The 57671-nt window shown below is 50.2% G+C and carries 49 protein-coding genes and 2 tRNA genes; 34 read left to right on the forward strand and 17 right to left on the reverse strand.

Features of this window, described 5'->3' with window-relative positions; translation table 11 throughout:
- The first annotated feature begins 129 nt into the window (after window positions 1–129).
- Entirely contained in the window at window positions 130–1101 is a 972-nt protein-coding gene (locus N6G83_RS41855; RefSeq protein WP_021807524.1) for a DMT family transporter, read from the forward strand.
- A gap of 16 nt (window positions 1102–1117) precedes the next feature.
- Window positions 1118–2290, forward strand: coding sequence for an Obg family GTPase CgtA (gene cgtA, locus N6G83_RS41860; RefSeq protein WP_024529080.1), 1173 nt, complete (start codon window positions 1118–1120; stop codon window positions 2288–2290).
- 88 nt (window positions 2291–2378) lie between these two features.
- On the opposite strand, the gene pmrB is transcribed toward cgtA, so the two are convergent.
- The 3 genes from pmrB to dacB are packed head-to-tail and all read right to left on the reverse strand — an operon-like array spanning window position 2379 to window position 5547.
- Window positions 2379–3443, reverse strand: coding sequence for a two-component system sensor histidine kinase PmrB (pmrB, locus tag N6G83_RS41865; protein ID WP_211134897.1), 1065 nt, complete (start codon window positions 3441–3443; stop codon window positions 2379–2381).
- Window positions 3440–4102 (reverse strand): two-component system response regulator PmrA, encoded by a 663-nt coding sequence (gene pmrA / locus N6G83_RS41870; RefSeq protein WP_024529078.1) that lies wholly within the window; start codon window positions 4100–4102, stop codon window positions 3440–3442. The genes pmrB and pmrA overlap by 4 nt, the downstream gene beginning before the upstream one ends.
- Before the next feature lie 11 nt (window positions 4103–4113).
- On the reverse strand, window positions 4114–5547 hold the full coding sequence (gene dacB, locus N6G83_RS41875) for a serine-type D-Ala-D-Ala carboxypeptidase (RefSeq protein ID WP_059199541.1): 1434 nt from the start codon (window positions 5545–5547) through the stop codon (window positions 4114–4116).
- A 304-nt stretch (window positions 5548–5851) separates the two neighbouring features.
- Between dacB and greA the strand changes: the two genes are divergently transcribed.
- Window positions 5852–6328 carry a transcription elongation factor GreA gene (greA, locus tag N6G83_RS41880; protein WP_021179044.1) on the forward strand — a complete coding sequence of 159 codons (477 nt, stop codon included), beginning with the start codon at window positions 5852–5854 and terminating at the stop codon, window positions 6326–6328.
- A gap of 115 nt (window positions 6329–6443) precedes the next feature.
- Here greA and yhbY read toward each other — a convergent pair whose 3' ends face one another.
- The gene (yhbY, locus tag N6G83_RS41885) at window positions 6444–6737 is read right to left on the reverse strand and encodes a ribosome assembly RNA-binding protein YhbY (RefSeq protein WP_021807520.1); all 294 of its coding nucleotides are present in this window, start codon (window positions 6735–6737) and stop codon (window positions 6444–6446) included.
- A 143-nt stretch (window positions 6738–6880) separates the two neighbouring features.
- On the opposite strand from yhbY, the gene rlmE reads away from it, so the two are divergent.
- The 19 genes from rlmE to yedF all read left to right on the forward strand — a co-directional run bounded on the left by rlmE (window position 6881) and on the right by yedF (window position 26513).
- Window positions 6881–7510, forward strand: a complete 630-nt coding sequence (rlmE, locus tag N6G83_RS41890; protein ID WP_021179046.1) for a 23S rRNA (uridine(2552)-2'-O)-methyltransferase RlmE — start codon at window positions 6881–6883, stop codon at window positions 7508–7510.
- A gap of 56 nt (window positions 7511–7566) precedes the next feature.
- Complete coding sequence (gene ftsH / locus N6G83_RS41895) at window positions 7567–9498, forward strand: ATP-dependent zinc metalloprotease FtsH (RefSeq protein WP_211134898.1); 1932 nt, start codon at window positions 7567–7569, stop codon at window positions 9496–9498.
- Between the two features lie 139 nt (window positions 9499–9637).
- Entirely contained in the window at window positions 9638–10471 is an 834-nt protein-coding gene (folP, locus tag N6G83_RS41900) for a dihydropteroate synthase (protein WP_024483367.1), read from the forward strand.
- A gap of 7 nt (window positions 10472–10478) precedes the next feature.
- The gene (gene glmM / locus N6G83_RS41905) at window positions 10479–11816 is read left to right on the forward strand and encodes a phosphoglucosamine mutase (protein ID WP_021807518.1); all 1338 of its coding nucleotides are present in this window, start codon (window positions 10479–10481) and stop codon (window positions 11814–11816) included.
- A 249-nt stretch (window positions 11817–12065) separates the two neighbouring features.
- On the forward strand, window positions 12066–12401 hold the full coding sequence (gene secG, locus N6G83_RS41910; RefSeq protein WP_024483369.1) for a preprotein translocase subunit SecG: 336 nt from the start codon (window positions 12066–12068) through the stop codon (window positions 12399–12401).
- 69 nt (window positions 12402–12470) lie between these two features.
- Window positions 12471–12557, forward strand: a tRNA-Leu gene (locus N6G83_RS41915).
- Window positions 12558–12617: 60 nt separating this feature from the next.
- Window positions 12618–12694, forward strand: a tRNA-Met gene (locus tag N6G83_RS41920).
- A gap of 217 nt (window positions 12695–12911) precedes the next feature.
- Complete coding sequence (gene rimP / locus N6G83_RS41925) at window positions 12912–13364, forward strand: ribosome maturation factor RimP (protein WP_024529072.1); 453 nt, start codon at window positions 12912–12914, stop codon at window positions 13362–13364.
- Between the two features lie 21 nt (window positions 13365–13385).
- Window positions 13386–14894, forward strand: a complete 1509-nt coding sequence (gene nusA / locus N6G83_RS41930) for a transcription termination factor NusA (RefSeq protein ID WP_024483371.1) — start codon at window positions 13386–13388, stop codon at window positions 14892–14894.
- Window positions 14895–14917: 23 nt separating this feature from the next.
- Window positions 14918–17605, forward strand: coding sequence for a translation initiation factor IF-2 (infB, locus tag N6G83_RS41935; RefSeq protein WP_021807516.1), 2688 nt, complete (start codon window positions 14918–14920; stop codon window positions 17603–17605).
- A 69-nt stretch (window positions 17606–17674) separates the two neighbouring features.
- On the forward strand, window positions 17675–18085 hold the full coding sequence (gene rbfA / locus N6G83_RS41940) for a 30S ribosome-binding factor RbfA (protein ID WP_021179053.1): 411 nt from the start codon (window positions 17675–17677) through the stop codon (window positions 18083–18085).
- Window positions 18085–19029 (forward strand): tRNA pseudouridine(55) synthase TruB, encoded by a 945-nt coding sequence (gene truB, locus N6G83_RS41945; RefSeq protein ID WP_021807515.1) that lies wholly within the window; start codon window positions 18085–18087, stop codon window positions 19027–19029. The genes rbfA and truB overlap by 1 nt, the downstream gene beginning before the upstream one ends.
- 115 nt (window positions 19030–19144) lie before the next feature.
- Window positions 19145–19414 (forward strand): 30S ribosomal protein S15, encoded by a 270-nt coding sequence (gene rpsO / locus N6G83_RS41950; RefSeq protein WP_010279698.1) that lies wholly within the window; start codon window positions 19145–19147, stop codon window positions 19412–19414.
- Window positions 19415–19654: 240 nt separating this feature from the next.
- Window positions 19655–21775 (forward strand): polyribonucleotide nucleotidyltransferase, encoded by a 2121-nt coding sequence (gene pnp / locus N6G83_RS41955; RefSeq protein ID WP_065684109.1) that lies wholly within the window; start codon window positions 19655–19657, stop codon window positions 21773–21775.
- A 129-nt stretch (window positions 21776–21904) separates the two neighbouring features.
- Window positions 21905–22789 (forward strand): lipoprotein NlpI, encoded by an 885-nt coding sequence (gene nlpI, locus N6G83_RS41960; protein WP_021179056.1) that lies wholly within the window; start codon window positions 21905–21907, stop codon window positions 22787–22789.
- A gap of 124 nt (window positions 22790–22913) precedes the next feature.
- Window positions 22914–22988 carry a protein YrbN gene (yrbN, locus tag N6G83_RS54970; protein ID WP_223499600.1) on the forward strand — a complete coding sequence of 25 codons (75 nt, stop codon included), beginning with the start codon at window positions 22914–22916 and terminating at the stop codon, window positions 22986–22988.
- A complete protein-coding gene (locus N6G83_RS41965; protein ID WP_024529067.1) occupies window positions 22978–24924 on the forward strand; it encodes a DEAD/DEAH family ATP-dependent RNA helicase in 1947 nt (648 codons plus the stop codon). The genes yrbN and N6G83_RS41965 overlap by 11 nt, the downstream gene beginning before the upstream one ends.
- A 138-nt stretch (window positions 24925–25062) precedes the next feature.
- Window positions 25063–26277, forward strand: coding sequence for a selenium metabolism membrane protein YedE/FdhT (gene yedE / locus N6G83_RS41970; RefSeq protein ID WP_211134899.1), 1215 nt, complete (start codon window positions 25063–25065; stop codon window positions 26275–26277).
- Complete coding sequence (gene yedF / locus N6G83_RS41975; protein WP_021179059.1) at window positions 26274–26513, forward strand: sulfurtransferase-like selenium metabolism protein YedF; 240 nt, start codon at window positions 26274–26276, stop codon at window positions 26511–26513. The genes yedE and yedF overlap by 4 nt, the downstream gene beginning before the upstream one ends.
- A gap of 241 nt (window positions 26514–26754) precedes the next feature.
- Here the strand turns inward: yedF and N6G83_RS41980 are convergent, their stop codons facing one another.
- Complete coding sequence (locus N6G83_RS41980; protein WP_024529065.1) at window positions 26755–27780, reverse strand: LLM class flavin-dependent oxidoreductase; 1026 nt, start codon at window positions 27778–27780, stop codon at window positions 26755–26757.
- 226 nt (window positions 27781–28006) lie between these two features.
- Here N6G83_RS41980 and N6G83_RS41985 point away from each other — a divergent pair, with 226 nt between their 5' ends.
- Genes N6G83_RS41985 through N6G83_RS41995 form a run of 3 tightly spaced genes read left to right on the forward strand, consistent with a single transcriptional unit; the run spans window position 28007 to window position 31253 of the window.
- On the forward strand, window positions 28007–28978 hold the full coding sequence (locus N6G83_RS41985) for an HlyD family secretion protein (protein ID WP_065684270.1): 972 nt from the start codon (window positions 28007–28009) through the stop codon (window positions 28976–28978).
- Complete coding sequence (locus tag N6G83_RS41990; protein ID WP_211134900.1) at window positions 28960–30114, forward strand: ABC transporter permease; 1155 nt, start codon at window positions 28960–28962, stop codon at window positions 30112–30114. Before N6G83_RS41985 ends, N6G83_RS41990 begins: the two co-directional genes overlap by 19 nt.
- Window positions 30111–31253: an ABC transporter permease gene (locus N6G83_RS41995; RefSeq protein WP_161712686.1), complete on the forward strand. Its 1143-nt coding sequence runs from the start codon at window positions 30111–30113 to the stop codon at window positions 31251–31253. The genes N6G83_RS41990 and N6G83_RS41995 overlap by 4 nt, the downstream gene beginning before the upstream one ends.
- 34 nt (window positions 31254–31287) lie before the next feature.
- Here N6G83_RS41995 and N6G83_RS42000 read toward each other — a convergent pair whose 3' ends face one another.
- Together N6G83_RS42000 and N6G83_RS42005 are read right to left on the reverse strand one after the other, a co-directional pair.
- Complete coding sequence (locus tag N6G83_RS42000) at window positions 31288–32166, reverse strand: U32 family peptidase (protein ID WP_211134901.1); 879 nt, start codon at window positions 32164–32166, stop codon at window positions 31288–31290.
- A gap of 8 nt (window positions 32167–32174) precedes the next feature.
- On the reverse strand, window positions 32175–33170 hold the full coding sequence (locus tag N6G83_RS42005) for a peptidase U32 family protein (RefSeq protein WP_065684274.1): 996 nt from the start codon (window positions 33168–33170) through the stop codon (window positions 32175–32177).
- A gap of 288 nt (window positions 33171–33458) precedes the next feature.
- On the opposite strand from N6G83_RS42005, the gene N6G83_RS42010 reads away from it, so the two are divergent.
- Together N6G83_RS42010 and N6G83_RS42015 are read left to right on the forward strand one after the other, a co-directional pair.
- Complete coding sequence (locus N6G83_RS42010) at window positions 33459–33980, forward strand: SCP2 domain-containing protein (protein ID WP_065684275.1); 522 nt, start codon at window positions 33459–33461, stop codon at window positions 33978–33980.
- The gene (locus tag N6G83_RS42015) at window positions 33974–34477 is read left to right on the forward strand and encodes a GNAT family N-acetyltransferase (RefSeq protein ID WP_024483382.1); all 504 of its coding nucleotides are present in this window, start codon (window positions 33974–33976) and stop codon (window positions 34475–34477) included. Before N6G83_RS42010 ends, N6G83_RS42015 begins: the two co-directional genes overlap by 7 nt.
- On the opposite strand, the gene N6G83_RS42020 is transcribed toward N6G83_RS42015, so the two are convergent.
- The 4 genes from N6G83_RS42020 to N6G83_RS42035 form a co-directional block, all read right to left on the reverse strand.
- Window positions 34464–34760 (reverse strand): GIY-YIG nuclease family protein, encoded by a 297-nt coding sequence (locus tag N6G83_RS42020; protein WP_098928971.1) that lies wholly within the window; start codon window positions 34758–34760, stop codon window positions 34464–34466. The genes N6G83_RS42015 and N6G83_RS42020 overlap by 14 nt on opposite strands.
- Before the next feature lie 109 nt (window positions 34761–34869).
- Window positions 34870–37896: an ATP-binding protein gene (locus tag N6G83_RS42025; protein ID WP_260524157.1), complete on the reverse strand. Its 3027-nt coding sequence runs from the start codon at window positions 37894–37896 to the stop codon at window positions 34870–34872.
- Between the two features lie 31 nt (window positions 37897–37927).
- Window positions 37928–38581, reverse strand: a complete 654-nt coding sequence (locus tag N6G83_RS42030) for a response regulator transcription factor (protein ID WP_029711170.1) — start codon at window positions 38579–38581, stop codon at window positions 37928–37930.
- 404 nt (window positions 38582–38985) lie between these two features.
- Complete coding sequence (locus N6G83_RS42035; protein ID WP_211134903.1) at window positions 38986–39513, reverse strand: LuxR C-terminal-related transcriptional regulator; 528 nt, start codon at window positions 39511–39513, stop codon at window positions 38986–38988.
- 1719 nt (window positions 39514–41232) lie between these two features.
- Between N6G83_RS42035 and N6G83_RS42040 the strand changes: the two genes are divergently transcribed.
- The 6 genes from N6G83_RS42040 to N6G83_RS42065 all read left to right on the forward strand — a co-directional run bounded on the left by N6G83_RS42040 (window position 41233) and on the right by N6G83_RS42065 (window position 47848).
- Window positions 41233–41754, forward strand: a complete 522-nt coding sequence (locus tag N6G83_RS42040; RefSeq protein WP_211136731.1) for a fimbrial protein — start codon at window positions 41233–41235, stop codon at window positions 41752–41754.
- A 65-nt stretch (window positions 41755–41819) separates the two neighbouring features.
- Window positions 41820–42557: a molecular chaperone gene (locus tag N6G83_RS42045; RefSeq protein WP_211136732.1), complete on the forward strand. Its 738-nt coding sequence runs from the start codon at window positions 41820–41822 to the stop codon at window positions 42555–42557.
- A 35-nt stretch (window positions 42558–42592) separates the two neighbouring features.
- Window positions 42593–45130, forward strand: a complete 2538-nt coding sequence (locus N6G83_RS42050) for a fimbria/pilus outer membrane usher protein (RefSeq protein ID WP_211136733.1) — start codon at window positions 42593–42595, stop codon at window positions 45128–45130.
- A gap of 17 nt (window positions 45131–45147) precedes the next feature.
- Window positions 45148–46347, forward strand: a complete 1200-nt coding sequence (locus N6G83_RS42055; RefSeq protein WP_211136734.1) for a fimbrial protein — start codon at window positions 45148–45150, stop codon at window positions 46345–46347.
- 80 nt (window positions 46348–46427) lie between these two features.
- Window positions 46428–47057, forward strand: coding sequence for a response regulator transcription factor (locus N6G83_RS42060; protein WP_211136735.1), 630 nt, complete (start codon window positions 46428–46430; stop codon window positions 47055–47057).
- 143 nt (window positions 47058–47200) lie between these two features.
- Complete coding sequence (locus N6G83_RS42065) at window positions 47201–47848, forward strand: helix-turn-helix transcriptional regulator (protein WP_211136736.1); 648 nt, start codon at window positions 47201–47203, stop codon at window positions 47846–47848.
- Between the two features lie 325 nt (window positions 47849–48173).
- On the opposite strand, the gene N6G83_RS42070 is transcribed toward N6G83_RS42065, so the two are convergent.
- The 6 genes from N6G83_RS42070 to N6G83_RS42095 all read right to left on the reverse strand — a co-directional run bounded on the left by N6G83_RS42070 (window position 48174) and on the right by N6G83_RS42095 (window position 56016).
- Window positions 48174–48953 (reverse strand): molecular chaperone, encoded by a 780-nt coding sequence (locus N6G83_RS42070; protein ID WP_211136737.1) that lies wholly within the window; start codon window positions 48951–48953, stop codon window positions 48174–48176.
- Window positions 48954–48958: 5 nt separating this feature from the next.
- A complete protein-coding gene (locus N6G83_RS42075) occupies window positions 48959–50119 on the reverse strand; it encodes a fimbrial protein (RefSeq protein WP_211136738.1) in 1161 nt (386 codons plus the stop codon).
- 11 nt (window positions 50120–50130) lie between these two features.
- Window positions 50131–52701, reverse strand: a complete 2571-nt coding sequence (locus N6G83_RS42080) for a fimbria/pilus outer membrane usher protein (RefSeq protein WP_211136739.1) — start codon at window positions 52699–52701, stop codon at window positions 50131–50133.
- The gene (locus N6G83_RS42085) at window positions 52667–53434 is read right to left on the reverse strand and encodes a molecular chaperone (protein WP_211136740.1); all 768 of its coding nucleotides are present in this window, start codon (window positions 53432–53434) and stop codon (window positions 52667–52669) included. The genes N6G83_RS42080 and N6G83_RS42085 overlap by 35 nt, the downstream gene beginning before the upstream one ends.
- Before the next feature lie 53 nt (window positions 53435–53487).
- The gene (locus N6G83_RS42090; protein ID WP_211136741.1) at window positions 53488–54033 is read right to left on the reverse strand and encodes a fimbrial protein; all 546 of its coding nucleotides are present in this window, start codon (window positions 54031–54033) and stop codon (window positions 53488–53490) included.
- 963 nt (window positions 54034–54996) lie between these two features.
- Window positions 54997–56016, reverse strand: a complete 1020-nt coding sequence (locus N6G83_RS42095; RefSeq protein WP_211136496.1) for a LacI family DNA-binding transcriptional regulator — start codon at window positions 56014–56016, stop codon at window positions 54997–54999.
- A 198-nt stretch (window positions 56017–56214) separates the two neighbouring features.
- Between N6G83_RS42095 and ascF the strand changes: the two genes are divergently transcribed.
- Complete coding sequence (gene ascF, locus N6G83_RS42100) at window positions 56215–57654, forward strand: PTS cellobiose/arbutin/salicin transporter subunit IIBC (protein WP_211136497.1); 1440 nt, start codon at window positions 56215–56217, stop codon at window positions 57652–57654.
- Window positions 57655–57671 lie beyond the last annotated feature (17 nt).

The raw sequence follows: 57671 nt of genomic DNA on the forward strand, positions 1-57671 counted from the left end.
TATCAGCATCGAAGCTGAATAATTTTTCGAGCCTTACGAAATAGATGTTAAGCCCCGCAATTCGTTGCGGGGCTTTTTACATTTATAGATTGCTTGTGCCTGGCGGCACAACGCACAGACAGTGAGAAGATGGAAAAAAAACAGCAGGCTGGCGTTGGTATTTTTCTGGCGGTCACCACAGCGGTTTGCTGGGGCGCGCTGCCTATCGCAATGAAAGAAGTGCTGGAAGTGATGGAGCCGTTTACCATCGTCTGGTATCGCTTTACGATTGCCGCCATCGGCCTGGGGATGATCCTGGCAGTGCGCGGGCGTTTACCCCCGGTGAAAATGTTCCGTCAACCCCGCTGGTTGCTGTTGCTGGCGATCGCCACTGCCGGGTTGTTGGGCAACTTTGTCTTCTTCAGCTCTTCGCTGCAATATTTGAGTCCGACGGCCTCGCAGGTTATCGGCCAACTCTCGCCGGTGGGCATGATGTTCGCCAGCGTATTGATCCTGAAAGAAAGGATGCGTATCACTCAGGTGATTGGCGCTCTGATGCTGATCTGCGGGCTGATGCTGTTTTTCAACGTCAGCCTGATCGAGATCTTCACTCAGTTCACAGACTACACGCTCGGTGTGTTGTTGGGCGTGTGTGCGGCCATGGTTTGGGTGACCTATGGCGTGGCGCAGAAAGTATTACTGCGTCGATTGGCCTCACCGCAGATCCTGGTCTTGTTGTACACTTTATGTGCGATCGCGTTATTTCCGCTTGCGAAGCCAGCGGTGATTTTCCAGCTCAGTGGCTGGCAATTGGCCTGTCTGCTGTTCTGTGGTGCTAACACGCTGATTGGTTATGGTGCGCTGGCGGAAGCGATGGCGCGCTGGCAGGCGGCCCAGGTGAGTGCGTTAATCACGCTGACTCCCCTGTTTACCCTGTTGTTTTCAGATTTATTGGCGCTGGCCTGGCCACAGGTATTTACGGCCCCGGCATTGAATGTCGTTGGCTATGTAGGTGCTTTTGTGGTGGTTGCAGGCGCCATGTTTTCCGCAATTGGTCACCGTTGGTGGCCGCGACGGGCAGAAACCAACCTGGTTGCTTCTTTGAAGCGGCCCGGTGAATGAGTTACGGAGACGGTAAATGAAGTTTGTAGATGAAGCAGCGATCCTGGTCGTGGCAGGTGATGGCGGTAATGGTTGCGTCAGCTTCCGCCGCGAAAAGTACATCCCGAACGGTGGGCCAGATGGCGGTGACGGCGGTGACGGCGGTGACGTCTACCTGGTGGCAGACGAAAACCTGAATACCCTGATCGATTACCGCTTTGAAAAATCCTTCCGTGCCGAACGTGGCCAGAATGGTCAGAGCCGTGACTGTACCGGTAAACGCGGCAAAGACGTCGAAATCAAAGTTCCGGTCGGTACCCGTGTGCAGGATCAGGGCACCGGTGAGATCCTCGGTGATATGACCCGTCATCAGCAGCGTCTGATGGTGGCGAAGGGCGGTTGGCACGGCCTCGGCAACACCCGTTTCAAATCCTCGGTAAACCGTGCTCCGCGCCAAAAAACGTTGGGTACCAAGGGCGAGATGCGCGATATCCTGCTGGAGCTGCTGCTGCTGGCGGATGTGGGCATGTTGGGCCTGCCGAACGCCGGTAAGTCGACCTTCATTCGCGCGGTTTCTGCCGCCAAGCCAAAAGTGGCGGACTACCCGTTCACCACGCTGGTACCGAGCCTGGGCGTGGTACGTATGGACCATGAACAAAGCTTCGTGGTGGCGGATATTCCTGGCCTGATCGAAGGCGCACATGAAGGTGCTGGCCTGGGGATCCGTTTCCTGAAACACCTGGAGCGCTGCCGCGTGTTGCTGCACCTGGTGGACATTGCGCCAATCGACGAGTCCGATCCGATAGAGAATGCCAAGGTCATCATCAACGAGCTCAACCAGTACAGCGAGAATCTGTCACACAAGCCACGCTGGCTGGTGTTCAACAAAGTTGACCTGCTGGACGAGGAAGAGGCCGCCGAGCGCGCCAAGGCGATCGTAGAAGGTATGGGCTGGGAAGGTAAGTACTACATGATCTCCGCTGCGAACCGCGAAGGCGTTAACGCACTGTGCTGGGACGTGATGAACTTCATCAATACGCAACCTAAAGCCATGGCGATCGAAGAAAGCGCGCCAGAAAAAGTCGAGTTCATGTGGGATGATTACCACCGTGAGCAAATCGCTGAAGTGGAAGCTGAAGCGGACGACGATTGGGATGATGACTGGGATGAAGATGACGACGAAGGCGTCGAAATCGTCTACCAGAAGTAATTCTGCGCAATAAAACAAGGGCTCGGTTCAGTGAACCGGGCCCTTGCTGTTTGTTGAGGTTGCTGAAACCTCAATCGATGGTGCGACGTTAGTGATTTAAAATATTATCAGGTAACCAGCACTGTGCATCCAGGCCGTCGGCATCGGCGCGGTTTTCCAGGCGTAGACAGCCACGGTGCAACTGAACGATACGGATCACGATATTCAATCCCAGCCCGCTGCCGCCATAACGCTGATCCATCCGGCGGAAGGCCTGAGTCAACTCTCCGGCCATTTCTTGTTCGATACCCGGCCCCTCGTCGAGCACCTGCAATCGTTGCCCATCGTTCTCGGGAGTGAGCTGAACACGAATGACACTCTTCTCGGGGCCATAGCGGTGTGCATTTTCAACCAGATTACGCAGCATCAGGCGCAGCAGCACCGGATCGCCATGTGTCACCGCACTGGCTGGCAGTTGCCAGACAATCTTTTGCTCGCGCAGAGCGGCTAGCTCATCCAACTCTTCCTGCAATGGCTCAATAACGTTGGCTACCCAGTCAAACTGCTGGTAATGGCCGCTGGCGAAATCCTGCCCGGCGCGCGACAGCATCAGCAATTGCTCAACCACGTGCATCAGTTGGTCAATGCGGGCGATCAATTGTTTACTGCCCGCAACTCCCTGTTGCTCCATCAGTTCCAGATGCAGCCGGATCCCCGCCAGTGGCGTGCGTAATTCGTGGGCTGCATCGGCAGTGAACAGCCGCTCTTGCTGGATGGTATGGTCAAGGCGTGAAAAAAGCTGATTCAATGCCTTGGTGACCGCCACCATCTCCAGACTGTCGCTGGTTATCGGCAACGGCGTCAGATTGTCTGCCGAACGTTTCTCCAGCTTTTCCTGTAGTTGATTCAGCGGCCGGATAATCCAACTGATGGCCCAGAAGGAGGCCAGCAGGGTCACTATCATCATGATCAGCGAAGGGGCAAGCAGTGACGCGATCGCCTCGGCAATCTCGGTATCGACTCGCTCGTTGCGTACTTTGGCCGACAGGGTTTCATCCACCAGGAAACTGATCTGCTCCTGGCTTTCATGCCATAGCCAAAACGCGCTAATAAGCTGGGTGACCAGCAGGATCAGGGCCAACATCAGCAACAAACGACGGCGCATGCTAATCAAGATGCGGGCTCCAAACGGTAACCGATGCCACGTACGGTGCGGATACGATCTTTGCCCAATTTACGGCGCAAATTGTGCATATGCACTTCGAGGGTATTCGAGCCCAGATCGTCGTTCCAGGTATAAAGATCTTGCTGCAGTAACTCACGGTTGACGGTTTGCCCAGCCCGCATCATCAGACGCGACAGAATGGCAAACTCTTTCGGCGTGACGTCTATCGCCTGCTGTTGCAGATATACCTGCTGGCTGGACAGATTGAGCGTCAGATCGTCCTGTTGCAGTAGGTTATCGCTGTGGCCCTGATAGCGGCGGAGCAGTGCCCGTACCCGGGCTTGTAGCTCAATCAGCGCAAAGGGTTTGACCAGATAGTCATCGGCACCGGCGTCCAGGCCATCGACACGGTCTTGCAACGCGTCGCGTGCGGTGAGGATCAACACCGGGATGCTGATTTGCTGACGGCGCCACTGCCGCAGCAGGGTGGCACCGTCAATATCTGGCAGGCCGAGGTCGAGGATCACCATGCTGTACTGGCTGGTGACGATCAGGCCATTAGCCTGCGCAGCACTGGCCGCACAATCACAGGCGTAGCCTTCGTTAGACATTGCCTGCGCAACGCCTTGCTGCAATAACTCATCGTCCTCAACAATCAGTAGCTTCATGCCCTTGGGCCTCAATTGTTCTGATAGATATCCCGATACAACCGGCTTTCGAACCGCACCAGCGGCGCTCGGCGCTGTTTCTGATCTTCTGGTGGCACCGCGTAACCCGATAGATATTGGACAAAGGCAAGACGCTGACCGCTGGCCGTAGTGATAAAGCCAGCCAGGTTATAGACCCCTTGCAGCGCCCCGGTTTTGGCAGAAACCTTACCGTCGACCCCGGCTTCATGTAGGCCACCGCGATAGCGCAGCGTGCCATCATAACCGGACAGCGGCAGCATCGAGATAAAGTTGAGCTCGCTGTCGTGCTGAGCAATATATTGCAACGCCTGCATCATGGTTGCAGGTGCCAGCAGGTTGTGGCGCGACAGGCCAGAGCCGTCCACCACGATGCTGTTACCTAGGTCTACCCCGGCCTTCTGGCGCAGAACCTGGCGTACTGCATCTGCTCCCGCGCGCCAGGTACCCGGTACGCCAAAGCGTTCATGGCCGATGGTGCGAAACACGGTATCGGCAATCATGTTGTCCGACTTCTTCAGCATGATTTTCAGCAGGTCATGCAACGGTGCAGACTGCGTCTGGGCGATCACCGTGCCCGTCATGCCAGGCTGGGTTTGGCGTTTCAAATGGCCGCCAATCTGGATCCCTGACTTGACCAGCTCATCTTTCAGGATGGCACCGGCATAGCTGGCTCCGTCTTGAATGGCGAATGCCAACGGCAGTGGTTCACTGCGCTGGGTCAGGCATCCGGTCAGTGTAAAGCGGTTCAATTCGCCCGGCACCACATCCAGCTCACAATATTGTGCATCCGCAGAGCCTTTCGCCAGCGTTCTTACCTGGCTGAACATATTGACCGGGTAGAATGAGGCCACGCGAATAAACGCCATCTCACCGGGGTTAGGGGCGCTGTAAAGGGAAACCGAGAAACAGTTGCGATCGACAATCGCTGCCGCTGGCGGGGCGCTGAAACATTGAGTCATATCGTTCCAGGGCCAGCCGGGCGCTTTGTCATGGCTGGCAAATACCGAGGTATCGACCAGTACATCGCCGCTGATTTCGCGAACTCCCTGTTTTTTCAGTTCCGCCACCATATTGCGCAGATTCTGCCGCTTGAAGGTGGGATCTCCGCTGAAACGGGCGATAAGGTTGCCACGCAACACGCCATCCGTGATGTTGCCCTGACTTTCCAGTGTCGTGGTGAAGCGATAATCCGGCCCGAGCTGTAACAAAGCCGCCAGCGCGGTAAGCACCTTCTGGGTGCTGGCCGGGAGTGCCATTTGCTGTGAGTGATAGTCGATGGTTGGCGTAGTCGCGCCAATCTTCTGAACGATCAGGGCCAGGTTCGCCCCATCAGGCAAATATTGTGTGTAATCTTCAACCGGGGCCGCATGGGCATTAACAGCAAATGCGCAGGCCAATACACTGACAATTCGTGAAAAACGCATAATCTCGGGGTAACAGCTGGATAACGTGCTGTCATACTACGGTGCATCAAGGGATAAAGTAAACGATGACCCTTAAGGAACTCTAGGCTAAAATGCGTATCAAAATGCAAAATCGACGCTGACTTGGAGCAAACCTCCGAGCTCGGTTTCTTTTGTTTATCGCCTGGAGACGGAAGGCGCAACGCCTGCCGTAATTTCATACGAACACGTCAGGATGACGCTAATGCCCTGGGGATGTCGAGCTGCGCTTAGCTTGCTACACCACGGGTATATTTGAACAGGATAGATTTAGAGGTATTTAACGATGAAACAGATCCCGATGACCTTGTTTGGCGCAGAACAACTGCGTGAAGAACTAGAATATTTGAAAGGTGTGCGTCGCCCGAAAATCATTGCCGACATCGCCACCGCACGCGAACACGGTGACCTGAAAGAAAACGCCGAGTACCATGCCGCTCGTGAACAGCAGGGTTTCTGTGAAGGGCGTATCCAGGAAATCGAGGCCAAACTGTCCAATGCGCAGGTGATCGACATCACCAAAATGCCTCAGACTGGCCGCGTGATTTTTGGTGCTACCGTCTCGGTGATGAACCTGGATAGCGAAGATCAGGTGACTTACCGCATCGTGGGTGATGATGAAGCAGACTTTAAGAAAAATCTTATTTCTGTCAACTCACCGATGGCTCGTGGCCTGATTGGCAAAGAGCAGGATGATGTTGTTGTCATCAAAACCCCGGGTGGTGATGTAGAATACGAAATTCTGAAAGTGGAATATCTTTAATTTCGCCCGAGTTGGTTAAAAGTTCAGCAGGGTTTTGTAAAGAAAGGAAAAAGGCCGCAAGCGGCCTTTTATCTGAGCCCGGCGCATGGCACCGTCTCAGCAAACAGATTGCGGATTAGCGTGGCAAAGTGATCTTGCGCTCTTTCGACGGGCGGTAAAGAATAAGCGTACTGCCGATCACTTGCACATTGCAGGCACCCGTTTCACGCACAATAGCGTCGGCGATCAGGGTTTTGGTTTCGCGATCTTCGGCTGCAATTTTTACTTTGATCAGCTCGTGATGCTCCAGAGCCAGCTCAATTTCAGCCAACACCCCTTCGGTGAGACCGTTATTACCCAGCATGACCACCGGTTTTAACGGATGTGCCAGGCCTTTCAGGTGTTGTTTTTGTTTATTATTCAGATTCATTGTCTTTTTTGCTTAAGTTGGGATTGAAAACGGTACATTCTACCGCCATCTCATGTGTATCACCAAATCGGTCTGCACCGAATTGAGTTTACGTGAGAAGCGAACCTGGCATGAGACTCTTTTTAGGATAGTTGGAATACTCGATGGCAAATAAAAAGCGTTCGGCCAGTTCCAGTCGCTGGCTCCAAGAACACTTTAGCGATAAATATGTACTGCAGGCGCAGAAAAAAGGGCTGCGTTCGCGTGCCTGGTTTAAACTTGATGAAATTCAGCAAAGTGACAAACTGTTCAAGCCGGGTATGACGGTCGTTGATTTGGGGGCTGCACCGGGCGGTTGGTCGCAATATGTGGTAACCCAGATTGGTGGTAACGGGCGTATCATTGCCTGTGATATTTTGCCAATGGATCCTATCGTTGGCGTCGATTTCCTTCAGGGCGATTTTCGTGATGAACTGGTCCTCAAAGCACTGTTGGAACGTGTAGGTGATAGTAAGGTTCAGGTAGTCATGTCTGACATGGCCCCGAATATGAGCGGCACCCCGGCGGTCGATATCCCAAAATCGATGTATCTGGTGGAATTAGCACTGGAAATGTGTCGTGATGTTCTCGCACCAGGCGGTAGTTTCCTGGTGAAGGTGTTCCAGGGAGATGGTTTTGACGAGTACCTACGGGAAATTCGCTCCCTGTTTACGAAGGTTAAGATTCGTAAGCCAGACGCTTCTCGCGCACGTTCGCGTGAAGTGTACATTGTAGCGACAGGGCGGAAACTGTAGTACCCTAACGCTGTTTGTTAACACAGTTGTAATATGAGGTTAATCCCTTGAGTGACATGGCGAAAAACCTAATTCTCTGGCTAGTCATCGCGGTCGTTTTGATGTCGGTATTCCAGAGCTTTGGGCCCAGCGAGTCTAATGGCCGTAGGGTAGATTACTCTACCTTCATGACCGAACTGACCCAAGATCAGATCCGTGAAGCGCGCATTAATGGGCGTGAAATCAACGTTGTCCGTAAAGACAGCAACAAGTACACCACTTACATCCCGGTCAACGATCCGAAGTTACTGGATACGTTGTTAACCAAAAACGTGAAAGTTGTTGGTGAGCCACCGGAAGAGCCAAGTTTGCTGGCTTCTATCTTTATTTCCTGGTTCCCAATGCTGTTGTTGATTGGGGTCTGGATCTTCTTCATGCGGCAAATGCAGGGCGGCGGCGGCAAGGGCGCGATGTCCTTCGGCAAGAGCAAGGCCCGTATGCTGACGGAAGACCAGATCAAGACCACTTTTGCCGACGTTGCAGGCTGTGACGAAGCAAAAGAAGAAGTGAGTGAACTGGTAGACTACCTGCGCGAACCGAGCCGTTTCCAGAAGCTGGGCGGCAAGATCCCGAAAGGCGTGCTGATGGTTGGCCCTCCGGGTACCGGTAAAACCCTGCTGGCGAAAGCGATTGCCGGCGAGGCGAAAGTCCCGTTCTTCACCATTTCGGGTTCTGACTTCGTCGAAATGTTCGTCGGTGTGGGTGCATCCCGCGTCCGTGACATGTTCGAACAGGCCAAGAAAGCGGCACCGTGCATCATCTTTATCGATGAAATCGACGCCGTAGGCCGCCAACGTGGCGCAGGTCTGGGCGGTGGTCACGATGAACGTGAGCAAACGCTGAACCAGATGCTGGTTGAGATGGACGGCTTTGAAGGCAACGAAGGCATTATCGTCATCGCGGCAACCAACCGTCCTGACGTACTGGACCCTGCGTTACTGCGTCCAGGCCGTTTCGACCGCCAAGTGGTGGTTGGGCTGCCAGACGTGCGTGGCCGTGAGCAAATCCTGAAGGTGCACTCCCGTCGCGTGCCGTTGGCGCCAGATGTTGATGCTTCTGTGCTTGCACGTGGTACTCCGGGCTTCTCCGGTGCGGACTTGGCCAACCTGGTCAACGAAGCGGCCCTGTTCGCAGCTCGTGGCAACAAGCGCGTGGTGTCGATGGTGGAGTTCGAAAAAGCCAAGGACAAGATCATGATGGGTGCGGAACGTCGCTCCATGGTGATGACGGAAGCGCAGAAAGAATCGACCGCCTATCACGAAGCGGGCCACGCCATCATTGGCCGCCTGGTTCCTGAGCATGACCCGGTGCATAAAGTCACGATTATTCCTCGTGGCCGTGCGCTCGGCGTGACCTTCTTCCTGCCGGAAGGGGATGCGATCAGCGCCAGCCGTCAGAAGCTGGAAAGCCAAATCTCCACCTTGTACGGTGGCCGTCTGGCAGAAGAAATTATTTACGGGCCGGAAAAAGTCTCTACCGGTGCATCGAACGACATTAAAGTCGCTACCTCGATCGCCCGCAACATGGTGACCCAATGGGGCTTCTCTGAGAAGCTGGGGCCATTGCTGTATGCGGAAGAAGAGGGCGAGGTGTTCCTGGGCCGTTCCGTGGCCAAGGCGAAACACATGTCGGACGAAACCGCACGTATCATCGACCAGGAAGTCAAATCCCTGATTGAGCGCAACTACATTCGTGCACGTACGTTGCTGATGGAAAACATGGACATCCTGCATTCGATGAAAGATGCACTGATGAAATATGAAACCATCGATGCACCGCAGATCGACGACCTGATGAACCGTAAAGATGTGCGTCCGCCAGCAGGTTGGGACGACGTGGCGAAAAGCAACAACTCCGACAACGGTGGCACACCAAAAGCGCCAACGCCGGTAGATGAGCCGCGTACACCAAACCCAGGCAACACCATGTCTGAACAGCTCGACAAGTAACATCGGCTGTAGCGTAAAATAAAACCCCGGCCAGCCGGGGTTTTTTATTGCTGGCTGAAAATTGCTGCCTCTCCTTGGGTGAGAGGGGCGGGATCCACTCCAGGCAACTGAGTAGTATTGACTCCAAGGTAGATTAATCATGCAGTTAACCGTGCGCGACCAAATCCTCGATCTCAACCATCCTCGGGTGATGGGGATCCTCAACGTTACCCCAGACTCCTTCTCTGACGGCGGGCGGCATAATTCGCTGAATGATGCTCTGCTGCATGCGCATGCGCTGATTTCGGCAGGTGCAACGATGATCGATGTGGGGGGCGAGTCCACGCGCCCGGGCGCTGCCGAGGTCAGTGAAGAGGAAGAGATTGAGCGCGTTGTGCCGGTAGTGGAAGCCTTGGCGCAGCGGTTTGAGATTTTTATCTCGGTGGATACCTCAAAAGCCGGTGTGATCCGCGAATCCGCTAAAGCCGGTGCGCATCTGATCAACGACGTTCGCTCGCTGCAGGAGCCTGGTGCGTTGCAGGCAGCCGCCGAAAGCGGTCTGCCAGTGTGCCTGATGCATATGCAAGGCGAGCCGCGTACCATGCAGCAAGCACCGCATTACGATGACCTGATGGCGGACGTTAATGCGTTTTTCCAGCAGCATATTGACCGCTGTATTGCAGGCGGCATAGCAAAACAGAAATTGTTACTCGACCCAGGCTTCGGTTTCGGTAAGAATTTAGCGCATAATTATCAGCTTCTGGCCCGATTGGCGGAATTTCATCACTTTGGTTTGCCACTGTTGGTGGGGATGTCGCGTAAATCTATGATTGGGCAGCTATTGAATGTCCCACCCGAACAGCGGGTTATCGGCAGCGTGGCCTGTGCGGTGATTGCCGCGATGCAGGGGGCGCAGATAGTCAGAGTGCATGATGTCAAAGAAACCGTCGAGGCGATGCGTGTCGTCGAGGCAACACTTTCAGCTAAGGGATAGTAGAGACATGAGCGAACGCAAATACTTTGGTACCGACGGCATTCGTGGCAAAGTGGGTGACAGCCCGATAACCCCAGAGTTCGTCCTCAAGTTAGGCTGGGCGGCCGGCAAGGTATTGGCGCGCCATGGCTCCCGCAAAATCATCATCGGTAAAGATACCCGTATCTCAGGCTATATGCTGGAGTCAGCGCTGGAGGCCGGTTTAGCGGCGGCGGGGCTATCCGCTTCGTTTACCGGCCCGATGCCAACCCCCGCGGTGGCTTATCTGACCCGAACGTTCCGTGCGGAAGCCGGGATCGTGATTTCTGCCTCACATAACCCATTTTACGATAACGGCATCAAGTTCTTCTCCATCGATGGTGCCAAACTGCCTGACGATGTGGAGGAAGCGATTGAAGCGGAAATGGAAAAACCGCTGACCTGCGTCGAATCTGCCGAGTTGGGTAAAGCCAGCCGCATTGTCGATGCTGCAGGGCGCTATATCGAATTCTGTAAAGGTACCTTCCCGAGCGAACTGAGCCTGAACGGGCTGAAGATCGTGGTGGACTGCGCCAACGGTGCTACCTATCACATTGCCCCAAGCGTTTTGCGTGAGTTGGGTGCCACGGTGATCGCTATCGGTTGTGAGCCGGATGGCATGAACATCAACGAAGAGTGTGGCGCTACCGATGTACGCCAACTGCAGGCGCGCGTGCTGGAAGAGCAGGCACACGTTGGCCTGGCCTTTGATGGCGATGGCGACCGCGTGATGATGGTGGATCACCTGGGTAACAAGGTCGACGGCGATCAGATCCTCTACATCATTGCTCGTGAAGGCCTGCGCCAGGGGCAACTGCGCGGCGGTGCCGTGGGTACCCTGATGAGCAATATGGGCCTGGAGCTGGCACTGAAGCAGCTAGGCATCCCGTTTGCCCGTGCCAAAGTGGGTGACCGCTACGTACTGGAAAAACTGCAAGAGTTGGGCTGGCGCATTGGGGCGGAAAACTCCGGCCACGTGATCCTGCTGGACAAAACTACCACCGGGGACGGTATCGTCGCTGGCCTGCAAGTGTTGACGGCAATCGTGCGTAATAACATGAGCCTGCACGACCTGTGCAGCGGTATGAAATTACTGCCACAGGTCCTGGTCAACGTGCGCTTTGTCGGTGAGCATAACCCACTGGAGTCAGAGGCGGTGTTGAAGGTCGCTGAGCAGGTCGAAGCCGAATTGGCCGGTCGTGGCCGTGTGCTGCTGCGTAAGTCGGGCACTGAGCCATTGATCCGCGTGATGGTGGAAGGCGAAGATGAACAGCAGGTTATCGCGCTGGCGCACCGTATCGCCGATGCGGTCAAGCTGGCAGGTTAACACGCTGTTTTTACGCAGGTACGTTGTCAGTGCCTGCGTAATTTCCCGATCAGCCCTGTTTTTGCTGTTTTTTTCCGCAAACGCATCGGCGGTTGCAAATTGCCCTTGCGCGCTTTGATGGCTTTGGTTAGTATTCACACCCGCTTCAGTGGGCTGTTTTAGTGACACGCCACGCCTTCTTTAGTTTGGAAGCATCTGGGGTGAGAAGCATTTGGCCCGCGGTGAACCCGCAAGGATACAGGTACCACTATGTACGAAGCTCTTCTGGTAATTTTCTTGCTGATATCGATCGGGCTAGTCGCTCTGATCATGCTACAGCAAGGTAAAGGCGCTGATATGGGAGCCTCATTCGGAGCAGGTGCTTCAGGCACATTCTTCGGATCGACCGGTTCAGGCAACTTTATGACCCGCATGACGGCTGTCCTGGCGACGTTGTTCTTCGTCATCAGTCTGATCCTGGGCAACCTGAGCACCAATCAGGGCAAGAAAGGCAGCGAGTGGGAAAACCTGGGTCAGCCAGCGCAAACTGAGCAGACTAGCACTCCGGCAGCACCAGCTAAACCGGTCAGTGATATCCCGCAGTAAGCCGCTGAAAAGTTTGAACACGGTTGTTTTCGACCTCAATAGAAACAGCCGTTAGCAGTAAAAATCAGTACCGAGGTGGTGGAATTGGTAGACACGCTACCTTGAGGTGGTAGTGCCCTAACGGGCTTGTGGGTTCGAGTCCCATCCTCGGTACCAAATCCCAGAGATAACTTGCGTTTTTGCAATTATCGGCGTAATATTTGCCACGTTTTCGGACGCGGGGTGGAGCAGCCTGGTAGCTCGTCGGGCTCATAACCCGAAGGTCGTCGGTTCAAATCCGGCCCCCGCAACCACTTTCCTTTAAGTGTTTATTTTCAAATACACTTTTCGATTGAATTCCGCTTTTCTCGATCAACATTTGAAAATGGCACTTGCTAGAAAGTTGCACCGAAGCCGCTTTGCGGCAAACAGGGTCCAGTTGCATAAAGCCCCGAATTTTCGGGGTTTTTTGTTATTTGGCAACAGAATCACTGGGCTATTAGGCCCTTTTTTTATGTCTTGGGGGTGGGCTTGTCCACATTAGAGCAAAAATTAACAGAGATGCTTTCCGCACCGGTAGAGGCGTTGGGCTTTGAGCTCGTAGGCATCGAATTTATTCGGGCGCGCCAATCGACACTACGTATCTATATTGATAGTGACAACGGAATCAATGTTGATGATTGCGCTGATGTCAGCCACCAGGTCAGCGCTGTACTGGACGTCGAAGATCCGATCACGGTCGCTTACAACCTGGAAGTTTCCTCTCCTGGCCTTGAGCGCCCTATGTTTACCGCGGAACACTATCAACGTTTTCTCGGTGAAGAAGTCAGCGTTGTTCTGCGTATGGCGATACAAAACCGCCGCAAATGGCAGGGCATCATCAAGTCTGTAGAAGGCGAGATGATCACGGTTACTGTGGATGGGAAAGATGAAGTGTTCGCGCTGAGTAATATTCAGAAAGCGAACCTGGTACCCCACTTTTAAAGTTTGGATGAGGCAACTAGGATGAACAAAGAGATTCTGGCTGTTGTTGAAGCAGTTTCCAATGAAAAATCCCTACCACGTGAGAAGATTTTCGAAGCCCTGGAAACCGCTTTAGCCACCGCCACCAAGAAAAAATATGAGCAGGAAATCGAGGTCCGTGTCAGCATTGACCGTAAGACTGGCGATTTCGACACCTTCCGCCGTTGGGTTGCCGTTGATGAAGTGACCCAGCCAACGCGTGAGATCACGCTGGAAGCTGCACAGTATGAAGACCCGTCCATGGAACTGGGCGGCTATATCGAAGATCAGATCGAATCTGTGACCTTCGACCGTATCACCACTCAGACCGCGAAGCAGGTTATCGTACAGAAAGTACGTGAAGCCGAGCGCGCGATGGTGGTTGACGCCTTCCGCCAACACGAAGGTGAAATCGTCACCGGCGTGGTGAAAAAAGTGAACCGTGACAGCATTGCGCTGGATCTGGGTAGCAACGCTGAAGCGGTCATTGGCCGTGAAGATATGCTGCCACGCGAAAACTTCCGCCCGGGTGACCGCATCCGCGGTGTACTGTACGCAGTACGTCCGGAAGCGCGCGGTGCGCAACTGTTCGTTAGCCGTTCCAGCCCGGATATGCTCAAAGAGCTGTTCCGCATCGAAGTGCCGGAAATTGGCGAAGAAGTGATTGAGATTAAAGCGGCAGCCCGTGATCCTGGCTCCCGTGCAAAAATTGCCGTGAAAACCAACGACAAGCGTATCGACCCGGTCGGTGCCTGTGTTGGTATGCGCGGTGCCCGCGTCCAGGCCGTTTCGAGCGAGCTTGGCGGGGAACGTATTGATATCATCCTGTGGGATGATAACCCTGCACAGTTCGTCATTAACGCCATGGCCCCGGCAGATGTTGCCTCGATCGTGGTAGATGAAGATCGGTGCACGATGGATATCGCCGTTGAAGCCAGCAACCTGGCACAGGCGATCGGCCGTAATGGCCAAAACGTGCGTTTAGCTTCCCAACTGTTGAAACAGCATCGTGATGATGATCGCTGGGAACTGAACGTGATGACGGCGGACGATCTGCAGGCCAAGCATCAGGCCGAGGCTCATGCCGCCATTGATACCTTCACCAAGTATCTTGATATCGACGAAGATTTCGCCACCGTTCTGGTCGAAGAAGGCTTCTCTACGCTGGAAGAACTGGCTTACGTGCCAATCAAAGAGCTGCTGGAAATCGACGGTCTGGATGAAGATATGGTTGAAGCGTTGCGCGATCGCGCCAAAGCTGCATTGACCACGCTGGCCCTGGCACAGGAAGAAAGCCTGGGCGACCAAAAACCTGCTGATGATTTGCTCAACCTTCCGGGTCTTGAGCGCAGCATGGCCTTTAAACTGGCCGCGCGTGGGGTTTGTACGCTGGAAGATCTTGCCGAGCAGGGTGTTGACGATCTGGCTGATATTGAAGGGCTTAGCGATGAGCAAGCCGGCGAGCTGATTATGGCCGCACGTAATATCTGTTGGTTTGGCGACAACGCGTAATAACTGTAGCAGGAAGGAACAGCATGACGACAGATGTAACCGTAAAATCGCTGGCAGCAGAGATACAGACACCGGTTGATCGCCTGGTACAGCAATTTGCTGATGCAGGGATTAACAAGTCTGAGACCGACTCTGTGACACAGCATGAGAAAGAAACCTTACTGGCGCACCTGAACCGTGAACACGGTAGTGCGCCAAGCAAACTCACGTTGCAGCGCAAAACGCGCAGCACCTTGAATATTCCGAGCACCGGCGGTAAGAGTAAATCGGTGCAAATTGAGGTCCGCAAGAAACGCACTTATGTAAATCGCGATCCGCAGGAAGCCCAACAGGCTGAAGCGGCTGAGCAGGCACAGCGTGAAGCGGAAGAGCAGGCAAGGCGCGAAGCGGAAGAGCTAGCGAAACGCGAAGCAGAAGCTAAGCGCGCAGCCGAAGAGCAAGCCAAACGTGAGGCCGCGGAGATTGCTAAGCGTAATTCAGCGGAAAAAGAAAAAGTGACCAATCAACATACCGACGAAATGACCAAGCCAGCTCAGGCAGAAAAAGCACGCCGTGAAGCCGAAGCCGCCGAACTGAAACGTAAAGCGGAAGAAGAAGTACGCCGTAAGGTGGAAGAAGATGCCAAACGCGTAGCGGAAGAAGCGCGCCGTATGGCCGAAGAAAACGGTGAGAAGTGGGCCGAAGCCGAAGCAGCAAGCGCTGCGGTTGAAACAGCCGACTACCACGTAACCACCTCCGAGCACGCTCGTGCTGCCGAAGACGAAAACGACGCCAAAGTTGAAGGTGAGCGCCGTAGCCGTACTCGCGGTGGCAAAGCGACCAAACAGAAGAAAGGCAACAAGCTCTCCGAGTCTAAAGCAGACCGCGAAGAAGCTCGCACCATGACCCGTGGCGGTAAAGGCAAGCGTAAGCCAAGCACCCTGCAGCAGGGCTTTAACAAGCCAGCTCAGGTGGTGAACCGTGACGTGGTGATCGGCGAGACCATCACCGTTGCCGAACTTGCTAACAAGATGGCGGTAAAAGGTTCTCAGGTCATCAAAGCGATGATGAAGCTGGGCGCCATGGCCACCATCAACCAGGTCATCGACCAGGAAACCGCACAGCTGGTTGCCGAAGAGATGGGCCACAAAGTTATCCTGCGTCGTGAGAACGAGCTGGAAGAAGCGCTGATGAGCGACCGTGACACCGGCGCCGGTGCCGAGTCTCGTGCCCCAGTCGTGACCATCATGGGCCACGTTGACCATGGTAAAACCTCTCTGCTCGACTACATCCGCTCCACCAAGGTGGCGGTTGGCGAAGCAGGTGGTATTACCCAGCACATCGGTGCTTACCACGTAGAAACCGAAAACGGCATGATCACCTTCCTGGATACCCCAGGCCACGCAGCGTTTACCTCAATGCGTGCTCGTGGTGCTCAGGCGACCGATATCGTGGTTCTGGTCGTAGCAGCAGACGACGGCGTGATGCCACAAACCATCGAAGCCATTCAGCATGCTCAGGCGGCTAAAGTGCCATTGGTGGTTGCGGTTAACAAAATTGACAAACCAGAAGCCGATCCGGACCGCGTTAAGCAAGAGCTGTCTCAGTATGGCGTTATGCCAGAAGAGTGGGGCGGTGAAGCTCAGTTCGTCCACGTATCTGCGAAAGCCGGTACCGGTATCGACGAACTGTTGAATGCTATCCTGCTGCAAGCCGAAGTTCTTGAACTGAAAGCGGTTCGTAGCGGCATGGCGAGCGGTGTGGTAATCGAATCCTTCCTAGATAAAGGCCGTGGCCCAGTGGCTACCGTACTGGTACAGGAAGGGACGCTGAACAAGGGCGATATCGTCCTGTGCGGCTTCGAGTATGGCCGTGTTCGTGCGATGCGTGACGAATTGGGCCGTGAAGTGACCTCTGCGGGTCCTTCTATCCCAGTTGAGATCCTGGGCCTGTCCAGCGTTCCTGCTGCGGGTGACGAAGCGACCGTCGTGCGTGACGAGAAGAAAGCGCGTGAAGTTGCGCTGTACCGTCAAGGCAAGTTCCGCGAAGTTAAACTGGCTCGCCAGCAGAAATCTAAACTGGAGAACATGTTCGCGAACATGACCGAAGGTGAAGTTTCTGAACTGAACATCGTGCTGAAAACCGACGTACAGGGTACCTGTGAAGCGATCTCCGATTCACTGCAGAAACTCTCCACCGACGAAGTGAAGGTGAAGATTGTGGGTTCTGGCGTCGGTGGTATCACCGAAACCGACGCGACCCTGGCTGCGGCATCCAACGCCATCATCCTGGGCTTCAACGTGCGTGCGGATGCTTCTGCCCGCCGCGTGATTGAGTCAGAAAGCCTGGATCTGCGTTACTACTCCGTGATCTATAACCTGATCGACGAAGTGAAGCAGGCGATGAGCGGTATGTTGGCGCCTGAGTACAAACAGCAGATCATCGGTCTGGCTGAAGTACGTGATGTGTTCAAATCACCTAAGTTCGGCGCTGTTGCTGGCTGTATGGTGACCGAAGGCAACATCAAGCGTCACAACCCAATTCGCGTACTGCGTGACAACGTGGTTATCTATGAAGGTGAGCTGGAATCCCTGCGCCGCTTCAAAGATGACGTTAACGAAGTCCGTAACGGTATGGAATGTGGTATCGGCGTTAAGAACTACAACGACGTGCGCGTTGGCGACATGATCGAAGTGTTCGAAATCATCGAGATCCAGCGTACCATCGCTTAAGCCTCGAAAAACGCTTACATCTGTTTTAGGGGGGCCTTGTGCCCCCCGATTTGTCTGGAGGGTTTCCAAATGGCAAAAGAATTCAGCCGCGGTCAACGCGTGGCACAAGAAATGCAAAAAGAGATTGCGATGATCTTGCAGCGTGAAGTCAAAGATCCGCGTGTCGGCATGGCTACCGTTTCAGGTGTTGAAGTGTCTCGCGATCTGGCTTACGCCAAAGTTTACGTCACCTTCCTGAACGTGCTGACCGAAAACCACGATCCGGATCTGGTGACCAACGGCATTAAAGCGTTGCAGGATGCTTCTGGTTATATCCGTACGCTGCTGGGCAAAGCGATGCGCCTGCGCGTAGTGCCGGAACTGACCTTCTCTTACGATAACTCACTGGTTGAAGGCATGCGTATGTCCAACCTGGTGACCAACGTAGTGAAGAACGATGCCGAACGTCGCAATGCATCAGGCGATGAAGAGGAGGCTTAATGAGTCGCCCTCGCCGTCGCGGCCGTGACATTCACGGCGTACTGCTGCTGGACAAACCGCAGGGCTTGTCGTCTAACGATGCCCTGCAAAAAGTAAAGCGTATCTACAATGCCAACCGCGCGGGCCACACTGGCGCGCTCGATCCACTGGCAACCGGTATGCTGCCAATCTGTCTGGGTGAGGCCACCAAGTTCTCCCAGTACCTGCTCGATTCCGACAAGCGTTACCGCGTGATTGCCCGTTTGGGCCAGCGCACGGACACCTCGGATGCCGATGGTCAGATCGTGCAGGAGCGGCCGGTAAACTTCACCCAAGCGCAGCTTGATACCGCGCTGGACACCTTCAGGGGTAACATCCAGCAGGTACCGTCGATGTATTCCGCACTGAAATACCAGGGCAAAAAGCTGTATGAATATGCTCGCCAGGGTATCGAAGTCCCGCGTGAAGCACGCAGCATCACCGTGTATGAGTTGCAGTTTATCCGCTGGGAAGGGGATGAGCTTGAGCTGGAAATTCACTGCTCAAAAGGCACCTACATCCGCACCATCACGGATGACCTCGGTGAGTTGCTGGGCTGTGGCGCACACGTGATTTATCTGCGCCGCCTGCAGGTGGCGAAGTACCCGATCGCCCGCATGGTCACGTTGGAACAGCTGAATGCGTTAGTGGAGCAGGCACAGGAGCAGAGCATTGCGCCGAGCGAACTGCTCGATCCGTTGCTGATGCCGATGGATAGCCCGGCTGAAGACTTTCCTGAAGTGAACCTGTTGCCAGCGGTAGCGGGTTACGTCAAGCAAGGGCAGCCGGTGCAGGCCGCAGGGGCTCCGGCCTCAGGTCTGGTGCGCATTACCGAAGGCGAAGAACGTAAATTTATCGGCATTGGCGAGATTGCCGATGATGGCCGAGTCGCGCCGCGCCGCCTGGTTGTCGAATATTTCGACTGACCTGCCCGCCTTGCGATCGCCCTGCGCTAAGAGTAGAATGGCGCAGCTTATGCATTGGGTTGCTGAATTAGAGATCGGCGCCTGTATTTATTATCTATAATTTTGGAGTATGACAATGTCTCTAAGTGTTGAAGCTAAAGCTAAAATCGTAGCTGACTTCGGTCGTGGTACTAACGACAGCGGTTCTACCGAAGTTCAGGTTGCCCTGTTGACTGCGCAGATCAACCATCTGCAAGGCCACTTCTCAGAGCACAAAAAAGATCACCACAGCCGTCGTGGTCTGCTGCGTATGGTTTCTCAGCGTCGTAAGCTGCTGGACTACCTGAAGCGTAAAGATGTAGCACGTTACACCAGCCTGATCGAGCGTCTGGGTCTGCGTCGCTAATCGAGCAAGTTTCAGTAGAAAGGGGCCTAATTTGGCCCCTTTCTTCTAGGAAGCATAAGCAAATCAGGTTAATGTATTACTGAGGATCTTCCGTTACAGAGGTTCGCGCGGCTAATGAGAGGCTTTATCTCATGAGAGATAAGGATTGTCATTAGTCGCGAGGATGTAGTGAGAAGGTCAGTGAACCACAGGCGTGTCGAGTCGAAGAACGATTGCGCGCCACCAATTAAGGATTAAATTTTGCTGACTCCGATTATTCGCAAATTCCAGTATGGCCAACACACCGTGACGCTTGAAACCGGTATGATGGCACGTCAAGCCACTGCCGCCGTGATGGTGAGCATGGATGACACCGCAGTATTCGTCACCGTAGTAGGCCAGAAGAAAGCCAAACCAGGCCAGAGCTTCTTCCCTCTGACCGTGAACTATCAGGAGCGTACCTACGCTGCTGGCCGTATCCCGGGTAGCTTCTTCCGTCGTGAAGGCCGTCCGAGCGAAGGCGAAACCCTGACTTCCCGTCTGATCGACCGTCCGATCCGCCCACTGTTCCCAGATAGCTTCCTGAACGAAGTGCAAGTGATCGCCACCGTGGTTTCCGTGAACCCACAGGTAAACCCAGACATCGTAGCGATGATCGGTGCCTCTGCTGCCCTGAGCCTGTCCGGTATTCCGTTCAATGGCCCAATCGGTTCTGCACGCGTGGGTTACATCAACGATCAGTACGTACTGAACCCAACCACCGACGAGCTGAAAGAAAGCCGTCTGGACCTGGTGGTTGCCGGTACCGCAGGCGCAGTGCTGATGGTGGAATCCGAAGCGGACGTGCTGAGCGAAGATCAGATGCTGGGCGCAGTCGTGTTTGGCCATGACCAACAGCAAATCGTTATCGAAAACATTAACGCTCTGGTTGCCGAAGCTGGCAAGCCGAAGTGGGATTGGCAGGCACCAGCGGTTAACGAAGCGCTGCATGCGCGCGTAGCCGAGCTGGCCGAAAGCCGTCTGGGCGATGCTTACCACATCACCGAAAAACAAGAGCGTTACGCTCAGGTTGATGCGATCAAAGACAGCGTAGTGGAAACTCTGCTGGCGCAAGACGAAACTCTGGACGCGTCTGAAATTCAGGACATCCTGGGCACCGTTGAGAAAAACGTCGTACGTAGCCGTGTGCTGCGTGGCGAGCCGCGTATCGATGGCCGTGAGAAAGACATGATCCGTGGTCTGGACGTGCGCACTGGCGTTCTGCCACGTACCCACGGTTCCGCACTGTTCACCCGTGGTGAAACTCAGGCGCTGGTTACCGCCACTCTGGGTACCGCGCGTGACGCACAGAACATCGACGAGCTGATGGGCGAGAAAACCGACAGCTTCCTGTTCCACTACAACTTCCCTCCGTACTCTGTTGGTGAAACCGGCATGGTAGGTTCACCGAAGCGTCGTGAAATCGGCCATGGTCGTCTGGCAAAACGTGGCGTTTTAGCTATGATGCCTAAACCAGAAGATTTCCCGTACACCGTACGTGTGGTGTCTGAAATCACCGAATCCAACGGTTCTTCTTCAATGGCTTCCGTTTGTGGTGCTTCTCTGGCACTGATGGACGCAGGTGTGCCAATCAAGGCCGCCGTTGCGGGTATCGCAATGGGCCTGGTGAAAGAAGAAGAAAACTTTGTTGTACTGTCTGATATTCTGGGTGACGAAGATCACCTGGGCGACATGGACTTCAAAGTGGCCGGTAGCCGCGATGGTATCACCGCGCTGCAGATGGACATTAAAATTGAAGGTATCACCCGCGAAATCATGCAGGTGGCTCTGAACCAGGCCAAGGGTGCGCGTCTGCACATTCTGGGCGTGATGGAACAGGCTATCAGTACGCCGCGTGGCGATATCTCTGAGTTCGCACCACGTATTCACACCATCAAGATCAATCCAGACAAGATCAAAGATGTGATCGGTAAAGGTGGCTCAGTCATCCGTGCGTTGACCGAAGAGACTGGCACCACGATCGAAATTGAAGATGACGGTACAGTGAAGATTGCAGCAACCGATGGCGACAAAGCGAAGTTCGCTATCCGCCGCATCGAAGAGATCACCGCTGAGATCGAAGTTGGCCGTGTGTATCAGGGTAAAGTAACCCGTATCGTTGATTTTGGTGCCTTCGTGGCCATCGGCGGCGGTAAAGAAGGCCTGGTGCACATCTCTCAAATCGCCGACAAGCGCGTTGAGAAAGTGACCGACTATCTGCAGATGGGTCAGGAAGTACCGGTTAAGGTAATGGAAGTTGATCGCCAGGGCCGTGTGCGTCTGAGCATCAAAGAAGCTACAGCGCCAGAATCCGCTGCGGCTCCTGCACCAGAAGCAGAATAACTGTATCAGCAGTTTTACAGCTCCCTGCCGTTAGGGTTGGGGGCTGTCCTTATCGCGTGGGTAGGATACTCGCGTATTAGCAAGCGGAGGACAGGACGTTCATCCAATGTTTGTCTTCGGGAGTGGGAAATGAAGCCTTTCTTGCGCTGGTGTTACGTTGCGACAGCACTATTGCTGGCAGGATGCAGCAACCATGATTGGCGTAAAGACGAAGTTCTGGCTATTCCGTTGCAGCCTACGCTGCAGCAGGAAGTGATCCTGGCGCGCATGGAACAAATACTTGCCAGCCGGGCATTAACGGACGATGAGCGAGCACAGCTTTTATATGAGCGCGGTGTGCTGTATGATAGCCTAGGTTTACGTGCTCTAGCGCGCAATGACTTTTCACAAGCGCTAGCGATACGTCCTGATATGCCAGAAGTTTTCAACTACCTGGGCATTTACTTAACGCAGGCAGGCAATTTTGATGCTGCCTATGAAGCGTTTGATTCTGTACTAGAGCTTGATCCAACTTACAATTACGCGCGTTTAAACCGGGGCATCGCACTGTATTATGGCGGCCGCTTCCCGTTGGCGCAGGATGATCTGCAGGCGTTTTATCAAGACGACCCAAACGATCCCTTCCGTTCGCTGTGGCTTTATCTGGTGGAGAGAGAAATCGATCCCAAGATGGCTACCGTATCGCTCCAGCAGCGTTATGACAAATCGGACAGAGGGCAATGGGGATGGAATATTGTCGAATTCTACCTGGGCAAAATCAGCGAAAAAACGCTGATGGAACGCCTCAAGGCAGATGCAACGGATAACACTTCGCTCGCTGAGCATCTCAGTGAAACTGACTTCTATTTAGGTAAGCACTACCTAAGTCTGGGGGACAAGGACACCGCTTCGGCGCTGTTCAAACTGACGGTGGCTAACAATGTTCATAACTTTGTTGAGCACCGCTATGCATTGTTGGAATTGGCGCTGTTAGGCCAAGAACAAGACGACCTATCGGAATCGGACCAGCAATAGCTGACGGACACTTATCAGCCTGATTTACATTGGTTTTTTTGACCAAAGTAATCGCCTTAACGGGCGAGGGCTTTTTTGTCTGTTTTATAATCTAATTTGAGCCGGTTCACACTTTTCAATGAAAATGACTGAAAATTTTCTCGACGAGTTATGTAGACTGGCTGCCATTATTAATGAGGCACGTGTACATGACTACTGAGCTTGAAACCTCTTTTGCTGACCTGGGGCTGTCTGCTCCGATCATTGCTGCCCTGACCGATCTGGGCTACGAAAAACCATCACCGATCCAGGCTGAGTGTATTCCTCACCTGTTGAACGGCCGCGACGTGCTGGGCATGGCGCAGACCGGTAGTGGTAAAACTGCGGCGTTCTCGCTGCCCCTGCTGCACAATCTCGATGCAGCCCTGAAAGCACCACAAATCCTGGTACTGGCTCCAACCCGCGAACTGGCGGTTCAGGTCGCTGAAGCCATGACCGATTTCTCCAAGCACATGCATGGCGTTAACGTGGTGGCCCTGTACGGTGGCCAACGTTATGACGTGCAGCTGCGCGCTCTGCGTCAGGGCCCGCAAATCGTAGTAGGGACCCCGGGCCGTCTGCTGGACCACCTGAAACGTGGCACCCTGAACCTTTCTGGCCTGAAAGGCCTGGTTCTGGACGAAGCCGACGAAATGCTGCGCATGGGCTTTATCGAAGACGTAGAAACCATCATGGCGGAGATCCCGGCTGAACATCAGACCGCGCTGTTCTCTGCGACCATGCCGGAAGCGATCCGTCGTATTACCCGTCGCTTCATGAAAGATCCACAGGAAGTGCGCATTCAGTCCAGCATCACCACTCGTCCGGACATTAGCCAGAGCTACTGGACCGTGCAGGGCATGCGTAAAAACGAAGCGCTGGTGCGTTTCCTGGAAGCTGAAGATTTTGACGCGGCGATCATCTTCGTACGTACCAAAAATGCGACCCTGGAAGTGGCCGAAGCGCTGGAGCGCAGCGGTTACAACAGTGCCGCACTGAACGGTGACATGAACCAGGCGCTGCGTGAGCAGACCCTGGAGCGTCTGAAAAGTGGCCGTCTGGATATTCTGATCGCCACCGACGTTGCCGCTCGTGGTCTGGACGTTGAGCGTATCAGCCTGGTGGTAAACTATGATATCCCTATGGATTCAGAATCTTACGTTCACCGTATCGGCCGTACCGGTCGTGCTGGCCGTGCTGGCCGTGCGCTGCTGTTCGTAGAAAACCGCGAACGCCGCCTGCTGCGCAACATCGAACGCACCATGAAGCTGACCATCCCTGAAGTCGAGCTGCCAAACGCAGATCTGCTGGGTGAGCGCCGCCTGGCCAAGTTTGCCGCTAAAGTTCAGCAGCAGCTGGAAAGCAGCGATCTGGATATGTACCGTGCTCTGCTGGCTAAGCTGCAGCCGGGTGAAGATCTGGATATGGAAACGCTGGCTGCTGCACTGCTGAAAATGGCACAGGGCGAGCGTCCTCTGATCCTGCCACCAGATCCAGTGTTCAAACCGCGTCAACGTCGTGAGTTCAACGATCGTGACGAACGTGGTAGCGACCGTCGTCGTGACGCACGTCCAGACAGCCGTGAAGCTGGTGCTGAGCGTCCACGTCGCGAACGCCGTGACGTGGGTGAAATGCAGCTGTACCGCATTGAAGTTGGCCGTGATGACGGCGTGGAAGTTCGTCATATCGTTGGTGCGATCGCTAACGAAGGTGACATCAGCAGCCGTTATATCGGTAACATCAAGCTGTTTGCTTCCCACTCCACCATCGAGCTGCCAAAAGGCATGCCGGGCGAGATCCTGAATCACTTCACTCGCACCCGCATTCTGAACAAGCCGATGAACATGCAACTGCTGGGCGATGCACAGCCGCATGAACGTCGTGAGCGTCCTGCCGGTGGTAACGGTGGTGAGCGCCGTGGCGGTGCCCGTCCATTCAACGGCGAGCGTCGCGAAGGTGCACCAGCACCACGTCGTTCTTTCGGTGAGCGTCGTGAAGGCGGTAATGCTGCCGGTGGCGAACGCCGTGGCGGTAACTTCAACCGTGACAAGCCAGCACCACGCCGTGACGATGCAGCAGCTCCTGCCGCACCACGTCGCCGTTTCGGTGATGCATAACCGTTGATTTGACCGTTTACGGTTAATCAGCTTAAAAACCAGTCTTCGGACTGGTTTTTTTTTGCCTGATATCTCAGTTAATACTGCTAAAGGGCGTATCATCCGCAAGGTTTATCTTACGGATGCACAGGAGCTGCCGTGAACTGGCAACAATTCAAATCTCAATACCTGGTGCGCTTTTGGGCACCCTTACCGGCGGTGATCGCAGCCGGGATCCTCTCGACCTACTATTTCGGCATGACCGGCACCTTCTGGGCGGTAACCGGCGAATTTACCCGCTGGGGGGGCCATATCTTGCAGTGGTTTGGCTTTCATCCCGAGCAGTGGGGTTACTTTAAGGTGATCGGCCTACAGGGCACACCACTCGATCGTATTGATGGGCGCATGATTATTGGTATGTTTGCGGGTTGCATCGCCGCTGCGCTGTGGGCCAACAACATCAAATTACGTATGCCGCAGCACCGCATCCGCATTGCACAGGCATTGCTGGGCGGCATTATTGCCGGTTTTGGCGCGCGTTTAGCGATGGGGTGTAACCTGGCGGCCTTCTTTACCGGCATTCCACAGTTCTCGCTGCATGCCTGGTTTTTTGCGCTGGCAACGGCGGCCGGCTCTTACTTCGGTGCCAAATTTACCTTGCTGCCGATGTTCCGTATTCCGGTCAAGCTGCAAAGAGTGAAAGCGGCCTCACCATTGACGCAAAAACCCGAGCAGGCACGCCGTCGTTTCCGTTTGGGAATGGGGGTTTTCTGCCTCACGGTGGCCTGGTCATTATGGACGCTGTTTGATGCGCCGAAACTCGGTATCGCCATGCTGTTTGGTATCGGTTTTGGCCTGCTGATTGAACGGGCGCAGATCTGCTTTACCTCGGCGTTCCGCGATCTGTGGATCACTGGCCGTACGCATATGGCTAAAGCGATTATTATCGGTATGGCGGTCAGCGCCATCGGCATTTTCAGCTACGTGCAACTGGGCGTCTCGCCGAAGATCATGTGGGCCGGACCCAACGCGGTACTGGGTGGCCTGCTGTTTGGCTTCGGTATTGTGCTGGCTGGCGGCTGTGAAACCGGTTGGATGTATCGTGCGGTGGAAGGACAGGTCCATTACTGGTGGGTGGGGTTGGGCAACATTATCGGTGCCACGCTGTTAGCCTACTACTGGGACGATCTGGCGCCAACCTTGGCGACCAACTACGACAAGATTAACCTGCTGGACACCTTCGGGCCGATCGGTGGTTTGCTGGTGACTTATCTGTTACTGGCCATCGCCTTTGCCGCGATGCTGTGGTGGGAGAAACGCTTTTTCCGTGCCAAGCCAGATGCGCAGGTGGTGAACTTAAGGAGTGAAGTATGAAACAGACCGAGATCGTGCCGGATTACCGGTTGGATATGGTGGGAGAGCCCTGTCCTTATCCGGCGGTAGCCACGTTAGAAGCGATGCCGCAGCTGAAACCGGGTGAAATACTGGAAGTGATCAGCGACTGTCCACAGTCGATCAATAATATCCCGCTCGATGCCCGTAACCACGGCTACAAGGTGCTGGATATTCAGCAGGATGGGCCAACCATTCGCTACCTGATCCAGCGTTGAGCACCCTCACCCCAACCCTCTCCCGAAGGGAGAGGGAGCTGATAGCCCCTGCTCGTTTGGCAGTAAAGAGATAATCCCAGCAAACTCGATCGTCTCCTCATTCAAGGTGAGTCAATACAATCTCGGCAAACCCGATCGCTTTCTCATCCAAGGTGAATCACACTACTTTCAAACATACTCGATCGGTTCCCTCTCCCTGTGGGAGAGGGTTAGGGTGAGGGGCGTCACCAATATGTAACCCCTATCCCTTCACTAAATCGCCTTTCACCCCGGCAACAATCTCAAACGACCGTAAACGTGCCTGATGATCGAAAATCTGGCCGTTAACCATGATCTCATCCGCAGCCGTCTCGCGCAGCAGGCTTTGCAGGCCATGGCGGATGGTGCTTTCGCTACCGACGATCGACATGCGCAGAGCCTGATCCACGCCATACTGCTCGCCTGCGGTCCACAGCGCGTGGATATTATCGACCGGCGGCGGCAGTGGGCCAGGCGAGCCACGGCGCAGGTTGATAAACTGCTGCTGCATGGAGGTAAACAGGAAGCGGGCGTTTTGGTCGCTGTCTGCGGCGACCACGTTGACACACACCATCGCGTGTGGCTGCTGGCACTGCTCAGACGGCGTAAAGTTCTCACGGTACACATTCAGTGCCTGGAACAGCATATCTGGCGCAAAGTGCGAGGCGAAGGCAAACGGCAGGCCGAGCTGTGCCGCCAATTGTGCGCTGTACAGGCTGGAGCCCAACAGCCAGATTGGCACATGTAGCCCTTGGCCCGGTACGGCCTGCACTGCTTGCCCCGGTTGTACCTCGCCAAAGTAATGTTGCAGTTCCTGTACGTCACGCGGGAAGTTGTCTACCTCGCCAGAGAGGTGGCGACGCAGCGCCATCATGGTACGTTGGTCGGTACCCGGTGCTCGGCCAAGCCCCAGATCGATACGCCCAGGATAGAGTGACTCCAAAGTGCCGAACTGTTCGGCGATCACCAGCGGCGCATGGTTTGGCAGCATCACGCCGCCTGAACCGAGGCGAATGCTCTGGGTGCCGGAGGCTAAATAACCGAGTAATACCGACGTCGCCGCACTGCCTATGCCGGTCATATTGTGGTGTTCCGCTAGCCAGTAGCGCTGATAGCCCCACTTTTCGGCATGTTGCGCCAAATCCAGCGAGCAGTGAAACGCATCGCGCGCCTTGGCTCCCTGAGGGATCGGGGATAAATCCAGTACCGAAAGCGGCACCCGTGTGTGTTCAGTCATTTCATCGTCCATTGTGCTGATATCCGTGTTTTTTAACCGGATATCGGGTTGATCGCTTAAAGGGCGATTGCAGGGATCTGCAACTTAAAAAGCAATTATGCTTTTTGTGTTAAAAGCATAATCGAAAATACGGTTATAAAAGGGGATATATGTGCTCGCAATATCCTTATGAGAATAATGGTTTTTTTAGGGCTATGATGGCTTTTGTTTGCACGCTGATGTTCAAGGGGCTGTAGTAATGAAGAAAAAGACGTTGTTTACCCTGCTGCTGATGGGGATAGCTATCGCCATGGCGGTGCTATTCCGCGCGCATAATCAGGATTTGTTGTTGCAGGGCGAAGTGGATGCCCCCGAAGTGATCGTCGCTTCCAAAGCCAAGGGCCGGGTGATAGAGCGCCTGGTAGAGCGTGGAGACGATGTGAAAACTGGGCAACTGCTGCTGCGGCTGGAGAGTCCGGAACTGATGGCCCAGCTACGTTCGGCACAGGCTTCGCGGGATGAAGCCCAAGCGCAGTTGGACGAATCGCTGCATGGCACCCGTGAAGAAAGTATCCGTAACCTGCGCGCCAACCTGGCGCAGGCCGAGGCACAATACCAGAATGCCCAACACGATTACGACCGTAACCTGAGCGTCGCCAGCAAAGGCTACGTATCCAAATCTGAGTTGGACAGTTCACGCCGTGCGCGTGATACCGCCTATCAACAGGTGCAGGCTGCCAAAGCCAATTTGGATGAAGGCATCAATGGCGATCGCATCGAACTGCGGCAGAAATATGAAGCTGCCCTGCGGGCGACCGAACAAAATCTGCTAGAAATTCAGGCCCAGACCGACGATCTCCTGGTTAAAGCTCCGGTTGATGGCGAAGTGGGGCCGATCCCGGCTGAAGTCGGTGAGCTGCTCAACGCCTCTAGCCCGTTGATGACGCTGATCCGCGTACCGGATGCCTATTTCGTGTTTAACCTGCGGGAAGATATTCTGGCTCACGTCCGCAAGGGGGATAAGGTCCAACTGCGGGTCCCCGCGTTGAAAGACCAAACGATCGAGGCCGAAGTGCGCTATATCGCCCCGTTGGGGGATTACGCCACCAAGCGTGCCACGCGCGCCACCGGTGACTTTGATCTGAAAACCTTTGAAGTTCGTTTGTATCCGTCGCAGCCGATAGATGGCCTGCGCCCAGGGATGAGCACCTTATGGCAATGGAAAGAGTAAGGGCAGGTTGGCGCTGCTTCAGCCACGCGTTCAGCAACGAGTGCCGCATCGCTTTTCGCCGGCCGGTGGTCCACTGGCTGGGGTGGATCTTCCCGTTGATCCTGTTTGGCCTGATCAGCAGTAACTTCTCGGAAGGGACCTTGCTCGATCTGCCGGTTTCGGTGGTGGATAACGATCACAGCCCGCTATCCAAAAACCTGATCCGCAAGCTGGATGCGGGTTCTCATGCCCATGTGCAAGCCTATGACGGGGGGCTTGATGAGTCGTTGCGCCGTCTGCGTAGCGCACAGGATTATGCTTTGCTGTCTATCCCGGCCGATTTTGAGGCGGACGCGCTGGCGGGCAATCAGCCGAGCGTGGTGCTGTATTACAACGCGCTGTTTTACGGTGCTGGGCTGTATTCTACTCAGGATTTCAGCGGCCTGATGGCCGAGGCCAACGGCAATTACCGCTCGATCATTGCCGGGGCCATGGGCAAGTCGCTGCCGCCGCTGGCGGATGTCACCCTCAATTACGGCAGCCTGTTCAATGCTAGCGGCAGCTATATCTATTATCAGCAGTTTGCCGCCACCATTCATATGCTGCAGCTGTTTGTAGTTACCTGCATGATTTACGTGATGGCACGCAGTAAATCTTTGCTGAAAGACAAACCCTTTAGTCTGGCACTGTTGGGGAAACTGGCTCCCTATACTCTGTGCTTTACTACCTTGCTGATGGTAGAGATTGCCGCGTTGGTGGGCATTTTTGACGCTCGCGTCAGCGGCAACCCGCTGTTTATGCTGATGATTGGCTTCTTCTACGTGATGGCGGCACAAAGCATCGGCCTGTTGCTGTATACCTTTACCGGCAGTGCCATTACCGCCTATACCCTGATTGGCATGTTGGTGAGCATTGCACTGACTTTCTCTGGCATGGCAGTGCCCGAACTTTCCATGCCGCTACCGGCGCGCATTATTTCCAATATCGAGCCTCTTACCCACGCGCTGTACGCCATGTTCGACGTCTTCCTGCGGCAGGTGCCCGCCAGCGCCATCCTCAGCGTATGTGCGCTGTTAGTGGTCTACCCGTTGGTGACCGCACTGTTGGTGCGTAATCGGCTGCTGAAGCGGCTGGCAAAAGAGGAGACGGTGGGATGAAAAGCTATTGGCTCACTTTCCGCAAAGTATTGACGAGCATGTTGGAACGGCCGATGTGGCTGATGCTGATCCTGTCGCTGTGCATCATGAGTATGGTTTATGCCAATCGCACCGTGTGGGATCTCCCTGTAGGGGTGATCGATCAGGATCACAGCACCGCCAGCCGCCAGCTTATTCGCCAGTTGGATGCGACCCCGAAGATCGCCATCCAAACCTACGACAGCCTGGATGAGGCGAAACGCGATCTGGGTTGGCGCAAACTGTTTGCGGTGATCATCATGCCGGTGGATCTGGAGAAGAAGATCCTCAACGGCAAAAACATTGAGATCCCGGTGTTCGGTGATGCCACCAACCGGCTGGCAAACGGCCAGATCCAGCAGGACGTGGTGGCGGCCTACCAGCAGTTGCTCGGCCAGTACAACACCTCACTATTGATGCGCAGTGGTTTCAGTGAACGGCAGGCTCAGGTGATCATGATGCCTATCCAGAGCCAAACGCTGGACGTATTCAACCCCGGCATCAGCTTTGCGGCGATTATCTTCCCGGGTTTGTTGGTGATGTTATTGCAGCACTCGCTGCTGATTGCCTGCGTGCGCGTCAGCATTGTGTTGAAAGGAACGCCAGGCGGCAAGCCGTCGCTTCCTGTTTATCTGGGGGGGCTATCGGCCCTGTTGCCGATCTGGCTGTTCTTGTCGATTGTGTTATTTGTGCTGTGGCCCTGGGTCTTGGGCTATCGACAGACTGCGACGATCCCGGAGATCTTGCTGCTGACTTTCCCGTTCCTGCTTGCGGTGCTTGGGCTAGGCAAGCTGGTGACCGAATGCTTGCGCAGCGTGGAGATGATCTACCTGACGCTGTCGTTTATTACCACCCCGGTGTTTTATCTTTCTGGCACCATCTGGCCGCTGCAAGCGATGCCGCAGTGGGTCAGGGCGATTTCCTCGATGATCCCCTCAACCTGGGCGACCAAAGCCATTGCTGGCGTGAATCAGATGGGGCTATCGTTGCGTGATGTCGGCGGGGACGTTGCCATGCTGCTGTTATTGGGGGCGATTTATACGCTGATTGGTATTGGCGTTGGAGCCGTGCGTAACCGCGTGGGGCTGCGTAATCTATTTCGTAAACGTCGGACTTCCTGATAATCATGGGGCCAGAATGCTGGCCCCATAGTGATTACTGCACCAGTTCCAACCCGGCTACGCGCCGCCAGTAGCCGTTGCATTCGGCATGGTCGGTTAACGTCAGTGGCTGCTTTCCTAGCTCATTAGCCCGGAAGCTGTCGAGCACCGCCAGTGTTTCGATGCCCTGTGGCGACAGACGTACAATATCCACCACCCCCTGCATACTGGTCAGTTCATTGCCCAGGTTGTAGCAGTAGCCACTCATGGTCTGGATACCGTTGAGCACAAACACCTGTTGGTTCTCTTGAGAATTGACGATGCGCCCCTGTGGATATTTGATGCAGCAGGTTTCGCATTCATCCTTGCCCCGGTTTTCTGAGCGGGCAGTAAAACAGCGCGCCGAATAGGCCAGTGGTAAATGGCCGTAACTCAACACTTCCACTTCAAATCCTTGGCGGAACCCCAGTTCATCACATTGCTGCAGTAAATTGACCAGCCAGTCCCGTGAAAGCTCTACCGGCATGCACCAGCGCATCATGCCCTGCTTGTGTAGCAGGCGCAGAGTGTAGGCGTTGTAGCAGTTGAGGGCATGCCCGGCGACAAACGGCAAACCGCGATCGGCAGCCATATTCACCGTACCAAGGTCGTTGGCTTCGATCAGGAATTCGCCGTTCTCCACATAACGCTTCAGCTCATTCAGCTCTGAAGGTGCCTGTAGCAAAGCCAAAGTGGAAATTACCACCTGCTTGCCAGATTTGGCGATCTCCTGTGCCAGCGCCAGCCAGTCACCTACTTTCATCTCACGCCGTTTGGTGCAGACGCTTTCGCCAAGATAGATGATATCGGCACTGCTGCCCATCGCCTGCTGATAAAAGGCCTCTATCTCGCTGTTTGGCCAGTAGTAGAGCACCGGGCCTAATGCATATTTCATGGTTTCTCCTACTGCCATTTGCGGTGGTACGCGCCAAGCGTGGTCTGGGTACCTTCGGACATTGCGCCGAGCGTTTCCATCCAGGCGGCGTCGGCTTGATAGCCAGCCGGGTTGGCCATACAGCGATCGATGGCCTGGCGCCAGACACGCGCAACCTGGCTGACATAGGCAGGGCTGCGTTGGCGGCCTTCAATCTTCACCGAGGCAATATTGGCAGCCAGTAGCTCTGGCAGCAGCTCCAGCGTATTCAGGCTGGTGGGTTCTTCCAGCGGGTGATAGAGCACGTTATCCACCAGATAGCGGCCTTTGCACAGCGTTGGGTAACCGGCGTTTTCGCCGTCCTGATAGCGATCGATCAGCACGTCATTCAGGCGAGATTCCATCCCCTGTGGCGTTTGTTGCCAGCGTACAAAGCGGGCTGGTGAGCAGGCGCCCACGGTGTTAGGCGATTCCCCGGTCAGATAAGAGGAGAGATAACACCGCCCCTCGGCCATGATGCACAGGCTGCCAAAGGCGAACACTTCCAACGGCACCGGGCTGGTGCGCGATAATTGCTTCACTTGGTGCATCGACAGCACGCGCGGCAGCACCACGCGGGCAACATCAAAGTGGCGCTGATAAAAACGGATGGCTTCTTCATTGGTCGCAGAGGCTTGCACCGAAACATGGCGCTCCACCTGTGGATAACGTTCCGCTGCGTACTCCAGCATTGCCAAATCTGCCAGGATCAGCGCATCGGCACCCAACTGGGCAGCCATATCTACGGCACGCTGCCAGCGGGCGTAGCCATTGGGGTGAGCAAAGGTGTTGATGGCGATATGCAGCTTGCGGCCATGCCGGTGCACATAGTCGGCCGCTTCCTGCAGCTTCTTCTCGGTAAAGTTCAGCCCGGCAAAGTGGCGCGCATTGGTATCGTCTTTCAGGCCGATGTAAACGGCATCTGCGCCATTATCTACCGCGGCTTTCAAGGCCGGCAGGTTGCCAGCGGGGCAAAGCAGCTCCATAGATCTATCCTGATTCCAGCCATACACCTGGCCAGGTATATGCTGTGATAAACGTTGCCGGGCCATTGATTCGCCTGGCAATGATGTAAATGGGGAGACAATTTTAGTGAACCCGAGGTTAACAAGCTTTGATTTGAGGCAGCTTCTGGCGTATTGATATTCAAGCGGTAACTTGAAATCTGTAGGGCAAGATGAGCGTTAATTGCACCATTTGTTGATATAGACCGGTTACGCGTAGCCGCAATGTGGCAAAATAACCTCAGACTGAGTAGAAAGGAGTGAATAACAGTGTTGGAAAAACTACGAGCACGTATTGTGCGTCAAGGGCCGTCGCTGTTGCGCGTACCGTTAAAATTCACGCCGTTTGTTCTGCAGCGTCAGGTTTTGCAACAGGTGCTGAGCTGGCAGTTCCGTCAGGCGCTGGCTGAGGGAGATTTAGAATTTCTCGAATCGCGCTGGCTGAAGATTGAAGTGCGCGATCTGGCACTGCAATGGTTTATGACGGTAGAAAACGATAGGCTGGTGGTGAGCCAACAGGCTGAGGCGGACGTCAGCTTCAGCGGCGAAGCCAACGATCTGATCTTGATTGCGGCACGTAAGCAAGATCCCGACACGCTGTTTTTCCAGCGTCGGCTGCAGATTGAAGGAGATACCGAATTGGGCCTGTATGTAAAAAATCTGATGGACGCTATCGATCTGGATGCGATGCCTACGCCGTTACGCGTTGGGCTGTTGCGGTTAGCGGACTTTGTGGAAGCAGGTTTGCAGGAGGACACGGCGCAAACTTCCCGTGTGCCACAGCCATGCTGATCCGCGTTGAAATTCCGGTGGATGCCGCAGGTATTGATGCGCTGCTGCGTAACGCCTTTGGCCGTGATGACGAAGCCGAACTGGTGCAACAACTGCGTGAAGACGGGTTGTTGACGCTGGGCATCGTTGCTACCGACGAAGAGGGTGGCGTGGTCGGTTATGCCGCTTTCAGCCCGGTTGACGTTGCGGGCGAGGATCGCCAATGGGTTGGTCTCGCGCCGTTGGCAGTAGAGGAAAGCCTGCGTCGCCAAGGGCTGGCCGAAAAGCTGGTTTACGAAGGGCTGGATGCGCTGAATGAGTTCGGCTATGCCGCCGTGGTGGTGCTGGGCGAACCGGCTTACTACGGGCGTTTCGGCTTTAAAACGGCTGCCCAGTTCGATCTGCATTGCCGCTGGCCAGGAACGGAAGCCGCATTCCAGGTTTATCCGTTGGCGGAAGATGCACTGAGCGGTGTGAATGGGCTGGTGGAGTATTCCGCGCCCTTTAGTCGCTTTTAACTACCGGCAGTAGGTATTCCAATGAGAGGGGCGGATTAACTATCAGCTCCTCTTTTTGCTTTTTGCTCAACTGCTTCACCCGATACTCCAGACGCAACGCCAGCGAGCGATCCCCCACCTGACAGTGAAAGACCAGTTCCAGCTCCCCTTTGCCACGTAGGGCTTTGGCCCCTTTACCGGCCTGATGCTGCGCCGCTCGCCGGGCGACGTCTGTCGTGATCCCGGTGTACAGCATCCCGCTTGGCATTCGCAGCATATAGAGATGCCAGGTTGTTTCAGTCATAACGGCCTGCGTAAATTTCAAGTGATCATTCTGGCGGATGGACTGCACTATTTTTCAGCGTTACCCACCAGAGTTCAACAGATAAATGACGACGCTGTGAACCATCTGTTTACTCAAGGTTGAGATATCCAAGTTTGTCTAGCTGGCTCTTAAAGTCATCAAGCTGTTGCGCCAAAAATGTCAGAGCCTGTGAGATTGCGTCCGGGTTTGGCACATTTTCGCGACACAGGGTATCTAATTGATTACATATGCTCACAATGTCATCTTGATGAATAAAACTAAATGGGCCTTTGAGTCTATGTATGGTTTCAGATAGTAACTGCCAATCCCCATTCTGCCGGTGAAGTTGTGCTTCGAGCCGATCGGCCAACGTACTTTGCCAAAGTGACTTTAAGAATATCGCGACTGCAGATTGCTGATTTGCCAAAGCTTCCAGTAAACGTTGTTGTAAACCTTGGTCTAAAGAAAGTTCAGTGCTGGGATTAAGGGGGGATAGACAAAACTGTGGCAATATTTCGGCCCATTTCGCCAGACCTATAGGCTTACGTAAACAAAGATCCATCCCCGCAGCTATTGCCTCGCCAAATATTTCAGGTTCTACAAAAGCAGTTAAACCAACGATCGGGACTCTGGTTTCTCCTCGTATGACTTCACGCTGGCGTATTTTTTCTGCCAACGTCATTCCTGACATTATTGGCATAGCGACATCGGTGATGATTAAGGAAAATTTGTTATTAGCCATCAATTCCAGAGCTTGTACCCCGTCATTTGCAGTCGTGACGTTGGCACCGAGTTGCTGCAATTGAGTAGATAGCAATATTCTATTCGCAGAATGATCGTCAACGATGAGTATCGGGGGAGACTCCGGCAATGATTGCACCGAAGTGGCTGCGTCAATTGGCAAAGCGTTCTCAACGGGTTGCACCGCAGGAAATGTGACACAGACATGCAGTTGTGTACCTTTACCCAGTTCGCTGTTCAACGTAATGTAGCCTGCCATCATATCCAATAGGCGTCTGCTAATGGTTAAACCTAAACCGGTGCCTCCGGAATATCTTGCAGTATCCTCAATCTGAGTAAATGGTGAGAACAATCTTGGAATGTCCGATGTTGCAATCCCTACGCCCGTATCACTAACTTCGAATGTTACTGTTATGGAATCGCTATCAGGTTTTCTATTGGCCGTGCATTGGAAGGTAATCTTTCCTTGCCGGGTAAACTTCACCGCATTGGACAGCAGGTTGGCTAAGATCTGGCGCAGTCGCAAAGGATCCGCCAGTAGCCAACAATCTGTCGCATCTCCGTTGAACTCCAAAATAAAATCAAGACCTTTACTCTTGGCCATAGGAGAAAACATCCGTTCTAACAATCCAAGCTGTTCAGACAGACAGACAGGTTGTGGTTGCAAAACCATTTTATCTGCTTCAATCTTGGATAAATCCAGAAGATCATCAATAAGCATTAATAAATGTTGAGATGATTCATTGGCAATTGTCAATTCATTGCGTTGTTGCAGCGCTAATTCATTACTGTGTAGCTGCAATTCCAACATGCCAATGATCACGTTCAACGGGGTACGAATTTCGTGACTTATCGTAGACAGGAAAGTTGACTTGGCACGATTCGCCTTGTCGGCGAGTTCCTTAGCCTGGCGCAGCGCTGTCTCAAGACTTGTACGTTCGCTGATGTCCAGCCAACCACTTAACATACCCACAATATCGCCAAGGCTGTTATAGAAAGGAATGCTCCAGGTATATAAATGACTGGTTTCATGTTCGGTAGTAAAACTCAAGTCTTTAAAACAGGCTTTTCCGGTATCCTTCGATTGATAATAGATCTCTCTGAGTTGAGTGAAGAAATGGGGATGTTCATTAAGTATGAAGAGAGTGGGTTCATCAGCATCGGAGGCTGGGATTTGCAATAGCTCCATAAAAGCTGGATTGCCTGATTCTATTTGAAAATCAGCTTTCACGACAAACATTGCTAATGGTAAGTTATCAAACAGTACTCGTTGAAAAGACAGTTCATCCAGTAATTTTATTTCCGTGCTCTTTCTTTTTTTTACCTGTATCCACAATAATTTAATCCAGAACAAAGAGAATATAATAATAATAAAAAAAACAGTGGCACCTACAAGGAATTTATTTTGATTCCAAAGGAATGATTTCTCTGGGAAAGGTGAGTTGGCATCATACTGTTGTTTTAATTCAAAGTAATTAGTTGGCAATCCCAGTATCACTTTGTTCATTATACTCAGAAACTCAGGTTGGCCTTTAGCGACACCTATACTGTAAGGAATATAGCTAGGGGGGGGGAATGCGGGCCCATCAATCACCAATTCATTCTGGTAGTTATGTGAAATCTCGTAACTTGCAAGAGTAAAATCAGCGACGACCGCATCGACATTACCTTGGGTTAATAACTTTAAAGCATCTGATGTTTTTGATTGTAATGTCATATTGACCGGAAAAGACTTGAATTCCTCTAGTAATGCGCGCTTGGGTGATGCTGTTAACGCAATAATCTTTCCCTTTAAGGCTGCCATACTCTTAAAGTGTGGCCCTTCTTTACGTGAGATGATGACTAGCAATGAATAGTTGTAGGGGATAGTTAGCGACAGTAAGTCAGGTTTATCTTTAGGCGTTTTATAGATATAAGGTATAAATGTGCTATTCCCTTGTTGAATATCAGTGAACAACTCTTGTTGTGTGCGCCTTAACCGGCCCTGAAAAACGACACCAATACGCTGACCTAGATCATCAAGTTTTTCAGCAGCAAAGCCTGCGGGTGTACCTGTAGTTGAGGAAAAAGATAACGGTGTCTCATCATTGGTGATACTATAAAATATTATCGGGTGAGATTTTATCCAATCTTGTTCATCCTGATTGAAAATAATTTTTTTTTCCGATTTTTTTGCATCCCTGAATAGGTAACTCTCAGGTTTTAGGAGGGAAGGTGAATAGCTTGACAAACAACACTCTTTTATCAATTTGGTTGCTGTAAAGGAGGCGGTTGCCGTTTCAATTTTAGTGAATGGCTGTTTTTTTAGGGGTTCGATAGCAGTGACCTTAAAAGAAGTACTAACACTAAAAATAGCTAAAAACATAAAAATAAAATTTATTTTAGCGTTGTTCATAAAATACCTCCTTCTGAAACTCTATAATAAATCAGCCTCCATTGATTAAGCCATGAAGTATGGCGAATGAAGCTATCTCAACAGAACTATTAAGGTTAAGTTTTTTCTTTATATTTAGTTTGTGAGTGCTAACTGTTTTTTCACTTATATTTAATGCCTGTGCAATACCTATGTTACTCTGCCCTTTAGCTAGAGCAATAAAAATAGTGAGTTCTCGATGTGTCAATCTATTAACTATGTCGCCAGTGTCCGAGGTCTTAACTTCTTTACTCCATTGAGAATTCGAAGGGAAACAGTTATATCCAGCAAGTACTGAACGTACCATGCTCAATATTTCCTCCGTGGTGCAACTCTTACTGATATATCCATTACACCCTATTGCGGCTAGTTTTTCAGCGTAAATACGCGGATCATGACTTGAAAAAATTAATATCTTTGAGTTTGCGGCATGATTCTTAATGTTGAAAACAAGCTCGAGACCGTTGGTGTCAGGTAAGATTAAGTCAAGTATAATTAGGTCAGGCTTTAGCTTTTTGACAGCTAATATACCTTCTTGGCCATTACTTGCCTCACCAATAACATCAATATTATTTTCTGTCGACAGGATGGTTCTAAGTGCAAAACGTACTGATGGGTGATCCTCAATAATAACGACTGACTTATTCAACTGAACGTCAAGGGCCATGATACTACTCCAGAACCATATATAATAAAACCGACTTATTAACCCAATTTAAGCATTATGATTTCTAATGGTTATTATCATTATAGTTCATTTATAGAATTATGCTGTTTTTTTAAGTAAATGATATCATTTTGGCCCAGCGTAGCAAAAATCTAATGCGATTAGCGGCATTTAATAGTTTCTTAACCTGCTACCAAACTCGTTTTGTAACAAGAAATGTAGAGCGGATGTACAGAATACACTCCGTTCTTCTCCAACAAAAAACTAATTTTAATGGGGCGGTGAAAATTATCCAGAATGATTTCAGGAATAACGCTAATTTATTTCAAATGCCACCTTATTAGCTGTTTAAATCATGTTTTTATCTTCTGGCTGACTTGTTTAATATGAAAAAATCCAACGGTTCAGATCATATGCAAATGTGAGAGTGTTCTAACACCTAGTTTTTTTAGAGCATTTTCTTGCTGAGTGTAAACTGTTTTTATGCTCACTGCTAACAGTCGGCTCAGATTGTATACATCTATTCCCTGAAGTCTATAGCTTAAAATGCTTGCCTCTTTATAACTCAATTTACATATTTTAGGAAGGTTTGATATAACGTGTCCTTTAACTATGCTTTTAATGTAATTTTCGTCTACCTTGCAGGATAAGAATGAAGTAAATAAATTAGTATTTAGCAATCCATTTCTATCATAGGGGAGTATATATGCACGACAACAAAAATAATTTAGCATCACTAATATAGACATTGTGAAATTAAAGCCGCCAGCGGCTATCATAAATACATCATCTTCCATTATAAAACCATTTTTATGTGAATTCATCATCATTCTAATAGTAATGAGTTTAACTGAAATTCCGTATTCCTTTTCTACTAAATCATTCAAACCGGCATGGAAAAACATATCTTCTGAAAATAAATAAATATTCAAATCACCCACCTAAAATTACAAATTAAAAATACCCGATTATTGATTTTCATTGATTTCTTATTTTACCCAAGGTAACTCAGAGCAAGATTTAACATTAAAAATCAATAAGTTTAAAATTATAACTTGTTAAAAAAATCTTCAACGTTCCCTGGAGGGGGCTCAAGAGAAAGATTAGATAAAATATACTAATGGTATCGAAAATAGTGTTATCTATTGTATATTTAATGCCTGTTTCATGTGGGGCCTCAAGCTATAATGTGCCCTCATACAACTCTCGTTATGACTGACTTGCAGTCGTGAGATAATAGCTGTAAAGACCATTTAGGTAGTCGTCATCTTACCTTTATAGTGACCCAATCACCCTTTCCTACAGTACAACGACTGAACTTAGGCAGTTCCCAGTAATTTATCAAACTATTGCTTCTGACTATGACTGATAACCCAGTGTTTTACGTTCAATTTTTATTGTCATCAGATCATAATCGATTCTTATTATCCCTGCTTATGATACTGAGGTAAATGTCAATTGGGTATATGTTTTGTTATTTAACAAAAAATAGCATTTTAATCCTGTAAGTCAATTGAGGTGCAGCAATTAATTTTATTGATTTAACTAAAGCAGCATAATATATCAATCGGCATAGGACAAAGCAAATGTTGATAGGTACACGCTGCAAGTATATGAAATTAGTTTTAATTGTAAATGGTGTGTTAAAAATAGACCGTAATAGCCAAATTAATCTCTCGTTAAGCTATAACGAGCGGTTCAATATATATAGTAGTGAAAATAGATAGGTAGTAGACGGAGGGAGTGAGCCGCTGACATGAAAGTGCATATCACTCTTATGAAGGTGATATCACGTGGTCTTTAAGTTGTGTGGGTTAACATGAAGAAAATTAGACAGCTGTTTGTGCCGCTATCAGCAATACTCGCTCAACCGATGTGAGAACTTCGACTACCTGGCCTGCGATTGCCACAAAAGACACTACCCACCAATAGGTTGTTACTCCGTTTGGCAGTTTTCAGGTCTACTACGCTGGCTGCATCGAGGGTTTTAGCCACCGGAAAAATCAGCTTGATTGTGGCTAAAACATTTACCGTCTTGAAATAAACTGGCCGTTAAGACGGGTGATTGGCACCGTTGACCAATTAGGAGACTTCTTTGCCCTGTTCGACAAGCATTACCGACAATGGCCAGGTTTAGATGCGGATACTGAAACTACCATGATTTATAACGCCTAAACTTACCTTACCATCTGTATCTGAGTAGATAAATGCTCCTATTTTCAGTCAGCGTCAGGTAAAACCGGCGTTGCAATGACATCTGTATCCTATATCGAACGGATCCACGGTATATTGGAACATGATATAACTATATTGACAAATACGAATGCTTATCAATTAATATAAACACAACGGATATATCGTTATAAATATAACAAAAACAATGGGATGGTATATTTTATAACGGTGTTCTGAGTAAAAAATAAGTAAAATCCTAGAAAAATTCAGGAAAAGGCTTACCCCAAAATGGGGGATTCATATCTATACACAAATAGGAAAAGATAACTATTATAGTCAGGCATTCAAGGCTAAGTGTGTTCTGCTTTGTCGGGGTGTTGAGTTATTAATACGCCCTAGTTCGCTAGGGAATGACTCAAATGATATGATCTAGTCAATAGATTATAGGGAAACTTACTTCTTAAATGGTATTTTAAATGAAAAAAATTGCATTAGCATTATCATTCATCTTGGCTGGTGCCTCCCATTTGGCAAGTGCTGCGGATGGCCAAGTTAATTTCACCGGTAATATCACTGCAAGCACCTGTTCAATTAATGGTGGCGTTACGACTCCGCAATTAGTTAATCTGGGCAATGTTCCGGCATCATCCCTGATGACTTCCGGGCAGACTGCTGGCGCGAAAAACTTCGCAATAGAATTGACAGGCTGTACAGGTGGTAACACCGCGGTTGCCGCTCATTTCGAGTCTCTGACGTTGGGTAACCCGGCTGGCCGCTTGAATCTGGATGCTACCTCAGAAGCCAGTAATGTTGAAATCGCGCTCTATGACAGCATGGGTGCTTTGCAGCCTGTCAATGGTGTTATTCCAGCACAAACCTTCGTTACGCTGACTGGCGGTAATGCGACACTGAACTATGTTGCAGCCTATTACGCTACTGGTGAGGCTGAGGTAGGGACTGCAAATTCTGAAGTATCTTACACTCTTTCTTACCAGTAAGTTAGCTAAATTATCATATAGAGGGGGGTACCCCTCTATTCATTTTCGATTTTCACAAGACTAATATGAATAAAGTAAATCCCTATATCATCTTGGCATTGGTATTAAGTAACTATGTCAGTTATGCGTCCGCTAGCGTTATTATACACGGCACGCGTGTGGTCTTTCCTAGCGATAAACAGGAAGTTTCTCTGCGCATTGAAAATGACAATTCATTGCCAGTGCTAGTACAAGCATGGGTTGATGATGGTCATTCAGCCATGTCGGCAAAAATGCCTAAAACACCGTTTGCTATTACACCGCCAATGTTTCGTATGGAACCTAAGCAGGGACAGTCATTACGTATAATTTATAATGGTAGCATATCGGTAAAAGATAGAGAGTCTGTATTTTGGGTTAATGTTTTTGAAATACCGCCAACAGACGCCAATAATAAAGAAAATAGTTTACAGCTGGCATTCAGAAGTAGGATAAAACTATTTTATCGCCCAGCAGAACTGGCAACACCAAAAACGGATGAACTGGCTAAACAGATGCGGTGTACTGGCAACAAAGAGACACTGCAGATGTTGACGCTCAGTTGTAAAAATACATCGCCTTACTATCTGTCTTTTTCTCAGGTTGATGTCATGGTGAATAATAAGCCCGTGTCAGTTTCATTACAACGTTTTGGCATGATCGCACCATTCGGGTCCTTGAGTACCAAGGTTAAAGTGCCAGAAAGTACATTGCCTATGAAACTGAACTACCTTCTCATTAACGATCAAGGTGGTGCAAAGGAATACACTGAAATACTTTTATAACCTGCTTTGAATTATATAAGGATGACATTCTCTCTATGGACCAGATAAATGAAGAAAATACCAGAAATTTAGCGTCTAAAGTTGCTCTGGTATTATTATTAGCCAATGTGACTCTGGTGGGTTCAGCCTGGGGTGCTGATGCATCTGTGATACCGCAGGATAGTTCCAAGGGACAGGCGTACTTATATAACACTAGTTTTTTAGTGGGCTCAGAAAAGGTCGATATTGCGCGTTTTGCATATGGTAATGATATTACACCAGGTAGTTATAGCATGTCTATTCTGGTTAATAAAAAGCTTGTGGGTAAGGCTAACTTACTCATTAAAGATATTGAAAATAAAAAAGTAGTCTGTCTGAGCAAAGAGCTAATAAGATTGCTGGATCTTAAGGTTGAAAATGCTCCGCTTGATTCAGACCCCGGCAGCTGTGTTTTACTCAACTCACTGATACCTACTGCCAGTTATATCATAAACATGCCAGACTTGGCTGTGGATTTTTCGATCCCGCAGGTTTACTTGCAACGTGAATCTCAAGGGGACGTTAGTCAAGCATTGTGGGATGCGGGTATTAACGCGGGCTTTATTAATTATAATGCAAACTATTATGAATCCCGTATTAATGGTAATCAACAGGCACTTACTAATTCTAACTTTTTCACCTTACTCAATAGTGGCGTGAACTTAGGTTTGTGGCAGCTGAGAAATAATTCCAACTATAGCAGCAGCAATAACGGCATTAGTAAATGGACAACGCTGAACAGTTATCTGCAACGACCATTACCAGCCTTTAAGGGTATGTTGGTAGCCGGTGAATACAATACATCCGGACAATACTTCGATAGCTTAAGCTTTCGTGGCATCCAACTTGCTTCCGATGACCGCATGCTGCCTGCTTCACAGCAGGGTTTTGCACCGGTAGTACGTGGTGTAGCGCGTACCAATGCACTGGTACAAGTAAGCCAGCGAGGAGTCTTGCTAAATAAAACTACCGTTGCTCCTGGCGCTTTTGCGATCGATGATCTTTATCCTACTGGATATGGCGGTGAACTGGATGTGGTTGTTACTGAAACTGATGGGACGGTACAGACATTTTCAATACCTTACTCTTCGGTAGCATCATTATTACGGGACAATAGCTCCCGTTATGCTGTGACCTTTGGTCAGTTGAATAACCAAATTTTACGTAGCAAACCTACATTTTTGCAAGCACTCTATTCCCGTGGGATATCTAATAATGTCACGGCCTATGCAGGGAGTCAGTTCGCTGAAAATTATCAGTCTGCTGTAGTAGGTTCAGCATTCAATACCCGTCTTGGCGCACTGGGGGTTGATATTACAGGCTCATCGGCAGACCTGCCATCGGGTAACAGCCGAGGTTGGAGTGTTAAAGCCTCTCATAGCAAATATTTGGAAATTAGCCAAACGTTTTTATCATTAGCGACCTATCGCTATTCTGATAAGGGTTATTATGGCTTCAATGAGGCAGCACAGCAGCGTGAGCTGGATTATAGTCATGTTCTGCGCCAGAAAGGGCGCTTTGAACTGGCAATCAGTCAACAAGTTCTAGATTACGGTAGTCTCTTTATTTCTGGTTCTATCCTATCCTATTGGGATAGGCCTGGCTCATCGAGCAATTATCAGGCAGGATATTCATTTTTAGTTAAAAATATTAATGTCGGCACTTCTATTTCGCGAGTAAGCAATAATTCAGGCGAAAACGAAAATCAATATATGCTGACATTAAGTATCCCCTTTGGTAGTGAACGTTATGGATATCATAGTGTTAACACCAGCCTTAACACTAATAGCGAAGGCTTGTCGCAAACCACGCTGGGTCTTAATGGCTCATTGGGGCAGGATAACTCTCTGTCTTATGGAATGTCAGGCAGTACTGATTCCCATAATCAAAGCTCTGTGTCTGGCAATATGGCTAAAAATCACTCCATGGGGCAGGCATCAGTGTCAGCCAGTCAGGGAAGAAATTTCCGGCAATATGCCTTGGGGATGTCCGGCTCTGCGGTTGTTCATTCTGGTGGGTTGACTTTGGGGCAATATGCTGCAGATTCCATGGCATTGGTAGAGGCAAAAGATGCCGCAGGTGCCAGAGTGGAAAATATTTCAGGCGTCACTATTGACCGTTTCGGTTATGCGATTGTGCCTTATCTCAGTGCTTATCGCAATAATACTATTAATATCGATCCACAAGGCATGTCTGAAAATACGGAACTTTTAAGCAGTGGTAGCAAAGTTGTGCCCTACAGTGGCGCAATCGTCAAAGTTAAATTCGATACCCGTTCAGGAAATAAGGCGTTCATCGAAAGTACGACACCTGATGGTGAACCTTTACCTATGGGAGCAATGGTTGTGGATGAGAAGGGAAATAATGTCGGTATGGTTGGTCAGGGTGGCGTACTGTATGCCAGTGGCTTGAATGATGATGGACTGCTGCTTGTTTCTTGGCGATCCGATTTAACCGGACAGTGCCGTATTCGCTATCATTTTGCCAAAGAGAAAACGACTGACAAAACTCATGGGATGCGCCAATTATCCCTGCCATGTACACCTATGAAATAAGCTGCCAGAGAACAAGAATGAAACTATTTCTAGTAAATATTATACGTAATGAACGGGCGATAGGAGCTTTCCTTATCACCCTATTATCTGGCCTGTTACCGCAACAGGCACTGGCCGTTCGTGCCTGTGTCTATACCCCTGGCATTCCGGTACTGAGTCCCTACGTAGAAATACCCTCAGCAAATGGTATTGTCGCTGTAAATGATGGTAAATATCCCAGCCCGACGAATAGCACTTATGCCACGCCATCATCGAACAGCGGCAGTGCCGCATGGAGCATGACCTGTACAGCACCCGTGCAGGTTACTCCGGTGTTACAAACACACTTGATTCCAGATACCCGGTTTACCAATAAGGGTTATCCGAATATGCAGCAGACCACCGCCTATGGTAATGGTAACTATTACTATTCTGCAGAAATGTGGTACAACAGCCCGGCCGGGGATAAGGTCTGGTTTACCGGTGCTGCAGGTACTAATACTCTGGGCGCACCTTTTATCCTGGCTGCCAACGCAACGCCCACTAATCCAGTGGTGATCCGTATGCAGGATTTTGGGATCCAGAATGTGGGCTTTCAGGGGTATCAAACGGCTAACGCCGTAGCTGGTTCGTTTGCTTGGGGAACCGGCGGTCTCCTGCACTATATGCGATTTCGGATGGTTAATTATACCAGTTCGGACAAAACCGCTTATGATGATTTTTATTTCAACTTATATGTTGACCACGTGAATTTTTCGGTCCGTACCTGCGGCATTGTTTCCAGCGATCTGTATAAAACAGTAAATATGGGTAACCGGATTTCCTCTGAATTTTCCAGCCAGAATGTAGGGGCGACCACGACACCAGTATCATTCAAAATTGGCCTGCGTTGCTTGCCGAAAACCGCAGTCATTTATCGAGTTAATGCCAGTCAGGCTGATACCATCAATGATCCTAGTAATACGCGTGGCTTGATTGCATTCAGTGGCAGTAATGTGGCAAAAGGGTTTGCACTTCAGCTTAAATCATTACCTTTTGGGCAGTCTGGTGGGCAATACCAACCCGTTAAATTTGGTGTGGCAAACACCTCGTCCGCACTTGCCGTAGGTGATGCGGTGGGTAGCATGACCTCAGATATTATTCGGTTCACGGCTAACTATTACAGGACAGCAAATGCGCAGAGTTCCAGCAGTGGAACTGCAAATGCAACAGCAACTATTGATATCAATTATCAATAGCGTGTTTCAGATAATTTGCTATTCCTTAAAAAGTGGCTATGAAAATTCAATGAGTCCTTTCTGAAAATAGTGGTTTCTTTATGGATACTATAAATAAAGTCATTAAGCCATCAGTTTATATTATTGATGAGCATCCTATAGTTCGTGACTCTCTCGCGACATTAATCAGTACTCGCTTGGGTATGCGAGTTGTTGGCAACCCTGAAAATAACTTAGATCTCCTTGTGGAGATAGTGAAAGAAAAACCAGGGTTAATTATTCTGGATGTCAATATGTCAACCATGAAGGTGATTTCCAGTATAAAAAGAGAGTGCAAGAATACTAAGATATTAGTTTATTCTGGAAGTAATGAGGGGGTTTATTCGCGTAGGGTTTCCCAGATGGGGGCTAATGGTTTTATTTCCAGAAAACACTCGTTTGAGGTATTGTTGAATGCAATTAATTTAATTGTTAACGACATTAACTGTTTTCCAAGCTACGGCGATCATAGTGATGGCGTTCAGTTGGGTGTTTTTAGTCAGCTTTCAAAGCGAGAGGTTTCTATTGCTATCGCTTTAGCCAAAGGTCTTAAAAATAATGAGATCTCTAAATTCTTTAATATCAGTGCAAAGACAGTAAGTTCTCACAAGAGAAATATATTAGAAAAGTTGAATATTCATAGCGTAATCGACCTTGTTGGTTTGCTTGAAGTAAATAATATTATCGACTGAGTGCTGAATTTTTCAAGTGTATATTTTACGGTCAACATATTTATTATCTTTGGTTTTCCTATTTCATTTTAGCTGTTTTTGTAATGATTACGTTGTCAAGATGTCTGTTATGGATAACACGTAAAAAACTTAAGGATTTAAAAATGAGTATCAAGCATGCTACTATTTTACACCCGTGCCAATTCACCCGACTGGGATTAGGCGAGCTTCTGCCATCAAGTTGCAGAGTACTCAGTTCTGAAAAAATACATCAATGCCATTTACATCTACTTTCGGTAAATAAACCTAATCTTTTTATTATATCCTTGCAAGGCTCAGATTATACCGTAATGGATATTTTGTCTTTTATAGAAATTATTTTCCAAGAAAGTCATCAACACCGAGTGATAATAATTTTGGATGTATACAGAAGTTCCGGTTTGATAGATTACTTGCTGGAGACTTGTGCACGGATAGGTTTTATTGATACACAAAATTCTCTTTCATCTATCACGCGACAGATTAATGAACTCATGAGTAATGATTTGTCGGAATTTTCAGAGTATTTTAAGAAGGTAGCCAAACCTTTGTCGTTACGTGAGAGGCAAGTGTTAAATGGCATTTTAATGGAGTTTGATTATAAAAAGATATCTCAAGTTCTTTCTATTAGCCCTAAGTTAGTGGGGCATTACAAACGACAGGCGTTAAAAAAGTTAGGCGTTAGGACTATTCAGTCACTCTTAATTCCTACTAACCAATTGTTTAGGATCTCCCCTGTTCTGGCGTGCACTCAAATTTTCGCGCGGTTATAACTCGTATTGGTATGATAGTAATCATATATCCTTAAGGATAAACCGTGCGCTCTCAAACTGCTAACGAATCAACAGTGATTTGAATGATGTGTGTAATTATTGGGAACGTGACTGGTACATGAAATTACAGTTGCTTTATATTTTCCAACCCTCGCCCGCCTGATTCCAGGCTGGCGAGTCATCGTAAGGATGAAATTTACATCCTTGATGGGGGGAGTGATTTTACTGACTAATAACTCATCAAAAAGAATGGGGTAGCATATCGTTACTTTTCTGGTAACTCTGGGTTAACTCACCTGCACGCATAGCAATGACCATGAAGTCTCTAGTCATCCAAGGATTTCTCACTGTTAATTATCTCACCATAATCACCAATCGTTGAAATAAACACCATCATCGTCTTGTCAACGCTCCCTTTTATTTTTAATAGTGGATAGTCTTTTGTCGAGTAGGGGGGGATCATGCTCTCCTCAGGATGAAAACTGAAGATTGTTTTTTTTATATCATGTCCAATCGATATGGAGATCAGCGTCTGATTTATAGGCGTAGGATTCTCGATGCGTAGCATCTTCCCACCTTGATTGAGTAAGCTAAAGTGGAGTTTTTCCTCTACATGTGAAATGTCCATAGCGTTGACTTTCTGCGGTCGATAAAAAATTTTTATTCGGGTTATAAATGCCAGCTGAACTTCATTCGCTGGTACAATGCCTGCCGGTTTCGGGGGGATTTCCAAAACATTCAGCCAATATACCGATTCTTTGTCAGCAGGAACGTCGACATCGTTACCTGTAAACATCACCCGTAACCTTTGCGTCTTTTTCCCATCCAGACGTACGATCGGTGGGGTAATCACAAAAGGAACCGCAATTTTCTCAGGTGAAATACTATTGTCACCGAGGTCTATCCACATTTGCAACAGTACTGGCTGTGCCCCTTCATTACTTACGTTTAATGTGGATTCTTTATCCTTAGCACTGATAATCAGTCGTGTTTGGCCCAGAGAAATAGCCGCCCACGACGGATGAACAGATGACAGAGCCAGGGCTATAATCAGCCCGCGTAACAAAACGGGCACGGTATACAGGATTCGGCTTAACATTGTCATAGTGGTTACTTATAACTTGCGGTAAAGGTTATCGAGCTCTTGACCAAGCCCGGTGTGACCCCGGCTCCGGTTTGATACAAACCTGCATACAACGGCAGCGTATAATTTCCGTTGCTCACCGCTGGATTGTAACTGGTGAGTGAATAAGTGGTGCCAAAAGTCACCGGTGTCGTCGGATTCAACAATAGTTGCATTCCAACCCCAGTGGCTGTCGAACTACTATCGAGCACCACCACACCATTCGCCGCATTTGCCACAGAGGTGGTTGGCGTAAAGCTGTACTGCACAAGATTCATCCCACTAGAGCAATTATTAAATTTCAAAACAAAGGGTGTTAATCCTCCGGACGTCCCGATACCGGTAAACTGGTTTCGCCCGACCTCTGGTAGATTTACGGGCACATTTGGTGTGGTACAGGTTCCTCCAGTTAGGGTAATCAAATTCCCTGGCTGAAAATCGGCGATCATATAGGTGCCGCTACCAACTTGGGTGCCGACGGCGGTTGAAGAGACTTGCTTCCAGCGAACATATATCGGGTCGAACGCACTGGTGGTACCCGCTGTCAACGCCGTGGTGGTCTTGACAAAGAGAACTTGCACATCAACGCCGAAAGTAAAAGACCCATTGGTGTTGGATGTGGTGACCGAAGTGGTTGAATCCTGCTGCCCGCCTTGGGCGATCGTCAGCGGTTGCCAGGCACTGGTGGTGCCATTGATGGTATAGCGCCAACGGACTACATAGCCTAAACCTGCTTTAACGGTAGTGTTGTAGACGGTGTACGTCGATCCGTCCACATTCTTGCTTCCCCAGACGGTATAAGGCGGATAGCCCTGCGTGCTCATTTGTACTACCGCATTGGGATAGCTGGCCACCACCGGCGTACATTTCCAGGCGACAGGGTCCGATGAATTTATCCAGGTCCCCAGTAAATCCCCTACTTGAGCATTATTACCAATCTGGATCGTTGTAGTATTGAAGAACTGGTAATAGTTGCCCCCATTCCGCAGGCAGTCTACCACGTAACCCTCAGCTTTCGCTGGCGAGTGTATTCCTACCAGGATGGTAGCCAACAGAAAAAGCAGAACCATCCTTGCTCTGTCAATTACCTGTATTGTCAACTGTGGTACAACACAGTTGGTGACAGCTCGCATAGTCATCATCTTCATTTATTCCTTAATTACTTACAAATAGCATCAAGGCGACGGAAGTCGGCCGCAGTTTTAGCGATAAATTGCGGTAGATTGTACTTAAATTTACAACGTGCCCCAGCCTCATCGCCCCACTGTACGGTTAATTCCCCCTGCTGCTGTTTGACCCTTAATAATCCTTGACCCGACTGTGCGATATAACCGACGTTTCTGTGCGCTGTATCAAATACCGTTGCACCGAAGGGGAGCGGCAATCCACGGACATCTTTAGTATTAATCAGCACGGAATAACCCTCTGCCGTTTCATAGTGCAACAGAGTGACTGCCCCTGCCGTTGGCGCTACGTTCTGGCTAGTGCTTTTGAGTTCGATATCGTGGGAGATCCCTTTGGGGTCAATTTCAACTCCGTTCTGGCGATAGGGCGTCAGGTAAGGCACCACGGCGCGACCCCATTTATCCAGCCGCAAGCCGTTATAGTTGGTGACACGCGCCCCTTGGGCATTTTTAGCTTCAACAATTGCCGCGGTATCCCCCAACAGGGGGGTAAACACCACACCACCACTGTAAGCTACGATGCCCCCAGAAATATCGGCACCGTACTGCTGGTAATTTCGGCTGGTAGAGAAACTGCTGCCCAAGGTGGCATAAGGCGCTGACCAGGAAACACTACCTCCTCCTGTGGTGGTATTATGCATATTCTCACCGGAATAGCGGTCGCCATTAGCAAACATATTGTACCCATATTGCCGATCTTCCCCGACATTGCCGGCAACAGAATTCTGTATACCCCGGTGGTTTTTCTCTTGCGTGTAACTGGTGGTTAAGTAGGGAGTCTTATCGCTGAGACCCAATGGGAGTGATACGGTGAACATCACTTTGTTATCCCAGCTATTGGTGTTCAGATCGCGGATACGCCCGACGTTAACCCCATAGTTTATTCTCTTATAATAGTTACTATAACTCATCTGATATTCAGTATCGGTGCCGCTCTGATCCCAATAGTTCTGAATACTGGCATTGACTGAAATATTTCCCCACCCTTCAGGTAAAGCCTGTGACGCATTGATCTGTAGGCGGTTTCGGCGATTTACAGTGTTGTAGTGATAACTGCGATAAGTATCTTTTTGATACCTTTCACGTGTGGCCATTGCATCATCCATGTCGTAATAACCAGAGCTGGAGTATTGGTAGCTGGCCAGGGTGATGTTAGTATCGATTATCGGCAATATTTTAGCATAGGTCAGCCTTATACTTTGGCCTTGGTTTGTCTCATCATTTTTTAATTGACTTCTTGATTGGGTAATATCGGCGGAAATAGCGCCAATACCTGTGTTGAATGCTAGTCCGGCGGAGAACGACTGATAATTGGTTGAACCAATAGCCCCGGAATAGCCGGTAATAGTGTTCGAGAATCCTCGCCTTACGGTTCCCAACAATAAGGGGGGAGCCGAGGAAACTGCAGAGTTGTGATAGGTTCCGGAAACCACTGAATAGTGTGTTACCCCTGGGCGTAACAACTCGGGGATAGATGAATAAACCACCGTAAAACTATGCTCATTACCGTTCGCCTCTTTTACGGTGATCAACAGGTCCCCTCCAGAACCCGAAGGATAGAGATCATCTATCTGGAATGGGCCAGGGGGAACGGTAGTTTCGTAAATCTGGTTACCACGCTGAGAAACCTTTACCAGGGCCGTGGTATTAGCAACACCACGGATCACCGGGGCAAACCCACGCTGCGAGTCGGTATACATACGATCATCGGAAGCAACCTGAGCACCAATATAACCAATGCTGTCAAAAACCTGTCCATCGGTAGTTGACTGACCAAGCACCAGTTTGCTGCGCCAGTCAACCAACGCACGCTCTGTATATAATTCCGATCCCCGATAACTTGAGCCTTGCCCATTACCCCAGTTTGCTGTCGCACGGTAGCGCAAGCGCCAAACATCCCAGTTCAGTCCACCTCGCAATCCCAGATACTGCGATGTCTGAGCCGATGCCCTTGATTGCTCCGCATGATAGGCATTATAACTATACTGTAACATCGCGGCAGTGATGCCCTTATCCCATAATGCCGGGTTGACATAGCCTCTGGCGTGACGTTTGAGGATAATTTGTGGGGCTGAAACATTAAATTGTTGGCTTCCGCTATCATAAGCCGCAGAAGTACCAGGTACTAACTCATTCAATGCAACGCACTGCTCAGTAGAAGCCAGCTTGGCCTGGATCTCCTTGTTGACCTTATCCAGATCAAAGCCCAGCAGATCCATCAGCTTCAGCGTATAACAAGGTTGAGCAACCGTTGATGTAGCAACAGGCATCGCAAAGTTGATATTTTCGCGGCCCATCCATTGGTCATTTAAATAAATATCGACGCGGTGCATACCCGCAGATACCGGGTTACCCTGTTCAAATAAACTGACATTGACTGGTGACCGGAGGAATGAATCATTAAATTCCACGGTCTCTGCTGCGGATGCGAATGAGCTAAAAAAAAGCGCTAGCGGTGTTAGCGTGAACATACCTGCAAGTTGAGTCAACTTTGGTAGGTTTAAGCGGCCATTATTGGCTGATTTCGTTATCGAGCTTCCATTCATTATGTCTATCTCCACCAAAATCATCAATTACACTGTAAAAAATTGCGGCACCAGCCTGCGGTTGGCCTTTTAAGCCCTCTAGTGTAAATTTCAACTCATTGAACGGTGATATCATCCGTGGCTGTTTACCTATAGTCCCAAGAGTTGGTGATTCCTTTTTGTTTTTGAGTTCTAGACCACGTAGGGTAATAAAATAGGGCGAGGGATTTTTTACCCAAACCACGTGGTTTATTCCTTCCTTCTTTAAGCTGAATGATAGCTTTTCATAGGCTTGAGTTGGTGTCAGAGCCAAATTGGCGGGGCGATAAAACACTTTTATCCTGCTGCGAAAGGCGAATTGCATCAGATTAACACCCGCAGCTATTTGCTGTGTCGGTTTTGGCGGGACTTCAAGTACATTAAACCAGTATAGGGTTTCGCGATCTGCCACTGTAATTGGCTTGGTACGAGCAATTCTCAGTGCCTGTCCCTTACCCGGGTCAATACGTGCAATTGGCGGCATTATCGTAAAAGGGCTTTGTGCCGTGTTTGGCGTTGATTTTAAATCACCATCATCAATCCAGGATTGGATCAACAGTGGGTCCTTTCCTTTATTTTGCAATTGCAAAACGGACTCGCCATCTTGTTGGTTATAAATAACACGAGTCGTGTTAATCACCACTGCCGCTTGAGCAAGAGGGTAATTAAAAAATGAAAATAAACTGATTATGATAAAAGCTGTTTTGCGGAGCACACTCCACCCCTTATAGAAAGGTGGGGAAAACCCCCACCTGATACTAGTTATTATTATAGATAAATGATGGTGTAATCGACTTCGGTATTAACTGAACCCGCTTCGGCGGCACCTGTTGCATAGTAACGGGCAAAGTAATTCAACGTGGTAGTGCCAGCAGTGTTATCAACCTCGATATCGCCTTGCAGAGCGTCTGTTGCCCCAGCTTTAATCGGGCTTAATGTGGAGTTCAGCAGTTCAACTTGCACGTTAGTAGCGCCGCCAGAGCTGTCCGCATTGTTCAGACGGCCTGAACTCATCTCAACCATTGTGCCAGCTTCAAAGAAGGTATGTGCAGTAGTAAAGGTAGTACCTGAACAGTCTGACAAAGCAATACTGAAAGGCGTGGTACCCGCAGTATTACCCGCCAGAGATAACGCACTTGAAGGTACCGTCGGCAGAGTGACCGTAGCGATGTTACCCTGACCATTTACACTGATATTACAGGTAGTATCGGTAACTTTACCGGTGATATTGATGGTGCCACTAGTCGCTAAAGCAGAACCAGCAAAAGCCAAGCCGATTGCGCCAAGTAACAACGAAGATTTATTAAATTTCATAATGATTGCCATTCCATTTACATTATTTAAATTGGTTAGTGAGAACGGATTGAACCAATTTCAGTTGCAGAAGAAATCAATTTCTTCACCAGTTTACTTTTGAATCCATCATAACAGAGACTCCCTAACCTGTCGTTGGCCTGGTACTTTAGTTATTTATTAAAAAACCTTGATGCTAGAACTGGTGTTGGCGAACAGGTTAATAATAAATGGCCATTGAGTACCAAACTTGGAGCATAAGATAGAGGGGGCGCTTAATTCTGTCAATTATCTTGCTAATGTGTAGTCCTCTCTATTTTATTATTTTTTTTAAATTCCTTAATTTATCCTGGGAAAGTAAGTTATTAATGGTGAGAAAATCCTCACTTATAAACATGAAAAACCTTAATTTAAACTAAGGGAATTCTTGTTTATATAAGTAAGTTATACAGGATGCCATGAACCTAGAGTTTTATACCTGCGTTTATACTTATTTTGTTTTTTTTTATATAAATACAGTGAGTGGTAGTCATTTATACTGATACAGTCAATTTAGAGTGGTTTTTTTCGTAAAAAAAATAGTGTTGCTAAAGATCTGATTTTAACTAATTGAAAAATATGACATTTATTTGATGGGCGTTATGTAATGTCAAAGTTTTCTGATTTATGAATATATTTCTCAAAATACCTTGTTCTGGAAGCTTATTGTTGCATTTTTTTTAATAGATACATTTCCAATCTCCGTAGTGTTGGTCTGGCGGAAATGAAGCTGAAAATGTCGCTCTATGTTGCTTAGGCGCTGTTGAATCAATAGAGGGGCCATCAAAAATAAAACTTCTATTAATTGAAAATCAATAGGTTACGCTAAGGATAATTCGAGTTTCTTGAGGAAAGGATGGTAATACGCGTGGAAATCACACGGTGTATGGAGGGTAGGGCAGAAGTAGCCTTTGCGCGCTGGCTCCGGATACTGTGCCCGCTAGCTCACTGCTCCCAAAAAGGTCCCTTAGCAACAGAATCTCTAACCAGCAGCTCCGAAGTAAAAACGTTGTCCTTTGACAGATAGCCGCCGTCTAGCATAGCGATCAGCCGGTCGATCACTCCGCTCATCATATCGCTCACCGGGTCTTTAACGCTGGATAATGCCGGGGAGAGATAGGGAGCCGTTGGGATATTATCGAAGCCGATCACGGAGACCTCATTGGGGACGGCAATGCCCGCCTCGTTCAATTTCTTGATGGCACCAATGGCCATATCATCATTGCTGGCCAGTACTGCACTAAACGTGATTTTATCCTTGAGCAAGGACTCCATCGCTGCCGCACCGCTGGCTGGTGTCCACTTTCCTTTAAAGATGAGTTTATCATCAAGCTCGATATCATATTGATTCAAGGCTTCTTTATAACCGGATAATCGCTCAATCGCCGTTGGCGAATCCAGTGAGCCGGTAATAAAAGCGATATTCCGGTGGCCCTGCTCAATCAGGTATTTTGTTGCCTTAAAGCTGGCTCCTTTGTGGTCGCAGCAGATGCAGTGGCTGTGATGTTTTCTCAGCCTACGGTTAACCACCATGATGGGTTGTTTGTGCTGCTCAATGATGTCGTCCATCGCTTCGATGGTTAAGAAACGCGGGTAGATGATGATGGCGTCGCAGCGTAAATCGAGCAGGAATTGGATCGCCTCTTGCTCTTCTGCGGCACTGTGTTTGCCGTCCACCAAAATCAACTGGCGACCGTTGTCCTCCAGCTTTTGCGCCGCCTGGGAAAGTATCTCGCTGAAATAACTGCCGTTATAGAGGGTGTTGGTGACCACCAGGCCAATGCACTGGGATTTATTGGTGGCCAGATTTCTCGCCAGTAGATTGGGACGATAACCCGCTTCTTCGATGGCTTTAAACACCTGATCTTTGGTGGCTTCGCTGACGTACCCTTTGCCGGAAAGAACGCGTGAAACAGTGGCTTTTGAGACGCCTGCTTTTTTTGCCACTTCCTGCATGGTAGACATAGGGTTTTCCCGGCTTTTAACAATTATCCCCATTCTACACATTCCACTGCGTTAGAGCAGGCCATTCGCAGCACCGCAAACCCACTCATGTCGATCTCAGTCACAGAACAGACAATAAATAAATATATCGATTGATCTACAATCTTAATATCAACACTCTTATGTGAAACCGGTTACCTATCTATGAGAGTGGTCCTCATGTCTAAGAATTATGCGGCGGTATCAAGATCGATAGTGGATGCAGTTGGGGGAGCGAGTAACGTCGCGGCGGTGACTCATTGCATGACGCGTTTACGCTTTGTGCTCAACGACGACACCCTCGTCGATGCCGCCAGGCTGAAGGCAATTGGTGGCGTACTGGGTGTGGTAAGAAGCGAAAATCAGTGTCAGGTGATCATTGGCAACACCGTTTCACAGGCCTATGCCGAGGTGTTGAAACTGTTGCCCGAAGGGGCGGTAGCCCAGCAACCGGCGCCGGAAAAGAGCAAAATCACTCTCAAACGTATCGGTGCGGGGATCCTGGACGCGCTGATTGGCACCATGTCACCGCTGATCCCGGCCATTATCGGCGGCTCGATGGTGAAACTGCTCGCCATGATCCTCGATATGACCGGCGTGTTCGGCAAAGGCTCCTCGACGCTGATTATCCTCAACGTTATTGGCGACGGAGCGTTCTTCTTCCTGCCGGTGATGGTTGCCGCTTCCGCAGCGGTAAAATTCAAAACCAATATGTCGCTGGCGATTGCGATTGCCGGGGTATTGGTTCATCCCGCATTTATCGATCTGATGGCGAAAGCCGCGCAGGGCCAACAGGTTGAATTTATGGGCATACCGGTCACGGCGGTGAAATACACCTACACGGTGATCCCGGCGTTGTTCATGACCTGGTTGCTCTCCTACATTGAAAGATGGGTCGATCGCATCACGCCAGCCGTGACGAAAAACTTCCTCAAACCGATGCTGATCGTGCTGATTTCTGCGCCGATTGCCATCTTGTTGATTGGGCCGCTGGGCATTTGGATTGGTAGCGGCATTTCCGCGCTGGTATACACCATTCATAGCTACTTGGGGTGGTTATCCGTAGCGATTATGGGTGGGCTATGGCCGCTGCTGGTCATGACCGGGATGCACCGCGTATTTACGCCAACCATCATTCAAACCATCGCGGAAACCGGCAAAGAAGGCATGGTGATGCCCTCTGAAATTGGTGCCAACCTCTCGCTGGGCGGTTCATCGTTGGCGGTAGCTTGGCGTACCAAAAACCCGGAACTGCGTCAGACGGCGCTGGCCGCTGCGGCATCGGCGATTGTGGCCGGGATTTCAGAACCCGCGCTTTACGGGGTGGCAATACGCCTGAAGCGCCCGCTTATCGCAGCGCTGATCAGTGGCTTTGTCTGCGGCGGTGTGGCCGGAATTGCCGGATTGGCGAGCCACTCGATGGCCTCTCCGGGCCTGTTTACCAGCGTGCAGTTCTTTGATCCGGCCAACCCAATGACCATTGTCTGGGTGTTTGGCGTGATGATTTTGGCGGTGGTGCTTTCCTTCATCCTTACGCTGTTGCTGGGCTTTGAAGATATCCCGGTCACCGAAGAGGCGGAAAGTGAAAAAGCTAAATCAGCGCCCGCGTTATACGTATAACCTGTTGTAAAACTGCA

This window comes from Serratia sp. PL7 (assembly GCF_945957435.1).

What these genes read in the sequence shown, in the direction of transcription:
- N6G83_RS41980 (WP_024529065.1), bottom strand. Translation starts at nt 27,780, where the DNA reads ATGGACGATGAAATGACTGAACACACACGGGTGCCGCTTTCGGTACTG.
- nlpI (WP_021179056.1), top strand. Translation starts at nt 21,905, where the DNA reads ATGAAGCCTTTCTTGCGCTGGTGTTACGTTGCGACAGCACTATTGCTG.
- greA (WP_021179044.1), top strand. Translation starts at nt 5,852, where the DNA reads ATGAAACAGATCCCGATGACCTTGTTTGGCGCAGAACAACTGCGTGAA.
- nusA (WP_024483371.1), top strand. Translation starts at nt 13,386, where the DNA reads ATGAACAAAGAGATTCTGGCTGTTGTTGAAGCAGTTTCCAATGAAAAA.
- ascF (WP_211136497.1), top strand. Translation starts at nt 56,215, where the DNA reads ATGTCTAAGAATTATGCGGCGGTATCAAGATCGATAGTGGATGCAGTT.
- N6G83_RS42050 (WP_211136733.1), top strand. Translation starts at nt 42,593, where the DNA reads ATGGACCAGATAAATGAAGAAAATACCAGAAATTTAGCGTCTAAAGTT.
- N6G83_RS41990 (WP_211134900.1), top strand. Translation starts at nt 28,960, where the DNA reads ATGGCAATGGAAAGAGTAAGGGCAGGTTGGCGCTGCTTCAGCCACGCG.
- N6G83_RS42025 (WP_260524157.1), bottom strand. Translation starts at nt 37,896, where the DNA reads ATGAACAACGCTAAAATAAATTTTATTTTTATGTTTTTAGCTATTTTT.
- N6G83_RS42060 (WP_211136735.1), top strand. Translation starts at nt 46,428, where the DNA reads ATGGATACTATAAATAAAGTCATTAAGCCATCAGTTTATATTATTGAT.
- N6G83_RS41985 (WP_065684270.1), top strand. Translation starts at nt 28,007, where the DNA reads ATGAAGAAAAAGACGTTGTTTACCCTGCTGCTGATGGGGATAGCTATC.
- rlmE (WP_021179046.1), top strand. Translation starts at nt 6,881, where the DNA reads ATGGCAAATAAAAAGCGTTCGGCCAGTTCCAGTCGCTGGCTCCAAGAA.
- N6G83_RS42090 (WP_211136741.1), bottom strand. Translation starts at nt 54,033, where the DNA reads ATGAAATTTAATAAATCTTCGTTGTTACTTGGCGCAATCGGCTTGGCT.
- folP (WP_024483367.1), top strand. Translation starts at nt 9,638, where the DNA reads ATGCAGTTAACCGTGCGCGACCAAATCCTCGATCTCAACCATCCTCGG.
- N6G83_RS42095 (WP_211136496.1), bottom strand. Translation starts at nt 56,016, where the DNA reads ATGTCTACCATGCAGGAAGTGGCAAAAAAAGCAGGCGTCTCAAAAGCC.
- glmM (WP_021807518.1), top strand. Translation starts at nt 10,479, where the DNA reads ATGAGCGAACGCAAATACTTTGGTACCGACGGCATTCGTGGCAAAGTG.
- secG (WP_024483369.1), top strand. Translation starts at nt 12,066, where the DNA reads ATGTACGAAGCTCTTCTGGTAATTTTCTTGCTGATATCGATCGGGCTA.
- N6G83_RS42045 (WP_211136732.1), top strand. Translation starts at nt 41,820, where the DNA reads ATGAATAAAGTAAATCCCTATATCATCTTGGCATTGGTATTAAGTAAC.
- N6G83_RS41855 (WP_021807524.1), top strand. Translation starts at nt 130, where the DNA reads ATGGAAAAAAAACAGCAGGCTGGCGTTGGTATTTTTCTGGCGGTCACC.
- dacB (WP_059199541.1), bottom strand. Translation starts at nt 5,547, where the DNA reads ATGCGTTTTTCACGAATTGTCAGTGTATTGGCCTGCGCATTTGCTGTT.
- N6G83_RS42005 (WP_065684274.1), bottom strand. Translation starts at nt 33,170, where the DNA reads ATGGAGCTGCTTTGCCCCGCTGGCAACCTGCCGGCCTTGAAAGCCGCG.
- yedF (WP_021179059.1), top strand. Translation starts at nt 26,274, where the DNA reads ATGAAACAGACCGAGATCGTGCCGGATTACCGGTTGGATATGGTGGGA.
- N6G83_RS42070 (WP_211136737.1), bottom strand. Translation starts at nt 48,953, where the DNA reads ATGACAATGTTAAGCCGAATCCTGTATACCGTGCCCGTTTTGTTACGC.
- N6G83_RS42075 (WP_211136738.1), bottom strand. Translation starts at nt 50,119, where the DNA reads ATGAAGATGATGACTATGCGAGCTGTCACCAACTGTGTTGTACCACAG.
- pmrA (WP_024529078.1), bottom strand. Translation starts at nt 4,102, where the DNA reads ATGAAGCTACTGATTGTTGAGGACGATGAGTTATTGCAGCAAGGCGTT.
- N6G83_RS41995 (WP_161712686.1), top strand. Translation starts at nt 30,111, where the DNA reads ATGAAAAGCTATTGGCTCACTTTCCGCAAAGTATTGACGAGCATGTTG.
- N6G83_RS42040 (WP_211136731.1), top strand. Translation starts at nt 41,233, where the DNA reads ATGAAAAAAATTGCATTAGCATTATCATTCATCTTGGCTGGTGCCTCC.
- N6G83_RS42055 (WP_211136734.1), top strand. Translation starts at nt 45,148, where the DNA reads ATGAAACTATTTCTAGTAAATATTATACGTAATGAACGGGCGATAGGA.
- rbfA (WP_021179053.1), top strand. Translation starts at nt 17,675, where the DNA reads ATGGCAAAAGAATTCAGCCGCGGTCAACGCGTGGCACAAGAAATGCAA.
- ftsH (WP_211134898.1), top strand. Translation starts at nt 7,567, where the DNA reads ATGGCGAAAAACCTAATTCTCTGGCTAGTCATCGCGGTCGTTTTGATG.
- infB (WP_021807516.1), top strand. Translation starts at nt 14,918, where the DNA reads ATGACGACAGATGTAACCGTAAAATCGCTGGCAGCAGAGATACAGACA.
- N6G83_RS42065 (WP_211136736.1), top strand. Translation starts at nt 47,201, where the DNA reads ATGAGTATCAAGCATGCTACTATTTTACACCCGTGCCAATTCACCCGA.
- N6G83_RS41965 (WP_024529067.1), top strand. Translation starts at nt 22,978, where the DNA reads ATGACTACTGAGCTTGAAACCTCTTTTGCTGACCTGGGGCTGTCTGCT.
- N6G83_RS42015 (WP_024483382.1), top strand. Translation starts at nt 33,974, where the DNA reads ATGCTGATCCGCGTTGAAATTCCGGTGGATGCCGCAGGTATTGATGCG.
- N6G83_RS42000 (WP_211134901.1), bottom strand. Translation starts at nt 32,166, where the DNA reads ATGAAATATGCATTAGGCCCGGTGCTCTACTACTGGCCAAACAGCGAG.
- N6G83_RS42030 (WP_029711170.1), bottom strand. Translation starts at nt 38,581, where the DNA reads ATGGCCCTTGACGTTCAGTTGAATAAGTCAGTCGTTATTATTGAGGAT.
- rpsO (WP_010279698.1), top strand. Translation starts at nt 19,145, where the DNA reads ATGTCTCTAAGTGTTGAAGCTAAAGCTAAAATCGTAGCTGACTTCGGT.
- truB (WP_021807515.1), top strand. Translation starts at nt 18,085, where the DNA reads ATGAGTCGCCCTCGCCGTCGCGGCCGTGACATTCACGGCGTACTGCTG.
- N6G83_RS42020 (WP_098928971.1), bottom strand. Translation starts at nt 34,760, where the DNA reads ATGACTGAAACAACCTGGCATCTCTATATGCTGCGAATGCCAAGCGGG.
- yhbY (WP_021807520.1), bottom strand. Translation starts at nt 6,737, where the DNA reads ATGAATCTGAATAATAAACAAAAACAACACCTGAAAGGCCTGGCACAT.
- N6G83_RS42080 (WP_211136739.1), bottom strand. Translation starts at nt 52,701, where the DNA reads ATGAATGGAAGCTCGATAACGAAATCAGCCAATAATGGCCGCTTAAAC.
- cgtA (WP_024529080.1), top strand. Translation starts at nt 1,118, where the DNA reads ATGAAGTTTGTAGATGAAGCAGCGATCCTGGTCGTGGCAGGTGATGGC.